The sequence below is a fragment of the Lacticaseibacillus manihotivorans DSM 13343 = JCM 12514 genome, assembly GCF_001435035.1.
Taxonomy (GTDB): Bacteria; Bacillota; Bacilli; order Lactobacillales; family Lactobacillaceae; genus Lacticaseibacillus; species Lacticaseibacillus manihotivorans.
Genome location: NZ_AZEU01000179.1, coordinates 1 through 48685, shown reverse-complemented (window position 1 = coordinate 48685; position 48685 = coordinate 1). Strand labels below are relative to the sequence as shown.

Annotated in this window: 45 protein-coding genes and 1 pseudogene; 12 read left to right on the top strand and 34 right to left on the bottom strand. The window is 48.6% G+C overall.

Going from position 1 to position 48685, the window contains the following annotated elements; all coding sequences use genetic code 11:
- Nucleotides 1–528 precede the first annotated feature (528 nt).
- The 9 genes from mreC to FD01_RS10460 form a co-directional block, all read right to left on the bottom strand.
- On the bottom strand, nucleotides 529–1389 hold the full coding sequence (mreC, locus tag FD01_RS10500) for a rod shape-determining protein MreC (protein ID WP_056964181.1): 861 nt from the start codon (nucleotides 1387–1389) through the stop codon (nucleotides 529–531).
- A 25-nt stretch (nucleotides 1390–1414) separates the two neighbouring features.
- Nucleotides 1415–2419 carry a rod shape-determining protein gene (locus FD01_RS10495; protein ID WP_054714400.1) on the bottom strand — a complete coding sequence of 335 codons (1005 nt, stop codon included), beginning with the start codon at nucleotides 2417–2419 and terminating at the stop codon, nucleotides 1415–1417.
- Between the two features lie 105 nt (nucleotides 2420–2524).
- A complete protein-coding gene (gene radC / locus FD01_RS10490; protein WP_056964180.1) occupies nucleotides 2525–3193 on the bottom strand; it encodes a RadC family protein in 669 nt (222 codons plus the stop codon).
- Between the two features lie 33 nt (nucleotides 3194–3226).
- Nucleotides 3227–3856: an HAD family hydrolase gene (locus FD01_RS10485; protein WP_054714409.1), complete on the bottom strand. Its 630-nt coding sequence runs from the start codon at nucleotides 3854–3856 to the stop codon at nucleotides 3227–3229.
- A complete protein-coding gene (locus tag FD01_RS10480) occupies nucleotides 3849–5135 on the bottom strand; it encodes a bifunctional folylpolyglutamate synthase/dihydrofolate synthase (RefSeq protein WP_054714412.1) in 1287 nt (428 codons plus the stop codon). The genes FD01_RS10485 and FD01_RS10480 overlap by 8 nt, the downstream gene beginning before the upstream one ends.
- Nucleotides 5136–5249: 114 nt before the next feature.
- Nucleotides 5250–6614, bottom strand: coding sequence for a L,D-transpeptidase family protein (locus FD01_RS10475; RefSeq protein WP_056964178.1), 1365 nt, complete (start codon nucleotides 6612–6614; stop codon nucleotides 5250–5252).
- Nucleotides 6615–6861: 247 nt separating this feature from the next.
- Nucleotides 6862–7536 carry an ABC transporter ATP-binding protein gene (locus FD01_RS10470; RefSeq protein ID WP_056964176.1) on the bottom strand — a complete coding sequence of 225 codons (675 nt, stop codon included), beginning with the start codon at nucleotides 7534–7536 and terminating at the stop codon, nucleotides 6862–6864.
- 2 nt (nucleotides 7537–7538) lie between these two features.
- Nucleotides 7539–8597 (bottom strand): ABC transporter permease, encoded by a 1059-nt coding sequence (locus FD01_RS10465; protein ID WP_056964174.1) that lies wholly within the window; start codon nucleotides 8595–8597, stop codon nucleotides 7539–7541.
- Between the two features lie 15 nt (nucleotides 8598–8612).
- On the bottom strand, nucleotides 8613–9101 hold the full coding sequence (locus FD01_RS10460; RefSeq protein ID WP_056964172.1) for a TetR/AcrR family transcriptional regulator: 489 nt from the start codon (nucleotides 9099–9101) through the stop codon (nucleotides 8613–8615).
- A gap of 339 nt (nucleotides 9102–9440) precedes the next feature.
- Between FD01_RS10460 and FD01_RS10455 the strand changes: the two genes are divergently transcribed.
- The 3 genes from FD01_RS10455 to FD01_RS10445 all read left to right on the top strand — a co-directional run bounded on the left by FD01_RS10455 (nucleotide 9441) and on the right by FD01_RS10445 (nucleotide 12717).
- Entirely contained in the window at nucleotides 9441–10643 is a 1203-nt protein-coding gene (locus FD01_RS10455; protein WP_056964170.1) for an MFS transporter, read from the top strand.
- Nucleotides 10627–11457, top strand: coding sequence for a carboxylating nicotinate-nucleotide diphosphorylase (nadC, locus tag FD01_RS10450; RefSeq protein WP_054714418.1), 831 nt, complete (start codon nucleotides 10627–10629; stop codon nucleotides 11455–11457). Before FD01_RS10455 ends, nadC begins: the two co-directional genes overlap by 17 nt.
- A gap of 189 nt (nucleotides 11458–11646) precedes the next feature.
- The gene (locus FD01_RS10445; protein WP_056964161.1) at nucleotides 11647–12717 is read left to right on the top strand and encodes a GGDEF domain-containing protein; all 1071 of its coding nucleotides are present in this window, start codon (nucleotides 11647–11649) and stop codon (nucleotides 12715–12717) included.
- A gap of 667 nt (nucleotides 12718–13384) precedes the next feature.
- Here FD01_RS10445 and map read toward each other — a convergent pair.
- Together map and FD01_RS10435 are read right to left on the bottom strand one after the other, a co-directional pair.
- Nucleotides 13385–14182 (bottom strand): type I methionyl aminopeptidase, encoded by a 798-nt coding sequence (gene map / locus FD01_RS10440; protein WP_054714424.1) that lies wholly within the window; start codon nucleotides 14180–14182, stop codon nucleotides 13385–13387.
- Nucleotides 14183–14233: 51 nt separating this feature from the next.
- The gene (locus tag FD01_RS10435; RefSeq protein ID WP_054714426.1) at nucleotides 14234–15166 is read right to left on the bottom strand and encodes an NAD-dependent epimerase/dehydratase family protein; all 933 of its coding nucleotides are present in this window, start codon (nucleotides 15164–15166) and stop codon (nucleotides 14234–14236) included.
- Nucleotides 15167–15278: 112 nt separating this feature from the next.
- Here FD01_RS10435 and FD01_RS10430 point away from each other — a divergent pair, with 112 nt between their 5' ends.
- Entirely contained in the window at nucleotides 15279–15737 is a 459-nt protein-coding gene (locus FD01_RS10430; RefSeq protein ID WP_054714428.1) for a flavodoxin, read from the top strand.
- Nucleotides 15738–15870: 133 nt separating this feature from the next.
- Nucleotides 15871–16341 carry a glutathione peroxidase gene (locus FD01_RS10425; RefSeq protein WP_054714431.1) on the top strand — a complete coding sequence of 157 codons (471 nt, stop codon included), beginning with the start codon at nucleotides 15871–15873 and terminating at the stop codon, nucleotides 16339–16341.
- A 47-nt stretch (nucleotides 16342–16388) separates the two neighbouring features.
- On the opposite strand, the gene FD01_RS10420 is transcribed toward FD01_RS10425, so the two are convergent.
- The 6 genes from FD01_RS10420 to FD01_RS10395 all read right to left on the bottom strand — a co-directional run bounded on the left by FD01_RS10420 (nucleotide 16389) and on the right by FD01_RS10395 (nucleotide 22806).
- A complete protein-coding gene (locus FD01_RS10420; protein WP_056964159.1) occupies nucleotides 16389–17549 on the bottom strand; it encodes a hydroxymethylglutaryl-CoA synthase in 1161 nt (386 codons plus the stop codon).
- Complete coding sequence (locus FD01_RS10415; RefSeq protein WP_056964194.1) at nucleotides 17546–18802, bottom strand: hydroxymethylglutaryl-CoA reductase, degradative; 1257 nt, start codon at nucleotides 18800–18802, stop codon at nucleotides 17546–17548. The genes FD01_RS10420 and FD01_RS10415 overlap by 4 nt, the downstream gene beginning before the upstream one ends.
- Before the next feature lie 2 nt (nucleotides 18803–18804).
- The gene (locus tag FD01_RS10410) at nucleotides 18805–19980 is read right to left on the bottom strand and encodes an acetyl-CoA C-acetyltransferase (RefSeq protein ID WP_056964157.1); all 1176 of its coding nucleotides are present in this window, start codon (nucleotides 19978–19980) and stop codon (nucleotides 18805–18807) included.
- Nucleotides 19981–20159: 179 nt separating this feature from the next.
- Nucleotides 20160–21086 carry an FAD:protein FMN transferase gene (locus tag FD01_RS10405; protein WP_056964155.1) on the bottom strand — a complete coding sequence of 309 codons (927 nt, stop codon included), beginning with the start codon at nucleotides 21084–21086 and terminating at the stop codon, nucleotides 20160–20162.
- A complete protein-coding gene (locus tag FD01_RS10400; RefSeq protein WP_056964153.1) occupies nucleotides 21086–22249 on the bottom strand; it encodes an NAD(P)H-dependent oxidoreductase in 1164 nt (387 codons plus the stop codon). Before FD01_RS10400 ends, FD01_RS10405 begins: the two co-directional genes overlap by 1 nt.
- On the bottom strand, nucleotides 22246–22806 hold the full coding sequence (locus FD01_RS10395; protein WP_056964150.1) for an NADPH-dependent FMN reductase: 561 nt from the start codon (nucleotides 22804–22806) through the stop codon (nucleotides 22246–22248). The genes FD01_RS10400 and FD01_RS10395 overlap by 4 nt, the downstream gene beginning before the upstream one ends.
- A 299-nt stretch (nucleotides 22807–23105) precedes the next feature.
- On the opposite strand from FD01_RS10395, the gene pyk reads away from it, so the two are divergent.
- On the top strand, nucleotides 23106–24536 hold the full coding sequence (gene pyk, locus FD01_RS10390; RefSeq protein WP_056964148.1) for a pyruvate kinase: 1431 nt from the start codon (nucleotides 23106–23108) through the stop codon (nucleotides 24534–24536).
- A gap of 56 nt (nucleotides 24537–24592) precedes the next feature.
- Here the strand turns inward: pyk and FD01_RS10385 are convergent, their stop codons facing one another.
- From FD01_RS10385 to FD01_RS10350, 8 genes are all read right to left on the bottom strand, one after another.
- Nucleotides 24593–25588, bottom strand: coding sequence for a YihY/virulence factor BrkB family protein (locus FD01_RS10385; protein WP_056964146.1), 996 nt, complete (start codon nucleotides 25586–25588; stop codon nucleotides 24593–24595).
- Nucleotides 25589–25605: 17 nt separating this feature from the next.
- Complete coding sequence (locus FD01_RS10380; protein ID WP_056964145.1) at nucleotides 25606–26358, bottom strand: hypothetical protein; 753 nt, start codon at nucleotides 26356–26358, stop codon at nucleotides 25606–25608.
- Between the two features lie 127 nt (nucleotides 26359–26485).
- Nucleotides 26486–27157, bottom strand: coding sequence for a sugar transferase (locus FD01_RS10375; RefSeq protein WP_054714439.1), 672 nt, complete (start codon nucleotides 27155–27157; stop codon nucleotides 26486–26488).
- A gap of 426 nt (nucleotides 27158–27583) precedes the next feature.
- Nucleotides 27584–28795: a CamS family sex pheromone protein gene (locus tag FD01_RS10370; RefSeq protein WP_056964192.1), complete on the bottom strand. Its 1212-nt coding sequence runs from the start codon at nucleotides 28793–28795 to the stop codon at nucleotides 27584–27586.
- A 5-nt stretch (nucleotides 28796–28800) separates the two neighbouring features.
- Entirely contained in the window at nucleotides 28801–30828 is a 2028-nt protein-coding gene (gene ligA, locus FD01_RS10365; protein ID WP_056964143.1) for an NAD-dependent DNA ligase LigA, read from the bottom strand.
- Between the two features lie 541 nt (nucleotides 30829–31369).
- Nucleotides 31370–33610, bottom strand: a complete 2241-nt coding sequence (pcrA, locus tag FD01_RS10360) for a DNA helicase PcrA (RefSeq protein WP_056964141.1) — start codon at nucleotides 33608–33610, stop codon at nucleotides 31370–31372.
- Between the two features lie 142 nt (nucleotides 33611–33752).
- The gene (locus FD01_RS10355) at nucleotides 33753–35276 is read right to left on the bottom strand and encodes a DUF438 domain-containing protein (RefSeq protein WP_056964139.1); all 1524 of its coding nucleotides are present in this window, start codon (nucleotides 35274–35276) and stop codon (nucleotides 33753–33755) included.
- Nucleotides 35269–35496 carry a DUF1858 domain-containing protein gene (locus FD01_RS10350; RefSeq protein WP_054714448.1) on the bottom strand — a complete coding sequence of 76 codons (228 nt, stop codon included), beginning with the start codon at nucleotides 35494–35496 and terminating at the stop codon, nucleotides 35269–35271. Before FD01_RS10350 ends, FD01_RS10355 begins: the two co-directional genes overlap by 8 nt.
- Before the next feature lie 147 nt (nucleotides 35497–35643).
- Between FD01_RS10350 and FD01_RS10345 the strand changes: the two are divergent.
- From FD01_RS10345 to FD01_RS10325, 5 genes and pseudogenes are all read left to right on the top strand, one after another.
- A pseudogene (locus FD01_RS10345) lies at nucleotides 35644–36767 on the top strand (MFS transporter).
- Nucleotides 36768–36870: 103 nt separating this feature from the next.
- A complete protein-coding gene (locus FD01_RS10340) occupies nucleotides 36871–37539 on the top strand; it encodes a DUF2087 domain-containing protein (RefSeq protein ID WP_056964136.1) in 669 nt (222 codons plus the stop codon).
- Nucleotide 37540: 1 nt separating this feature from the next.
- Nucleotides 37541–37870: a GIY-YIG nuclease family protein gene (locus FD01_RS10335; protein ID WP_056964134.1), complete on the top strand. Its 330-nt coding sequence runs from the start codon at nucleotides 37541–37543 to the stop codon at nucleotides 37868–37870.
- 10 nt (nucleotides 37871–37880) lie between these two features.
- A complete protein-coding gene (locus FD01_RS10330; RefSeq protein WP_056964132.1) occupies nucleotides 37881–38525 on the top strand; it encodes a CatA-like O-acetyltransferase in 645 nt (214 codons plus the stop codon).
- A gap of 54 nt (nucleotides 38526–38579) precedes the next feature.
- Entirely contained in the window at nucleotides 38580–38900 is a 321-nt protein-coding gene (locus FD01_RS10325) for a hypothetical protein (RefSeq protein ID WP_056964130.1), read from the top strand.
- Between the two features lie 43 nt (nucleotides 38901–38943).
- On the opposite strand, the gene FD01_RS10320 is transcribed toward FD01_RS10325, so the two are convergent.
- The 8 genes from FD01_RS10320 to FD01_RS10285 all read right to left on the bottom strand — a co-directional run bounded on the left by FD01_RS10320 (nucleotide 38944) and on the right by FD01_RS10285 (nucleotide 47399).
- Nucleotides 38944–40269 (bottom strand): 3'-5' exonuclease, encoded by a 1326-nt coding sequence (locus FD01_RS10320; RefSeq protein ID WP_056964128.1) that lies wholly within the window; start codon nucleotides 40267–40269, stop codon nucleotides 38944–38946.
- A gap of 84 nt (nucleotides 40270–40353) precedes the next feature.
- Nucleotides 40354–41508 carry an MFS transporter gene (locus FD01_RS10315; RefSeq protein WP_056964127.1) on the bottom strand — a complete coding sequence of 385 codons (1155 nt, stop codon included), beginning with the start codon at nucleotides 41506–41508 and terminating at the stop codon, nucleotides 40354–40356.
- Between the two features lie 119 nt (nucleotides 41509–41627).
- Nucleotides 41628–42926, bottom strand: a complete 1299-nt coding sequence (gene purB, locus FD01_RS10310; RefSeq protein WP_056964125.1) for an adenylosuccinate lyase — start codon at nucleotides 42924–42926, stop codon at nucleotides 41628–41630.
- A 42-nt stretch (nucleotides 42927–42968) separates the two neighbouring features.
- Complete coding sequence (locus FD01_RS10305; protein WP_054714466.1) at nucleotides 42969–44075, bottom strand: ATP-grasp domain-containing protein; 1107 nt, start codon at nucleotides 44073–44075, stop codon at nucleotides 42969–42971.
- Between the two features lie 21 nt (nucleotides 44076–44096).
- The gene (locus tag FD01_RS10300) at nucleotides 44097–45419 is read right to left on the bottom strand and encodes a nucleobase:cation symporter-2 family protein (protein ID WP_056964123.1); all 1323 of its coding nucleotides are present in this window, start codon (nucleotides 45417–45419) and stop codon (nucleotides 44097–44099) included.
- Nucleotides 45416–45994, bottom strand: a complete 579-nt coding sequence (locus FD01_RS10295) for a xanthine phosphoribosyltransferase (protein WP_056964122.1) — start codon at nucleotides 45992–45994, stop codon at nucleotides 45416–45418. Before FD01_RS10295 ends, FD01_RS10300 begins: the two co-directional genes overlap by 4 nt.
- Before the next feature lie 278 nt (nucleotides 45995–46272).
- Nucleotides 46273–46902: a glycoside hydrolase family 73 protein gene (locus tag FD01_RS10290; protein WP_056964120.1), complete on the bottom strand. Its 630-nt coding sequence runs from the start codon at nucleotides 46900–46902 to the stop codon at nucleotides 46273–46275.
- Nucleotides 46902–47399, bottom strand: coding sequence for a hypothetical protein (locus FD01_RS10285; protein WP_054714476.1), 498 nt, complete (start codon nucleotides 47397–47399; stop codon nucleotides 46902–46904). Before FD01_RS10285 ends, FD01_RS10290 begins: the two co-directional genes overlap by 1 nt.
- A 94-nt stretch (nucleotides 47400–47493) precedes the next feature.
- Between FD01_RS10285 and FD01_RS10280 the strand changes: the two genes are divergently transcribed.
- Nucleotides 47494–48462 (top strand): Gfo/Idh/MocA family protein, encoded by a 969-nt coding sequence (locus tag FD01_RS10280; RefSeq protein WP_056964117.1) that lies wholly within the window; start codon nucleotides 47494–47496, stop codon nucleotides 48460–48462.
- Here the strand turns inward: FD01_RS10280 and FD01_RS16105 are convergent.
- Nucleotides 48437–48613, bottom strand: coding sequence for a hypothetical protein (locus FD01_RS16105; RefSeq protein WP_156647298.1), 177 nt, complete (start codon nucleotides 48611–48613; stop codon nucleotides 48437–48439). The genes FD01_RS10280 and FD01_RS16105 overlap by 26 nt on opposite strands.
- Between the last annotated feature and the right edge of the window lie 72 nt (nucleotides 48614–48685).

Here is a 48685-nt window from a genome sequence, read left to right as displayed (position 1 = left end):
TTCTCGCTGGGCTCTAAGCGGTAAACCGCTAAGAGCCCCACGGCTGATGACCAGCCCGCCTCCGCGCTTTTTGTCTCCACCCACAGATTTTCTTCGATGGTATAACTGGCTTACAGATTAAATACCCTCACGTTGCCCTATCATTAGTTAACTTGGATGTGATATCAACGTTCACATCATACGTTTCGTAGCCATCAGGTGTCAGTTGTCTGCCGTAGTGGAAGTGATTTGAAATTGGGACGGAAGCTGGCCGGCTCGACGTGGTGAGAATCTCGTTAGCGGTTTACCGCTTATGAGATTCCGCAGGGAAAGATCCGGCGAGTGGGGAGCGTAGCGACACATCTCGGCTAGCTTTCCCGAGGACCCTCTCCACGTCGAGCCGTGCCAGCTGGAGTCCCAATTTCAAATCACTGTAACGGAGATAGACCACTGGCGCCTGATGGCGAGCCTGAAACACTTACGATGCCGGACATCGATCGTAGTGAAACACAAAAACCGGGACGCACAAGGTTGCAGTCCCGGTCCAGGTTAGTTGCTGGCGATCGTGCGTGCGATCACCGTGACAACACTTAAGTCATCAAGATTGGCAGCAGGCTTTAAGTAAACAGTGTTGGCCAAGCCGTAATCATCTTTTTTGATGGTTTCGACTGTGCCTAACAACAGGCCTTTAGGCGTGGCGCCACCTAAACCTGACGTGACCACTTGCTGGCCTTTTTTGATATTTTTATCAGTATTGAGCTGACCTAAGATCAAGTAGCCGGTTTTGGCTTGATAGCCGGTGATCACACCATTGATGGTATCGCCACTTTTGGTGGTGATCTGCGCGGCAAAATGATCAGCCGCTTTGTTATCCGTGGATAACATTTCGACTTTGGCATTAGTTTTGTTGACTTCGACAATGCGGCCGACCACCCCAGAGCCTGACATCACTGGCATATTTTTCTTGACGCCAGCACCAGAACCTTTGTTGATGGTGACCATGTTGCGCCAGTCACTCGGGCTGCGCAGCATGACGGAAGCACTGATTTGGTCATAATCGGTCAATGTGCCATCGAGTTTGAGTTGCTTCTTTAAGGCTTTGTTTTCAGTGCGCAAGGTTTGGTTTTGCACCTTGGTTTGGGCGAGATCTTCAATTTGCGCTTTCAGTGATTTGTTTTCGCTGTAAGCATTCATCAAATCGGAAATATCGTCTAAGCCACCTTTGACCCACTGGGCCGGCGCCGACACAATGCGTGCGCCGATGCCGACCACGTCGTTACCCACTTGCTGGATAACTGGAGGCGTACTTTTTTTGTCGCGAACCGCAACAGAAAAAGAGATCATGCCCAAACTCAGCAAAATCGCGACCATGACCACGATCAGTTTTTTATTTGAGAAGAACTTGTTCATGTCACACTCGCTCTCATTCTACGGCTTAGTGTTTCTTTAAAACCTCGATGTTTTTCAGCGATTCACCAGTCCCAATGGCCACACAATCCAATGGGTCTTGGGCGATAAATACTGGCACTTGCGCAGCGTCAGAAATCACTTCAGACAAGTGCTTCAACAAAGCACCACCGCCGGTTAACACGATGCCGTGGTCGATAACATCGGCAGCGATTTCTGGGCTGGTTTCTTCCAAGGTTTCTTTAACAGCATCGATGATCGCCAAAACGGCTTCATTGATGGCATTGGCAATGTCAACAGCAGTCACTTCCACCGTCTTTGGTAAACCGGTCAACAAGTCACGCCCACGAATGGTCATGCCATCGATTTCTTTGGCGCGTTCGATCGATGCCGAACCGATTTCCATTTTAATGTCTTCGGCAGTGCGTTCGCCGATCAACAAGTTGTATTGTTGGCGAACATATGAGATCACGGCTTCATCCATTTTGTCACCAGCCATACGGATCGAACGGCTGGACACGATGCCACCTAAGGAAATCGTGGCAACGTCAGTGGTACCACCGCCGATATCAACCACCATGGAACCAGTTGGATCCATGACGGGCAAACCAGCACCAATGGCTGCGGCATAAGGTTCTTCGATGACGAAGGCTTCCTTGGCGCCGGCAACTTTGGCGGCATCAATGACAGCGCGCTTTTCAACTTCAGTGACGCCGCTTGGGACACAGATCATCACTTCTGGATGGGCGCCATTGCCACCGAGGGCTTTTTCCATGAAATACTTCAGCATCGCAGCGGTCGTGTCGTAGTCAGCGATCACGCCGTCTTTCATTGGGCGGATCGCGGTCACGTTCGCCGGGGTGCGGCCGATCATGGCCCGGGCTTCTTCACCTACAGCGATAATGTCGCCGGATTGTGTGTTTTTGGCAACAACAGAAGGTTCGTGTAAAACGATGCCTTTGCCGTCGACATAAACTAAGGTGTTAGCAGTGCCGAGATCGATCCCGATATTTTTAGCTCCTAATCCAAACAAGATGTTCTCTCCTTCAACGCGTTTCTGTAATGTGGTCTAACAGATTATAGCACAACTTCCATTGGCACTGGTGTCATCGACCCCCAAATTCGCCTAGTTAAGGGATTATTTGAAAAAATTTAACCCTTGATGATGCCTTGCAAACGAATAATAATCATGTGCCCCGATGATCACATGATCAAGCACCACCACCCCGATCAATTCACCCGCTTGCACAAATCGACGTGTCACCAACACATCTGCTTGGCTAGGCGTCACATTGCCGCTGGGGTGATTATGCACCAAAATCAAACTCGCCGCATGGACCTTCAGTGCTTGGCTAAACACCACCCGCGGTTCAGCATCCGCTTGGGCTAAGCCACCCAGGGCCACAGGCATTTCTTGAATCACCTTCAACTGCGTATCCAACAAAAACGCTAGCACATGTTCTTGTGGACTCGCCCCAAGTCTTGGCATCAGTTCTGCCGCCAGACTTTCAACGGATAACACTTCGCCATAGCGCTTGGTACTTTGTTCCACCACCCGGCGACCAAATTCGATCGCCGCCAATAACCCTGCCGCTTTGCTCAAACCGATGCCAGAAATAGCCATCAACTGCTTGGCATCGATGAGATTTAAGCCTTGAAAATCTGGAAATGTGCCTAATAATTCAGCGACGATTTGGCTCATCGGGGCTTGTTTGCTCCCAGTGCGCAACAACACCCGGTACAATTCAGCATCGCTTAATGCACTGGCACCATTTTGGACAATACGTTCATATAGATCAGGCTTCATTTCGCTACCCCCTCACTATATAAATTATGCAAATTAGGCGTGAATCATCTTTTCAAGTTCAAAAAGATTGTCGATCAGTTCGTCAGCCAGATGGGATCGCGGCGCCAAATCTTGCACTTGGACACATGTCAGACCGGCTGCTTTCGCTGATCGCACGCCAACTGGACTATCTTCAACTGCCAGGATATGAGCTTTTGGGAGATTCAATTGACTCATCGCCTGCAAATATAAATCAGGTGCAGGTTTTGTGCGACCTTGTTCTCGCGTGATGACCACATCAAAGACATCTGACCAATGGGTATTTTGCAACATATGATGCGTGTATTCAGCAGTTGAAGTCGTCACTAAAGCCAACTTGATTTGCTGGAGTTTCAACGCGCGTAACAACGCATCAGCGCCAGGTTGCGCCAGACTTTCTGGCCGGTCGATCCGAGCGTCAACAAAATCCTGCGTCAATTGCGCAAATTCAGCTTGCTGACCGGGATCGATCAGGCGATTCAATTGGCTTTGAAACTGCGCATCGCTGATCCCCACAAGCGGTAGGAAGTCCTCGCAGGTCAACAGATAACCCATTTGCTGGGCAGCGTGGACATTACCTGCCAGATACAACCATTCAGAATCCACCAACGTCCCATCTAGATCGAAGCACACCGCTTTAATCATAATCGCTTCCCAATAACGCTTGGCGCACCGCTGCCACTAAATACAACGAACCGGTAATGATCAATGGTTCTTCACTCTGTTCTTGCGTGTATGCGGCCAAGGCTTCTTGCCAAGAATCAAAGTGGGTAACTGTGTCAGGATAATCCCCAACTTTTGTCGCCCGTGGGGTATCCGGTACTGGCACCAACCATAAGCGATGGTCCCGGCCAGATAACGCCTCAATCATGGCTTCCACGGCTTTATCTTTGAGGACACCGGCGATCACGGTCAATTCTTGTTGCCCAAACAGCCCGTCGAGTGTTTTCACCAAGCCATGAATGCCTTGAGGATTATGCGCACCGTCTAAAATGATCAGCGGCTGATCCGAAATTTTTTCCATTCGCCCAGGCCAAGTGCTGGCTTTGACGCCTTTGGTAATTTCATGATCGCTCAATGGCCACCCCATCTCTTGTGCGTATGCTTTGGCCGCCGTGATCGCCACCGCCATGTTGGCCGGTTGATAACTGCCGACTAATGGCATCGTGAGTTGGCGGATGCGATCATGTTGACTGTAATAGTCAAAGTGCATCCCCCAATCAAACGTCGACGGGTGTTTTGCGGCGAAATCTTCGCCATATTGTTGCCAATCACTATGCATCTCCCGCACCCGATCGGCGACGACCACTTGTGCTTCATCTGGTAAAATACCAGTCACCACCGGAACGCCCGCTTTAATGATCCCGGCTTTGTGGCCGGCAATGCTGGTCAAGGTATTGCCTAATAACGCTTGATGATCAAAGCCGACGCTAGTGATCACTGAAACTTTCGGCATGATGACATTAGTTGAGTCTTCGCGTCCGCCGATGCCCACTTCGATCACTGCCACGTCCACTTGTTCCGATTTGAAATAAGTCAGCGCCAGCGCCGTGATGAATTCAAATTCAGTCACCACAAAACCAGGCTGCTGGGTTTGCAGATCTTGTAAGACTTGCGCCCCATGCGTGGTCAATTCCGCCAAGCGGTCGTCTTCAATATTTTGATGGTCGATGCGCAGCCGTTCGTTGAACCGCATGATAAACGGCGACGTAAACAAGCCAACGGTCAACCCACTGGCTTCTAAAATATGGCTGATGGCATTGGCCACGGAACCTTTGCCATTGGTGCCAGTGACATGAATATAAGCTTGATCTTGTTGCGGGTTGCCCATTGCGTCAAGCAACGCGGTAATGCGATTTAAGGTGCCATCTTTGGCTAAGCGTGGCAGCGCATGAATGTATTGAATACTGGTTTGATAATCCAAAAAGCTGACCCCCGAGGATTTCGATAATACCTTCAGTATACCGCATTTATCCCACTGACTTTTTGCGCAAATAAAAAACATCGATCACCGCAAAGGCTGATCGATGTTTATCAATTAAAAGACGATAACTGGTGTCCCCAGTGGCACTGCGGCGTATAATTTGGCCATAAATGAAACTGGGTTGTTCACACAGCCATGTGAGCCGTGCTTCTTGTACCAATCACCACCGAATTTCGGCTGCCATGACGCATCATGTAAACCGACGCCGGTGTAATCGATCGGCATCCAGTACGATGCTTTTGAGGCATAGTTTGAGCCATCATCATTTTTCCCGGTCAAGGTCTTGTTTTGGGTCTTGTTCCAAACAAAATCCACACCTTTAGGAGTATCTTGGCCAGGTTTACCGGTGACGACTGCTGAATCCAAGACCAGTTTGCCATCTTTATAGAAGTATTCGTGCTGATTGGTCACATCCACTTCCACATAGGTGCTACCGATATCTGAGCCATCGCTGTGGTAGCCGGAGCCTTCCCATGACACTTCTTTGGTAAAGTCTTGGCCTTTTTTGATTTCGGCGACTAAGTTCTTAGCCGTCGCCGTTTGTAAAATGGTCCAGCCATAAGTCCCGGCTGGCACGATCACAGTGCCGCGCTTCGTGGACTTAAAGGTCCGCGTTTTGCCATACGTGTTGTAAGTGTTGGCGAGCTCTGCTGTGTAAGCTTCAACTTTCGCTAAGTCCACTTGCACGCCATTATCATAGCTCAACCAGCTTTGCAACTTGCTAGTTGGGATCGTCACGAGTTTGTTGGTGATTTTGACTTGGGCTTTGATGCTGGCGATTTGGGATAATTCCTTGGCGGCTTTCTTCAACGTCGCAGAAGTTGACGTGACTTTAGGCTGGGTGTATGCCGTGGACACGGTAACTGTCGCCTTGTCCGAAGAGACGGCTTTGGTCACGGCGCTCGCTAACTTGGCAGCATCGATTTGATTGCCGGCTTGTTCTTTTTGCACCACGTATTTGCCACTTTCAGCCACCACTTTGGCATCCACTGGTGCTTTGCGGGTTTGATTGAGCTTGTCAGTCAACTGTTTGGTGTAGGCGACTAAGGTCTTATTGCCTGTGGTCAACACCGCTTTGTCTTGACTTTGGGCCAAAACCGTTGCCGATAAGGCCCAAGGGTTTTGCTTTTTAAGCAAAGTGGTTAACGTTTGGGTAAAGTTTTGCTTCAACCCCAACGCAGTCCCTGAGGCAGTGGCGACAGTTTTTGAACCGTCGACTAATTTCAATGAGCTGTTGGTGAAATGGGTCCGCAAGGCTTTGTTTGCTTGGGTCACTGTTTGGTCGCCGACATCTACCCCTAACACTTGAGTCTTGGGTAAAAATCGGTTTTGGTAGTGATGGGAACGCAATGCATAGCCACCAATGGCTAATAATGCGATCACCAACACGCCGCCAAACCAGACACGTTTATTCTTCATGAATGAGTCACTCCTTGACTGCCAATCCGCATCAACAAAATTCGCAGTAATTATATCACAACTAAACCGTAGACCTAGAATGTGAAGTTTTAACGAAGGTGGCTGCGTTTCAAAGTCTGACTCAGCTAACAGTTAAGCTTTACGCCAGTTTGCATGCGCCCTTCAATTCTATAATACAATTATTTCAGTTAAATGACAATTATTGCACAGCGATTTGGGAAAAATAAGGTCAAAAAGTTAGCAAACGCTATTGTGCTTGAGTCAACCGCCCATCGACCATATCATACACGTGATCTGCCAAAGCACGCAGGCGCACATCATGGGTCACGATCACCACGGCTTTTTGCCGATCATGCGCCAAATCTTGCAACAATTGCCCAACTTGCATCACCCGCGTCGAGTCTAGCGCTGCCGTCGGCTCATCGGCTAACACCACGGCTGGATCTGGATACAACGCCCGTGCAATGGCCACGCGCTGTTGTTGGCCGCCGGAAAGCGAACTTGGATACGCATTGACGAACGGCGTCAGGCCTAATTCTTCTAACAAGTGCGTCAAAGCGTCGGCAGACAAGTTGCCAGATTTTTTAACGTGATCAACTAACTTGAATTGTTCGTTCACCGTCAGAAATGGTAACAAGTGATACGCCTGCAAGACAAAGCCTAAATGATTCAAGCGCAGTTGCTCTTTTTGCTTGGCAGAAGCTTGGCCTAATTCAACGCCAGCCACTTGCACATTGCCCTTTGTCGGCGTCAATAACCCACCGGCGATCGTCAACAGCGTACTTTTGCCGCTACCAGACGGGCCTAAGATCAGACTGAGCTCGCCAGCCTTGGCTTCAAAATTCACATCGTGTAATACTTGGACGCGACTAGCGCCAGTGCCGAAGAACTGATCGACATGTTCAATTTTTAATGCTTGCATCCTTAGCCTCCGATCACGCTGACAGGGTCAACTTTCAAAATACTGCGCACAGGGATCACCGCACCGAGCATCGCGATGACTACCAATGCTAACGCCACTGCGCCTAAAATCGGCACATCAAAGGCCATCGGCACCGCACTTGGCATCGCCATGGCGGTGACCACGGTCAAAATCACGCCGATCACAAGCCCCGAAATCACCATTAAAAAGGCTTGACTCAACGTGCTTTTAACCAGCACTGAGCCTGGAATGCCTTGGGCGCGCAATACCGCATAGTTTTGTTGTTTTTGCATCGTCAAAATGTACAAGAACACCGCGATGACGATCAGGGAGATCACCAACAAAAAGCCGATCATCATTTCAAAGGTCATATTCTGGGCAGAATAACCAGGTAACTTTTGCACAAAGGTATCCTTATCATATGTATGCAAGGCGGAATTGCCAGCTTTTGGGGCAGTTTTCGTCGAAACAATGGCACTGGCGATCATCGTCGTTGGGACATTCTTCAACGTTGCCCAAGCGGATAAACGGCCATAAGCCACTGGCGCGACACTCATTTTGGCATTGTGGGTAAAGCCGACGATGGTGTAGGCATGGGCATTGCCGTTGAGCTTGAAAGTATCACCGAGTTTGTAGCCAGATTCTTTAAACGCATCATCGACAACTAATTGGTAACGGCTTTTCGCCAAGTGACCGCTTGTTAACGTGATCTTCTTGGCCACAAATTGGTCGTTATCTAAACCGATAAACGTCCCAGAAACCTGATCATGGCCAGACTTTTTGGCCACGATCGGCGCTTGCGCAATGTAGGCCTGCGACTTCGGTAAAGTACTCGGCGCTTGGGATTTTTTAATCAAGGATTGCGATAAGCTGATATCCGCATCTTTGTTCATGATGATGCTTTGCATCCCCCATGAATTGATTGCATCCGTGTTTTGTTGGGCGAGGCCTAATGCCAAGCTCGTCAGGATAAAAATCAAGTAGCTGATCAACACGATCATCGCGATGATCAAGCTGTAGCGCAATTTTTCTTTGCGCATTTCTTTCAACGCTAAAAACATAAAGTTCCCCCTTAATTATTCGGCAAGTTTAGCCAACGCATGTTTTAAGTTGGCAAGATGTTGCGCCTTGTGTTCTGAGTCGATCAAGCTTAAGCGAATCGTTTCATGGCAAAGCGTCATTTGCGCCCAAGCGATCGGCGGCAAATCAACAGTTGGTTGGTGACTCGGCAACATTGCGGCATTATGCGCAAAATGTTGCCGCAACAAGTCGTGATACTCAGAATCCACCGCACCATTAACAAAATCCGCAGTCGCTTGATACATATCGCCAGATTTCGGCACATTACGATGGACAGCTTGCATCACCTGCCCAAACAAATATAAATAAGCATCTTGTAAATCAGAAAAATAATGATAAAACGCCCCGCGCGCAATATTCGCCGTTGAAACGATTCGAGCCACTTGCGCGTCAGCTAACGCATGCGTCGAGAATTCTTTGAGTAAAGCCGCTTCAACGCGCTCTTGTTTTGCTTGCGGGAGGTTTTGATACATTGTGGAAACCATGGTTTTTCCCCTTTTATGTATAAATGACACCGTGTCAACAAAACCAGTATACCGTTTGTTGACACGGTGTCAACGAATTGTTCTCAATTTAGTGATACAAATTTCTTTTGTCCAATTTCAGAAACCAGCTCAAGCGAGCCCCAATTTTTTTCACCAGCGAACGCCAACGGCACCACGCATCCCGACAAGGTTTATTAAGTCGTTGATCCACAATCGCATCGTGCCCTTACATTTGAATTGATGGCCATATCTTGACTGTGTCAGGTCTTGAGTGTAAGCTCATAATCAACCTCGAATATCATTATTAAAATTAAATCAAATCGAGGTCGGAGGATTTTGATGAAAACACCAAAGCACTTATTATTGATCGTGGGGACGGCGTGGCTATTTGATGCCATGGATGTCGCCTTGCTCTCATTCATTATGCCGCTGTTGAAAACTGAATGGTCTTTGACCGGCACGCAATTAGGTTTGGTAGGCGCCATGACGTCTATCGGGATGATTTTTGGCGCTGTGCTATGTGGGCGCTTAGCTGATGCTTACGGTCGCAAGCATGTGTTGATGGGCACGCTGATTTTATTTTCTGTCAGCAATTTAGCATTAGCCTTTGCGCCAAATGTCGAATGGTTTATGGCCATTCGGGTGGTGACCGGCTTTGGCCTTGGTGGCGAGTTACCAGTGGCAGCCACCATGTTGGCGGATCACTTCACTGGCGTCAAGCGTTCGCAGATGTTGGTGTTAGGCGATAGCTTTTGGGCTTGGGGCTGGATCGTCGCTAGCTTGATTGCCTTCTTAGTGATGCCGGCTTTTGGTTGGCGGATCGCTGTGGCCATCACTTTAGTCGCAGCCTTATATGCGTTTATTTTACGGGAACACTTACCAGCAGAACCCAAACACGTTAAAACAGCGCATGCGCCTTTTGCCGAATTGATGAAGCCAGCACACTTTAAACCATTGGCCACCTTGAGTGTGATGTGGTTTATCGTGATGTTGACGTATTATGGGATTTTCTTGTGGTTGCCAAGTGTGTTGACGATGCGCGGCTTTTCGATTGTCAACTCTTTGGGTTACACCTTGGCGATGAGTATTGCCCAACTACCTGGTTACTACTTGGCCGCTTGGTTGATGGGCAAAGTCTCGCGCAAGTTGATCATGGGCATTTACTTAGTCGGCACCATCATTGCCGCTTTGGTCTTTGGCAATGCCAGCTCCACGGCGATGATCTTAGTCGCAGGTGCTGCATTATCCTTCTTTGACCTCGGCGCTTGGGGCACGTTGATTGCCTTGACCCCTGGCCAATTTCCCAAAATTATTCGCGGGACAGCCATGGGGACTGCACAATCGATCGGTCGCATCGGCGCCACTGTTGGGCCATTTTTAGTCGGTTGGTTGTTTGACGCTGGCTTTGGCATTCATGGGGTGTTTGGTTTATTCGTTGGTTTATTGATCATCGCCTTGATTGTCTTAGTCTTCGGCGTTAAAGACGACAACATTGTAGACGTCACAGAATCGCAGGTGGCCGATAATGCCGCTAAGCTATAAACGCGTTGCGCCAGATCTACAACGCTTTTTGGATGAAGATCTCGGTCGTGGCGATCTCACTGCCCCACTTTTGACTGGACGCAAAGGGGCTGGGGTGTATCTGGCCAAAACTGCTGGCGTGATCGCCGGTTTACAGATCCCTGAATTTCTGTACCAACTACTCGGCACAAAAATCAGCTATCACCCGTTGGTTCAAGAAGGCCAATCTGTCTCAGCTGGTACGCCGATCGCCGAGGCAGCTGGTGATTTGGCCATTTTATTGGCCGCTGAGCGCTTAAGCTTGAATTTGATGCAACGCTTATCCGGTATCGCCACTGCAACCAAACAGGCAGTCGATACCTTAGCTGACCCTAGCATTCAAATTCTCGACACGCGCAAAACGGCGCCTGGTTTGCGGCAATTTGATAAATACGCGGTGCGCGTCGGCGGCGGGGTGAACCATCGCTTAGGCCTCGATGACATGGCGATGCTCAAAGATAATCACTGGGCGGCCGTTGGCAATTTAAGCCAAGCCATTCAGCTCCTGCACCAGGTGAATGGCCCCACAAAAATGATCGAAGTCGAATGTGAGTCACTCGCGCAAGTTAACCAAGCCATTCAAGCGCATGCAGACATCATCATGTTTGATAACCAAACCCCTGACACGGTGAAAGCTTGGCAACAGTTGATCCCGGCTGGTATTCAAACTGAGATCTCTGGCGGGATCGAACTCAGCAACTTGCATGATTACGCCGGTTGTGGGGTAAACTTCTTATCGTTGGGTTACTTGACCAATCGCGTGGTCAATTTGGATATCAGCTTCAATCAACGCTAACGCTAAAAAGTCGACACCACGTCGGCTTTTTATTTTGCTCTGCACGAAGTCTCCGAGAATCACACATTTTGCGTTGGAAAATCGCAATTTACAGACAAATATTTTTATCGTATTGGCGAAAATCATTGACGTACCGACAAAAATTGCGCATATTAATAAGTAATCGCAATGGTCTGGGGGAGCATCGCCATGTTGACAGAATACGCCTTGAATATGTTCTTAGTGGTGATTTCAACACTAGGCTTCATGTCTGTTTATAATCAAATCGATGTCGGCACGCACAAACGCGTCGTCAAACAAAAAACACTGAATAAAATTTCGCTTCAATATCCACAAGTGATCTATATCGGTGCGATGATGATTTTGTTGGCCTTTTTTATCCATGGGACGCATGGGACGTTGGATTGGGTTTGTCGCAACTTGTTGATCATTATTGTGATTTACTCTAATTTGCTATTTGGGAGTATTTGGGAGTTTGTGATCATTCAAGTGATCGCCACTGGCATCTTTTTGATCGAAGCGCAAGTCACAGTTTTGACCAGTCTGGTATTTGTGCTGGCATCGCTGGTGGTGTTTTCCGAGCGCTGGTATGGCCCCAAGCTCGTCAATCGCCGTTTTTGGTATATGTTGCCACCGATGATCATTGGGGCGGCATTTTGGTGGGCGACCTTCATGAGTGAAAAAGATTTGTCTGCCACTGCTGCTGGCGTCAATTACTTGGTATTCTTTTGGTCGTATTTAGCCTTGTGGGATCTGGATACTTATTTAGCCAAAGATCAACGCTTATTGGTGCGCCTCAATCACGAGGTGCAATACGACGGCTTGACCAAAGCGCGCAATTGGCTGACCTTCCAGCGCGACTGCAACCGCGCCTTTCAACAACAAAATGCCGAGCAACCTTTGGCCATTGCGACCTTTGATATCGATCACTTCAAGCAGATCAACGATGCCTTTGGTCATTTAGTCGGCAATCAAGTCTTGATGACCACCACCGTGCGCATCAAACATGCCTTACATATTGCTGATGATCATTACAAGCTTTACCGCACTGGTGGGGATGAATTCTGCTTGATTTTACCCAATGTTGACGCTGCTTCGGCAAACAAGCTGGCCCAAGAAACGATGGCCCAACTCAAACGCCCGGTTTTGGCTAACGGCTTAAAAATCAACGTTACCGGCTCATTGGGTTTAGCCTTAGTTGATGACGCCGATAGCAGCGCCACTGCCGCCTATCAGCGCGCTGATGAATATTTATATTAATCCAAGCGCTTAGGCCCTGGCAATATCACGATCAATGGCAAGCTCCAATAAAAAACAAGCGATTCAGACTCGTCAGTTGACGTCTGAACCGCTTATTTTTTGCGCGACCGCGTCAAGTTGCAACTTCTCTGCCTGAACCGATTCATTGCACAACAAATCCACGAAACAGTTGCCTCTTTCGTGGATTCTTGGCTGTACGCCTATTTGATTACGTTCATGCCGTTCAATCTACAGTGATTCTCAAGGCGTTTCTGCGTAGCCTCGGCTTCTTGGGCCTTGACCGCTTTGATCACTAATCAGCTCTGCATTGCCTTTCGTGCACAGACGTCGACTTGCTTCCCATGTTGCCATGAGGGCATTACTCCCGGCGGTTACTTGGTTTGAGTCCGAGTTGGACCCTTCTATGCCGGCACTCTGGAACTGGAGATCTAACGGAGCTCGACAGTGAAGCCCAGTCGCTACGGGATAGTCTCCATTGTTTAGCGGGCACTGCCGCCCGTCGCGAAGTGGTACGGGTGACCTGCGCTAAGCCACTCACTCCTCATAGAATTCAAGCATATGATAACGCATTTCGCTTGCCGTGACAAGACTATCACTTATAAACGTTTTTTCTAAAAAAGTCTCACCAGCATCGCGACAATCAGCGATACTGGTGAGACTCAGACGTTTAGTCAAGCAAATACTTGGCGTCAAATTCCTTATCATAACTGGTCAAGATCTTTGGACCGTCGTTAGTGATGACGATGGTGTGTTCAAATTGGGCACAGTCAGAACCATCAGCGGTGACATAGTATTCCCAATCTTCATTCGGCACTTCTTTAGCCGCGATCTTCCAAGTCCCAGTAGTGATCATTGGTTCGATGGTGATGGTCATCCCCGCCTTTAAGCGCAAGCCATGACCGGCTTCACCATAGTGCGGCACGTTGGGGCTCTCGTGCATCGTTGGCTGGATGCCGTGGCCGATCAATTCGCGGACATCGCCGTAGTTGTTTTCAACTTCGGTGAATTGTTGGATCGCGTGACCGATGTCGCCGATGCGGTTGCCGACTTGCGCTTGTTCAATGCCCAAGTACAACGCCTTTTTAGTGTCATCTAATAATTTTTGCCGTTTGTCGGAAACTTTGCCAACGGCGTATGACCGGCAAGCATCAGACATATAACCTTGCCAGTTGACTACCGTGTCAACAGACACGATGTCGCCATCTTTAAGCATTAAGCCTTTGCGCGGAATCGAATGCGCAACTTCATCGTTGATGGCAACACAAGTGGCGTAGCGATAGCCTTCAAAGCCTTTTTCTGCCGCGACGGCGCCGTGGGATTCGATCCATTCGTTGGCGAATTTTTCAATTTCCCAACTGGAGATCCCTGGACGAATGATGTCGTCAAGCTTTGCTAACATGCCAGCTAAAATGGCACCGGATTTAGCCATGCCTTCAATTTCACGTGGTGATTTCAGTGTGATCAAAATGTGCACTTCCTATTTTTTTCTTCCATTCCAGTGTAACACAACTGTGCGTTATTTCACGGAATCAGCGTAGATCTTCAAGCCGGCTTTCAAAGGCGTATGCGTCATGAAACCAAAAGCGTTGATTTTATCAACGTTGGCATATGAATCGCGGATATCGCCTTGGCGTGCTTCTTTGTAAGTGGCGTTCAAAGTTTTGCCGGTAATTGCCTGTAAGTCGTCAGCCACTTGTTGCAAGGTGGTTTGTTGGCCATTGGCAATGTTGAAGACATCTGCCCGCGCTTCTGGCGTATGCAATAAGCCGATGATGGCAGATACCACGTCGCCAACAAAGACAAAGTCGCGGGTTTGACCACCATCGCCGAAGAAGGTGAACGGCTTGTCGTTTTGCAAGGCATTCATGATGATGGACAAGACGCCGGAATATGGAGACGCTGGGTTTTGCTTGGGACCAAAGACGTTAAAGAAGCGCACCGTGACAAAAGGCAGGTCATACAAACGCGAATAGTTGATGATTGCGCGTTCCGTGGCGTACTTGTCTACCGCATATTGGGTCAGCGGATCCACCGCCAAGGTTTCGACTTTAGGCAAGATTGGGTTTTCGCCATAAACCGCGGCGGAACTGGCGAAGAATAACTTCTTTAATGGCAGATGTTCACGGCGAATGGTTTCGATGATGTTTAAGTTGGCTTCTTGGTTGATCTCATGGGTGTCATATGGGCGATCAACAGAATCAGCAACACTGGCGATTGCTGCCAGCAGCACGATGTAGTCAAATTTTTCATTGATCAACAGTGCTGACATGAAGTCGTGATCGGTAATGTCGTGTTTGATGAAGGTTACTTTGTCACTATCAGGAAGATTACTCAACAACCCCATCGATAAGTCATCTACCACAGTGATCTGATTATCACCTTTGATCAATTCATCGACTAAATTCGAGCCGATAAAACCGGCCCCGCCTGTTACCAAATATTTGGACATGTTGCGCCTCCTAAGAATGTTGTCTATATTCTACCACACTTGGGCAACTAGTCGCCGCAGCTGAAGTTTGCTATAATGGCGGTTAAAGTGAATTAACGAAAGGAAGTCCAACATGGTCAAAGCAGCAATCGTATATGCCAGCATGACAGGCAATAACGAAGAAATCGCAGGCATCGTCGAAGAAGAATTCGAAAAGTATGGGGTCGAAGTGGACACCACTGAAGTTTCGCAAGCAGATGCTGAGGACTTCGAAGACGTAGACATTTGTGTCGTGGCCACTTACACCTACTCTGATGTCGGCGACGGTGTATTACCTGATGAAGCCGTTGATTTTTACGATGATCTTAAAGAACTCGATTTATCCGGCAAAGTGTTTGGGACTTGTGGATCTGGCGACACCTTTTACGACGACTTTTGCACCAGTGTCGATGACTTCGCCAAAGCCTTCGAGGAAACTGGGGCCACTAAAGGGGCAGAATCCGTCAAAATCGACCTCGCGCCTGAAGATGATGATATCAAAAAGCTTGAAGTCTTCACCAAAGCCTTGGTGGATAAGCAAGCCAGCTTGTAATGAAATCAAGCGCAAGGCCGCCGCGCCTTGTGCTTTTTGTTTGCCCTATTTGGGAACTGAAAGCGTTTCTCATTTGCATCGTGCGCAATTGATTTGAACGTGATATAGTTAAATCAGAAAGCAGGTGTGCGAAATGATTTATGATTACGACGTCACATTGGAAAATGGCGACACCTATTCGATGAGCAAATACCGCGGCCACCCCTTGGTGATCGTAAACACGGCAACCAAGTGCGGCTTTGCCCCGCAGTTCAAACAATTGGAAAGTTTATACGAACAGTTCAAAGACCAAGGCTTAGTGGTATTAGGCTTTCCGTCCAACCAATTCAAACAAGAACTCGCTGACGGTCAAGCTGCAGCTGAGGCTTGTCGGTTGACTTATGGGGTGTCCTTCCCCATGCACAGCATGACCATCGTCAACGGCGAGGAAGCCGATCCCTTGTTTAACGAATTGAAACATGATGCCCCTGGCGTTTTAGGCGAAGCCATCAAGTGGAACTTCTGCAAGTTCTTAGTTGACGCTGATGGTCATGTCGTTGAACGCTTCGCCCCAAAAACTAACCCGAACAAAATGATCCCAAGCATTGAAAAACTCTTGAAATAAAAATATGCCCGTCACCGATGATTGCATCCGTGGCGGGCATATTTTGATTAACGCGCTAGATATTGGCGTTCTTGATCTTTGACACCAGTCAACACAAAGCGGCCGGCAAAGTATTGCGGATCGGCTTGGTAATCGCCTGCCGCGTATGGCACTTTATCATTGAAGACTGCTTCATATTCCGGCACGGACAACTGCTTGCGATCATCTAACAATGCGGCATGTTGCGCGGCGTGCAAGTATTGTTCAAAACCGTCAACCAATGTTGCAGAGAAGAATTCCCCAACCGCGCCGGAACCGTACGAGAACAACCCCAACGTATCGCCTGCTTGCAAACTATCATCTAAATCAAGCATTGACAGCAAGCCCAGATACAAAGACCCGGTATACAAGTTCCCAACGCGGCGGGAATATTGAATCGAACGATCAAAATGGGCCATTAAATCCGCTTGCTTAGCCTCATCGCCTTCAGGCAGCGCTAACCGCAACGCTTTTAAACCCATTTTGGTATAAGGTAAGTGGAAGCAAAGGGCTTTGAAATCAGCGAGAGTTTTGCCAGTGGTGGCCTTGTAGCGATCCCAAACTTGTTGGAAAAAGTCCAGATATTGGGCCGTGGAGTACTTCCCTTTAGCTAACGCGGTATCTTGATAAACTGGCCGCCAGAAATCCATGATCGAATCACTGCGGTATACCGAATCGTCATTGATCGTCAAAATGTGCGGATCTTTTGAGACAATCATGGCCACCGCACCAGCGCCTTGCGTTACTTCGCCGCCTGTGGCTAACCCATAGCGGGCAATATCTGAAGCGATCACCAAGGCTTGTTGATCGGGATGTGCCGCGACAAAATCACGCGCCATCATCAAAGCCGCAGTCCCGCCGTAACAAGCTTCTTTAATTTCCACGGCGCGCGCCCAAGGACTCAGATTCAATAACTTTTGGATATACAACGCGCCAGCTTTTGATGCATCGATCCCAGACTCGGTGCCTAACGCGATCAAGCCGATGTGATCATTTTCAGATAAAATGCTAGCCGCAGCGTCTGCGCCCATAGTCACAATGTCTTGTGAACTCGGCGCGACGGCTTGTTGGTCTTGGCCGATTCCGATCGTGTATTTGTCTGGTTCATCCCCGCGGGCTTTGGCCAATTCGATCAAATCCACATAAAATGCTGGCGTTGCCATCCCGATACGATCAATTCCGATACTCATTTTTGTTCCCCTTTTTCATCACGAATGCGCCCTAAAATGTCTTTGGCAGTGGCAAGATTTTTGGTTTGCGTTTGCAAGGCTTGCGCTACTTGCTGGATTTCGTCCCCTGATGCGCCGGCTTGAATCGCCAACGCATTGGCCTGTAGCGCCATGTGTCCCGCTTGAATGCCAGGCCCGGCTAACGCACGCAAAGCGGCAAGATTTTGCACCAACCCTAACGCGACTAACACTTGTTGCAAAGTGGCAACGTCTTGATAATTGCCAAGGCGCTTGGCGGCTTGAGCGGCTGGCAAAGCGCTGATCGCCCCGCCGACAATACCAACTGGCAGAGGCAAACTTAACTGACCGATCAATTGATCAGCTTCCAAATGCCACGTACTCAAACCCACATAATGACCGCTGGCTGCCGCATAAGCATGAACGGCGGCACTCACAGCCCGGGTATCATTTCCACTAGCCAACACTGCCGCAGAAATGCCATTCATGATGCCTTTGTTATGCGTCACGGCGCGGGCCACATCGACTTGCGCCAAGTCACTTAAGGCTGCGATTTTGCGCGCAATAGTTGGCCCATCCGTGGTTTTAGTTTGTAAGGTCTCAACACTTAAGGCCACTGACGCGGTGGTCAACTGCCGATCTTCATTGCTTAAAATTGCGACTAAGGCGTCGGCATTCAGCCATTGCTTGAGTTGTCCAGCGACTGCTTCGCAAATCGTGTTGACAATGTTAGCACCCATCGCTTGTTGCACATCAATGATCAAACTGATTTTCAAAAAATGCGCCAAAATTTGCGTTTCAACTTTTTGCAAACCGCCACCGCGCCGCACAATCGATGGATGAGCGGCATCTGCCAAGCTTCTGATTTCCGCTCGGCGCGCGTTGATCATTTGCTGAGCACCCGGAAGATCAGCCAACTGATCAAACACGATTTCGCCGACGACCACATGTTTTGCCGCTGTGGTGGTCACCCCACCGTTAAACTTCGCAATGCGGGCACCATTTGAAGCCGCGGCAATCACAGAAGGTTCTTCCGTAGCCATCGGCACTTGATAAACTCGGCCATTGACCATTAAATCTTTGGCCACGCCTAACGGTAAAGCAAATTGGCCGATTTGATTTTCGCTTAAGGCATCCGCAATGGCTGCAGGCAGAACTTGTGGGTCAGCCCAAAAGTCTGCGTCAGCAGGCGTCAAATTTTCTGATTGCACTAAGGCTGCTCGCCGCTGCGCCGGTGTCATTTGGTAAAATTTCACCATCAGCGGCTCACCTGCATCGCCACGGCCATCCCGCCGCCGATACACAAGGCGCCGATACCGCGGTGTTGCTCATTTTGCGCCAGTTCATGCACCAAAGTCACCATCAAACGAGCACCACTTGCACCTAAGGGATGGCCTAAAGCAATGGCGCCACCACGCGGATTCACGCGAGTCATGTCCACGTGCAAGTCGCGCGTGACCGCCACGCTTTGAGAGGCAAAGGCTTCATTTAATTCTAAAGTATCGATATCAGATAGATCAGTATCCGTTTTGCGGACCAACTTTTCGATCACAGACTTTGGGGCATAACCCATGATCCGCGGTGCGATGCCGCCTTCAGCAAACCCATCGATGGTTGCGAGCCAAGTTAAACCTAATGCTTCCGCTTTGCTTTGCGTCATTAAAATCATCGCTGCTGCACCATCATTGATGCCACTGGCGTTGCCAGCCGTCACAGTGCCGTTTGCCCGAAATGATGGTCGCAAATGGGCCAGTTTTTCGGCGCTGGTATCAGGGCGTGGGCCTTCATCAGTGACCACAACCACATCGCCTTTGCGAGCATGCACAGTCACTGGTGCGATTTCATCGGCAAACACGCCGGCTTGTTGGGCGGCGACGGCTTTTTGATGCGACGCTAAGGCAAACGCATCTTGTTGTTCGCGGGTCACTTGATATTCATTGGCGACATTTTCTGCGGTGATGCCCATCGGTTCATGGCTGAACGCATCAGATAAGCCGTCTTGCATCATGCCATCGACAAATGAAACATCACCGAGCTTGTGGCCATGGCGCATGTTTGGCGCGTAAAAAGGCGTTTGGCTCATATTTTCGGTACCACCGACTAACACAATGTCTGCGTCCCCCATAAGGATCGCACTTTGGCCTAAACGGATGGCTTTCAAACCGCTACCACAGACTTCATTGATGGTCATGGCCGTGCTGGTTTCTGCCATACCGACACCTAAGGCAATTTGTCTGGCCACATTTTGGCCAGAGTTTGCTTGTAACACATTTCCGAAAATGGCTTGATCAATTTGCTCTGGATCGATTCCAGCAGCTTGAATAGCAGCCGCACCGGCCGCCTGCCCTAATTCTACGGCTGATACCGAACTCAATGCGCCGCCGAACTTCCCGATCGCGGTGCGTTTTGCACTGACAATGACAATGGTATCCATAACATCCTCCAAATCGTTGCGTCGAAATCCTCGACGGATAAGAAATTGTACTTTATTAGTATACGCGACTCCTTGAAAGTTTCAAAACAACGTTAACAATTCTTAAGTTGGGTACAATTATTTTAATTTGCAACCACGCAAAAAGGCTTGACCAAAGTGGCTTTGATCAAGCCTTTCCATTATGCCTGTAAATGAACCCCGACTGGGACCACGCGACCATCTTGATAGACAAACACGGCGCCATAGATGTCGGGTTGTTTTTCCCAATTTGGGATCGGTTCCCCAGCAAAAAATAACCGTTTGGCTTCTGTTTCTGCCACTACAGACTGACGGGCAAAAACCGTCACCCCTGCCAGTTTGGTTTGCAAAGGATGCCCGGTGCGCGAATCGAGTAAATGATGGTATTGTTTGCCAGCAACGATCAAAAAGCGCTCATAGATGCCGCTTGTCACCGCAGAACACGCTGGCAAAACTGTGCGGCCAACTTCATCATGGCGCTCAGCTTGGGGATCTTGCACCCCGATCACCCATTGGCCATCGACGCGTCGTGGTGACTCGCCGACAAACACTAAGTTGCCGCCGAGATCAATAATGCCACTAGCCACGCCATACGCCCGCCATAAATCTGCGATGCGATCGGCGATTTCACCTTTGGCAATGCCGCCGAGATCTAGTTCCATGCCAGGTTGTAATAACTTGACCGTCAACTGATCGTCGTTTAATTCAACTTGCATGGGGTCGATCAACTGTTTACGTGCGGCAATATCAGACTCGTCTGGGACATTAGCCGCTTTAAACCCGATTGCCCAAAGTTTGACTAATGGGCCGATCAAGGCATTGAAGCCGAAGTTTTCTCGACTTGCTAAGACGGCACGTTTCACCAATTGATACGTCGCCGGCGACACCACAACGGCATGATCACCTGCGGCATGATTGATGCTCATGACTTCAGATACTTGACGGTTGACCGTCAAACGATCTTCATATTCTGCGACCAACGTCATCGCCGCATCAATGGCCACATCATTTAATTCACCGAAAGTCGTTAAGGTAATCGTTGTCCCTAAGCCGTAGCCGACTTTCACACGTTTCGTCAAACGAGACATTAGTGTTCAGAAGCCCCACTGGTCGCGTCCGGTGCGTCAGTAGTGTCAGCATTTTCAGCAGCAGGCGCGTCACTTGCCGCTTCATCATGAGCAGAAGCCCCAGACGTGGCATCCGCAGCAGCATCACCACTGGCATCAGTTGCGCCGCTGGTGGCATCAGCTTGAGAAGCGCCAGTTGTCCCGTCACTTTCACCCCATGCGCCTTGGTCATAGAAGTTCAAAATGTGTTCCACGCTACCGGTGAATTCAATGGTGCCAAGATAAGACCCATCCACATCCCGCAAAGCATAATATTGGATCAACACGCGATGGCCATGCATCATCAATGGCCGAGAAACGGAATCGCGAGAACCATCTTTAAAGGAGTTGATGATTTTCATCACAATCGGCAATACCTTTGGGGGATGGCATTCATCGACGCCTTCGCCGATTTCATTGGGATAGCGGACATGTTCGCGGTTTGGCTTGTTGGAATACCAGGTGAAGTGATCCGTGTGATCGATCAAATCGATTTCAAATGGGATCGTGGCGAAAATCTGTTGGACTTCGCGGAAGCTCAAAGACCCGGTGGGAAATTTGATATAAGCATCATCTAAATAAGGTTGTTTTGGCATCGAATCGTCCTCCTTAGGGGCTGTGGTATCAATGAAATCAACAAAATTGTTAAAGTAGCTTTCAAGCTCTGCACGCACTTTGGCATCGGTGACGTTGCCGTCGACAAACACTTTGGCGGCATTGCCGATCAACACTTCATTGCCTGACAACGTATAGGCATCACAATCAGGGCTGGCCAAAATTTGGCGCAAATGCTCTTGTGCGCGGGCAGAAGCTTGCGGGCCATAACTGGTGCCGACGATCATTGCGGGTTTGTGATACAACGCATTTTGCTTGTAAGACACCCATTCGATTGCAGACTTCAAGGCTGCTGGAATCGAGTGATCATATTCAGGCGTGGAGAAAATGACCCCATCGGCTTGTTGAATCGCCTTTTTGAAGGACCAAACTTTCATATCGAGTGGTTCATCAATGGAAAACGCTGGCAGCTGGTCGATTTCTAAGATCTTAATGTCAGCCATCGCTTGGAAATGCTTTTGCATATATTGAAGTAACAAGCGGTTATAGGAAAAATCGGCATTGGTGCCGACGATTGCAACTAATTTCATGCTTGGGCCTCCTGAGCAGCTTGATGCATCGCCACAAAATCTTTGAACCCGTTGTAACACAAGGTCAAAAAGTCGATGGTACCTTGATCTTTCAAGTCGCCTTCAACAGTGAACGCGTCTTTGGCTTGACCTAACAAGAATTCATTGCCAGCAAAGACTTGGGCAAACACACCTGGTGAATCCAAAATTTGACGCAAGTGTAATTGTGCGCGTGAAGAGCCTTGCGCAAACTTAGAAGCGCCAACGATCATCACCGGCTTGTTTTTGAAAGGATGCAGGCGATAAGATTCCCATTCGATGACCGACTTCAAACCACTTGGAACACTGTGGTTATATTCCGGACAGGCGATGATCACCCCATCTGCTGATTCAATTTGTTCAGCTAATTGCACAGCAGGTTCAGGATCTGTGACCGGATGGTTTTCATTAAACATCGGAAACGGTTTAACTTCGACGAGATCGAGTTGATCGTCATCAAAATGCCGCTGCATAAATTGAAGCAGTTGGCGATTCACGGATTGGTTCGCGTTTGAGCCAACAATTGCGACAAACTTCACATTAATCACTCCTTACGACTAAAGTAACGGCTGATGCCATTACCTACGATTGTAACCCATTTAACAAAGATAACCAACATTGCAAATGGCATAGTGTTATGCAAATTCTTGGCGATTTTTGCCTTGTCAAGTCGTGATGCAACGAAAGTTTGGCACAACGACGCGGCTGGAAAAATATAACAAAAATGACGAGCCGATGAAAAGGCTTCCGTTACCTATTGCCTTATTAGTTAATATTCTTTAAAATAATAGTCGTGATTGTATCACGCTTACATAACTTTTTGGAGGAAATTTTACCCATGCGTAAAACTAAAATCGTCTCGACTTTAGGCCCAGCATCCAACGACTTGAAAACCATCAAGGCCTTGATCAATGCTGGTGCCAACATTTTTCGCTTCAACTTCTCTCACGGCGACCATGAAGAACAACTCGGCCGCATGAACTTGGTCAAACAAGCGATGAAAGAAACTGGCGTGAAAGTCGGCTTGATGCTTGATACCAAAGGCGCTGAAATCCGTACCACTGCCACCACTGATGGCAACAAAGTGGCTTATTCTGCTGGCGACAAGATCCAATTATCGATGAATACTGGCAAGTTATCCCAAAAAGGTGCCATTGATATTACTTACGGCGGCTTATATGATGACGTTGAAATCGGCCATCACGTGTTATTTGATGATGGTTTGTTGGATACAGAAATCATCGCCAAAGACGCGGACAAGCGCGAATTGACGCTTGAAGTGCAAAACCATGCCGAACTTGGCTCCAAAAAAGGTGTGAACTCTCCCGGTGTTTCCTTACAACTCAAAGGCATCACCGAAAAAGATAAAGACGACATCCGCTTTGGCGTGAAGCAAGGCATCAACTTTATCGCCGCATCCTTTGTCCGCAAAGTATCCGATGTCCAAGAAATCAAAGATGTCTTGGCTGAAGTTGAAGGCGTTGATGTGCTGATCATCCCTAAGATCGAATCTCAAGAAGGCATCAACAATGCCGATGACATTTTGGCCGTTGCTGATGGCTTAATGGTGGCGCGTGGCGACATGGGGATCGAAATTCCTTATGAAGAAGTGGTTGCCGTTGAACAATCCTTGATCCACAAGTGCAACTTGGTGGGCAAGCCAGTCATCACTGCTACTCAAATGCTCGATTCCATGCAAGAAAACCCACGCCCTACTCGCGCCGAAGTTACCGACGTAGCCTTTGCGGTATTACAAGGCACAGATGCTACCATGCTTTCTGGCGAATCGGCTAACGGGGATTACCCAGTGCAATCTGTTCACACTATGGCAGTCATCGACGAACGTGCTGATCGCATGTTGCCAAAGCATTCTCCAGTGTTGGATGAATTGAAACAATCTGGCTCTGTGACCACCACCACTGCCATCGCTGCCGTGACTGCCGCAGAACGTGTCAATGCCAAAGCTATCATCGCCTTGACTGCTAGTGGCTACACCGCACGTCAAATTTCTCGTTTGAAGCCAGAAGCCCCAATTTTGGCGGTGACTTACGATGAACGCACGGCATCTGCTCTGTTGCTTTCTTGGAACGTGACGCCAGTAGTCTTTGACAAAGGCCAATCCTTTGAAGACTTAGTGGCAGACGCTGAAGCCAAGTTAGTGGCATCAGGTGAACTTGAAGCTGGTGACGTGGTTGTGATCGTGGCTGGTTTGCCATTATACGAACCAGGATCGACTAACAACGTAATGTTGCGTCGTATCGCTGACTAAATTCAAAACCAAATGAAATCACCCGCCGATTGAATTCGACGGGTGATTTTTTTCACTTATTGACGCTGCGGTTGTTTCTTGACGAAATCATGGACTTTACCATGTGAGTGATGCAAATGCCCGGTGAAATATTCTGCCACCAATGCATTGATCACCCCGCCGATCAATAGTAACATGGCGGAAAAATTCAGCCACAACAGCAACACCATCACCGTGCCTAACGTGCCATATGAGGTAAATCGAGACCCAAATACCCGCATATATAAGGAGAAGCCTTGCGCTAAGCCTAACCAACTCGCAATGGTAAAAGCTGCACCAGGAATGATCGTCCAGAATTTGATTTTGACATTGGGCAAGAAAAAATCAACTGAGCCGATCACCACGATCAAGGCCGACACGGTCACTGGCCAACGCAAGCTATCAAACGTGTTCAGCCAACTATCGGATAAGCCTAACAAAGGCACGATCCATTCCAGAAATTGCCGGCCAAAGGTAAAGGCCACCATGACCATGCCTAATGCGACGATCAATAAGAAGATGATCAACATCGATAAGATCCGCTGGACGAAGTAGTTCTGCGGTGGCGTAATGCCATAAGCTTTGTTGAACCCATTTTTCAAGCCGTTGATGCCAAGACTTGCGGCCCAAAGCGTGGCAATGGCCCCGATCGATAACGCGGAGCCAGACGTCGAGTTCAACAAGTTGTGAATGATCGGTTCGATCCAACTCATAATGTCGGACGGTACCACTTGTTCCAAATAATCGGCGACCCCGTCATAAGAGAAACCAAACAACGGCAACAAGTTCCCCAACAAAATCAACATCGGAAACATCGACAACAGTGAATAAAAGGCTAACGACGCTGCGGTCATCCCCAGCTCTGCATCATTAAAACGCCGCAATGCGAGCTTCAAAAACTCTCGAAACTTCAAACTGCGAGGAATTTTCATGCTGGCTAATGGGACTTGACCTTTGGCAATGGCGAGTTTTTGTTCTTCAGTTAGCGCTTTTGAGGGCTTGTCGGTGCGGCGTTTCAAACGCGCCTTGGACATTAAACTCAGCTCCGATCTTAATAAGCTTTGGCAACACTGCCGTCAGCATAGTAGAAATACATATGGACCGCAACACTAGACCCATCGGCTTGCGTTTGATACAACCCCACTTCATAAGCCGGCACGCCGGTATAATCAGTGGTGTACTGGATCACGCCCACATTATCGATGCGCGTATCCGAAGTTTCACTAGGATATTGGGCCATATGTGCTTGCACGGCCGCAACTGCTTTGACTTTCGGGTCGACTGCTGCCGCTTTTGAGGCACTGACAGAACTAGCGGCAGCACTAGAGGCGCTGGCGGCTTTGGCGAGGCTGGCACTGGCCGCTTTGGCACTTGAAGCAGACGCCGCACTCGACGAACTGGCTTTGGCCGCAACGCTTGAAGACTTGCTGATCGATTCTGATAAACTTTTGGCTTGTTTGGAAACAGATTGGGCCTTTTTCAAACGCGCAGAACGTTCTGTTTTCGTCGGCTTCTTGGCGCTAGTCGTTGAGCTAGTGGTGGCAGTTTGAGCGGCTTGAGCCCCGATGCCAAAGTGTGGCAACACGCGATCATACACCAAAACCCCTGCCAGTAAAACCAACACCACGATCAATTGCTTGCGAGCAGAACTCACCACATGCGCCAAGCGGCGTTCACGCGTCCGCACATATTCTTTTTTTCCGGCAGCGCGGAAGCGAATGTAAAAAATGATCAACACGATCACCAATACACCTACCAATGCCAACTCGCGCAATAACATATTATGTAGCAAACTTGCCCCCATAATGACCCTCCGAATCTCTCTAATATCTGTATTATACCAGTGTGGGCCATGCACGACTAGTCAGCGACAGTCGGCCACGCCATAAAAAAAGCCACTGTGCAAATAACACAGTGACAACATATGTAACTTAATAAGCACCATTTGGTTTGATCACGATCACAACGGTTTTGAATAAAATCATCACGTCTTTGGCAATACTTGCAGAATTGATGTATTCGATGTCCAATTGCACCATTTCGTCAAAGCCGACATCACTGCGCCCGCTGACTTGCCATAAGCCAGTCGCCCCAGGGGTCACACACAAACGTTGCTTGTCATAAGCCGTGTAAGTGGCAACTTCTCGCGGCAACGGTGGACGTGGGCCAACCAACGACATATCACCACGTAATACATTATAAAGTTGTGGTAATTCATCCAAGCTGTATTTGCGGATCACATGGCCGATTTTCGTGATGCGTGGATCATCTTTGATCTTAAACATCGCGCCGGTAGTATCATTTTGCTTGGCTAATTGATCGACCATTTTATCCGCATTGGCCACCATCGAACGGAACTTCCACATCCGAAATTCGTGGCCGTTGCGTCCGATGCGCGTTTGTGAATAGAAAACTGGCCCAGATGGATCATCCAGTTTAATGATCAACCCGATGATGGCAAAAGGAATTGCCAAAACGATCAAGCCGCATGCTGAAGCGACAAAATCAAAGGCGCGCTTGACCGCCAGATAAACTGGCGATAAACGTTCCGGTGTCGCGGCCGGCCGCGCTTTGTGTGAGCTTAATTGTGTCGATGTTTCCAAATTGCTTCCCCCCGTGTGCAACGTGCTACTCATAGCTTAAGCCATTCTTTACCTTTATTCAATAAACTTAACCTTAATTGTTAAAGAACACGTTTTCATTGCAAATATGCAACACTCAACCACCCTTGTCGTCACTTTTTACCATTGTCTGATCAATCATTGTTGTTTCCTTGGAATATCTCACAGGATAACTGAATAACATCGCCTTGTCAAAATTAATTATGAATAGTTCGATTAGCGATTTTTTATGACAAATGTTCTTAAAACAACTGGCACGTCGCGCGAAAATTCAGGTCCGTCCAACCAGAACCGCACGGCCAAACGCCCTCAGATGACTGGCAATTGCTGGCGGCAGCAACCCCTAACCCACAAACACCGCTTGCATCAAAAAAGAACAAGACAGAATTCGTCTTGTTCTTAATATGATCAATAGCTACCAAAGACATGGGTGTAGAAGGCTTTTTCGCCAGATTCTCTGGCCACAAAGGCTTGAATGCCACCGGTGGATTGGATCTGAATCTCGATCTTCGCACCACTTGGCAGATCCTTTTGGGCTGTGGTTGCCACATATTGGGTGAAGGATTCGATTTCCGTCAACCCGTAAAACTGGGTGTTGATGGTGATATTCATCCCGGTCAACTGCCCAGATTCATAATGGGTTTGCGCAGTGACGCCAGCTAAGGTCGGGAAGAAGTTCTCAATGGCGTCTGAGAAATTCGAGAAGTCATTGGAAACGGTCGAATTGACGGCTTTTTCATTTTCAACCACAGGCAAGACTTGATTCTTTTCATTGATCGATTTCCAAGAATTCAAGGAATTGCCAGATTCACTTGTGGTTGAAGCAAAGAAAGTGCCGCCGACTAATGAATCTTGATCCGCGTTCTTATACAAGGCCACGACAATCGGTGTGGTGCTGGAAACGCCAGACATTTTACGGATGCGCTTGACGACTGTGGCAGCCATTTGCTTGCCGTATTTCTCCAAATCAGTTTGCGAGATCTTAGTGGAATAAGTCGCGCCATACTGTTTCTTTTGATAGTAGTAGTATTCGTTCATCCCTAGCGCAATGGAAATGCCGCCGAGTTTCATCGATTTACCGCTGGCTTGCATGTAATCTTGTTCCAAAATCGTCGCCAGATATTCCGGCTTGGCGGTTTGGAAATTCGCGATCACGGCACCTTTTTCGCCATTTTGATATTGGCTGGGGTTCAACCCATCTGGGCCTTCAGACACCAGCGCTGTAGATTTCGTCGTGGCAGCTTTGCGCATCAGCCAACTTTTAGCTGTGGCTGTCGATAACAATTGGCCTTCTTCCAATGAATACTTGCTAGTGGAAAAATGTTGCATCGAAATCGACTGCAAACCAGATTCCATCGACTTAATATTGTATGTGTTGGACCCTTGGGTATTGGTGTCGATGGTCAAACCGCGCGCAGAGCTGGTTTTATAGCTGCCGTTTTGAATGACCCCTTGATACATATCGGAATTCACGGACCCAGTGGTTTGATATTTACTGGTACTCGTGCCACTGCCGCCTGTCGTGGTGCTGGATGCATCAGAGCTAAAGTTCAACTTACCACACCCGGCAAGCACTGCCACTAACACTACCAGCGTTGCCGCTGCCTTGAATTTCTTCAAAATATTCAAACCTCTCCTTGCAACGTCTCTTTCAATGTCGCTTCATTCATGATCGCAATATCTAAGCTTTGCGCCTTGGTCAACTTGCTACCAGCTTTTTCACCGGCCACCAGCAAATCAGTTTTCTTGGAAACCGATCCGGTCACCTTCGCCCCTAATGCTGTCAGTTGCTTGGTCAATTCAGGCCGCGAAAAGTCCGCAAACGAGCCGGTGATCACCACCGTTTTTCCGGCAAAAAAGCCTTCCGTTGCCACTGCCTGTTCACTAGTATAGCGCATGTTGACACGCGCATCGCGCAATTCACGCAATAATTGTTGCGCCCCTGGCATCGCAAACCAAGCAACGACCGCTTGGGCGATGATCGGACCGATCCCATCGACTGCCGAAATTTCTTCTGCACTCGCAAGGCTTAACGCATCGACTGTCTTAAAGTGCGCTACCAACAATTGCGCGGCTTTACCACCGACATGGCGAATGCCTAACCCAAATACTAGGCGTTCTGCCGAGTTTTGCCGACTATTATCGATCGCATTTAAGAGATTATTAATCGCTTTTTCTTTAAACTTGTCCAAGCCCGCCAAATCATCTGCAGTCAATTGGTATAAATCAGCCACATCATGGATCAAATCATGGCTCATGAGTTGCGCAACGATCTTCGGGCCTAACCCATCGATATTCATCGCATTCCGTGAGGCAAAATGCGTCAACTGCGACGCGACTTGGGCTGGGCACCGCGGATTTAAACAACGCAAGGCGACTTCATCATCGAGATGCACCAGATCTTCCCCACATGATGGGCATGCAGTTGGAATTTCCAAAGGTTTAGAGTCTGCGCCGCGCTGATCCAATAAGACCCGCGAGACTTCTGGGATAATGTCGCCTGCTTTGTGCAACATCACCACATCTCCCAGGCGAATATCCTTTTCTCGGATCTGGTCAACATTGTGTAACGTCGCGCGACTCACGGTTGTGCCAGCCAGTTGAACCGGGTCCATCACAGCCGTTGGCGTCACCACCCCAGTGCGACCTACCGTCCACTCCACATTGCGAATCGTGGTTTGCGCTTCTTCTGGTGGGAATTTGTAGGCAATTTCCCAGCGTGGCACTTTCACAGTGTTCCCTAGTTCTGCTTGCAAAGCCAAATCATTGACTTTCACCACGATGCCATCGATGCCATAAGCCAAGTGGTCCCGGTCGGCAGTTTGGGTGGTGATATAGTCATCCATCGTGGCCAAGTCTTTGGCCACGACACTTGTTGGGTTGGTGGCAAAGCCGAGCTTTTGCATGAAGGCAATGGCTTCATGTTGCGTGGTTAAGTTGTACTGCGCTGGATCGATCACGGTATACATGAAGGTTGCCAATTTACGCGCTTTGGTGATGTTAGCGTCGAGTTGGCGCAAGCTCCCTGCCGCGGCGTTGCGCGGATTGGCGAAAATGGCTTGGCCTTCTGCTTCGCGACTGGCGTTTAATTCAGCAAAAGCCGCTTTTGGCATATAACATTCGCCACGCACTTCAATATTTAACGGTTCTGGCAACGTTTGTGGAATGTCTGGAATGGTGCGCACATTTTTGGTGACGTCTTCGCCGATGTTCCCATCGCCTCGCGTCGAGCCTTGCACCAACTTGCCGTTTTCATAAACCAGTGACAAAGATAAGCCATCAATTTTGAGTTCGACATTGTAATCAACTGTTTGGTCAACGCCTACTTCCAACCGCTCAGCCCAGCCTTGGAGTTCTTCTAAGGAAAAAACATCCCCCATGGACAGCATTGGGATCGGATGTGGGACTTTCGGCAAGTCATCATCAGTCGCACCCCCCACAAGTTGCGTCGGTGAATCAGTGCGCACCAAAGCTGGAAACGCAGCTTCCAAATCTTGAAGTCGACGATATTGAAGATCATATTCATGATCTTCAACCGTTGGCGCATCTTTGGTGTAGTATTCGTCACGCCAAGTATTCAGCCGTGCGACTAATGCGTCAACTTCACTTTGCGCTTCCACTTGTGTGTATTCATTGATCGGCTTTTCGGCCATCTTCAACACTCCTTAATTTGGTGGTTCTGCTTCATTTTCTCATTTCCCATCGCTGTCCGGCAACTTCAGTGTCTACGCTAGACATACTAATCTGCCTCGGCACGAAAATCTGTGAGCGCCAGCGCCTTGGCACCACTGCAGAAAACCGAACAAGTTTTCTCAGTTGATATTAAGAAGTTACAGATTAAACATGCGCACGTCTGGATATCACTCATATTGGTGAATGTCTGCATAAACGGGAACATCATACGTTTCGTAGCCATCAGGCGCCAGTGGTCTGGCGGAGTGGAGGAACCGAAATCATCGAACGTGGCAGAAATATGAGTTGAGACAGCTGGTTTCTGGCTGGCTCAGCTCATATTTCTGGCTGGCTCAGCTCATATTTCAGGCGAATTCAAAGATGTGGTTTTCGGCTTTGAATTCAGGTAGAAGAACATCGGCGGTTTGTGCCGATTTCTGGAGCCGGCCGACCACGAGAGATGATTTCAGTTCCGAATGGGCCTGGAGCGTACCGCTAGCGCCTGATAGCGGTATTAAAGCGTTAAGCCTTTTTAATTGGGGCAAAAGCGGCTAATAAACGCTTGACGCCTTGAGAGGCAAAAGCGATATCGAGTTCTTGATCATCGCCTGAGCCATTGACTTTCACCACTGTGCCTAAGCCCCACTTGCGATGTTCCACTTTGTCGCCGGCGGTCCAAGTTTCACGACCTGCCGCAGTAGTTGGCGTGGCCGTGATCTTCTTGGCTTTGGTGCCCACTGGATGACGCGAGTACGTTGGGGTCACCGCGCGTTGCGTGCGATTGATGAATGGAATATCGGATTTCGGCTGCGCTTGGCCTGCAGTTTCCAATAACTCGGGGTCGATTTCTTCAATGAAACGGCTGGCTGGGTTATTTTGGCGTTGGCCATAAAGCATCCGGCCATAGGCGTTGGAAATAAAAAGCTTCTTTTGGGCCCGGGTGATGCCGACATAAGCCAAGCGGCGCTCTTCTTCCAGCTGGGTTTCATCCATCGCCGCGCGGCTCAATGGGAACAAGCCTTCCTCCATCCCCACCATGAATACCACTGGAAATTCCAGGCCTTTGGCAGCGTGTAAGGTCATCAAGGTCACTTCTTGCGCGTCTTCTTCAATGCTATCTTGATCTGATAATAACGCCAAATCTGCCAAAAAGTCGACAAAGATGTCTGAATCTTCTTCTTCAGGTTCATAACGATCATCAAATTGCTTGGTCACCGACAGCAATTCGTTCAAGTTATCGATCCGGGTATCGGCTTCAATGTTGTTAGCGGCTTTAAGGGCTGGTAAATAACCACTTTCATCTAAAATGTGGGCCATCATTTCCGTGACGGAGAATTTTTTGCGTTGAACGGCCAGCTTTTGCATCATCATGCCAAACTCTGCCAGACCTTTGCGGGCTTTACCGGAAACCGGGGTGAGTTCAGCGTTAGCCGCAGCTTCCAGTAAACTCCAGCCATTTTGGGTAGCGAAGGCTTCAAGCTTTTCAATGGACGTCGACCCGATCCCACGCTTGGGTTCATTGACGATGCGGTTGAAGGACATATCGTCATCTGGATTGATCACCAAACGGAAATAAGCCAAGGCATCGCGAATTTCTTTGCGGTCGTAGAACTTGTGGCCGCCAACCATTTTGTACGGGATATTACTTTTGACGAAGGCTTCTTCAATGGAACGCGATTGGGCGTTAGTCCGGTATAAAATCGCAAAATCGCCGTACTTGCGGTGTTCTGTTTTCATTTGCGCTTCAATTTGCTTGATCACAAAGTACGCTTCATCCAGTTCAGATTGCGCGCGGTAATAGGTGATTTTTTCACCTTTGGAGTTTTGCGTCCACAAGGTTTTGACTTGGCGCTTTTGGTTGTGCTTGATCACGCCGTTGGCCGCATCCAAAATGGTTTTGGTTGAGCGATAGTTTTGTTCCAGCAAAATGACTTGGGCATCTTTGTAGTCTTTTTGGAAATCCAAAATATTTTGCATGTTCGCGCCACGCCAACCGTAAATACTCTGGTCAGCATCCCCGACGACACACAAGTTGCGATAGCCATCTGCCAGCAGGTGCACCAATTGGTATTGGGCTTCGTTGGTATCCTGGTATTCATCGACGTGAATGTATTGGAATTTGCGTTGGTAGAATTCAAGCGTTTCTTTGTCTTGTTGGAACAACTGGATGGTCATCATGATCAAATCATCAAAATCCAACGCCTGATCGCCGCGCATGCGCTTTTGATATTCGCGATACACGTCTGCGGTGATTTGCTCGATGGGGCCAGCGGCTTGTTTTTGATAAGCGTCTGGCGTCAACAAATCGTTCTTGGCGTTAGAAATCGTTGATAAAATGCCTTTAGGATCATAGCGCTTAGGATCGAGATTCAAATCAGCTAGGATATGCTTCACCAAGGTCAATTGTTCGGCTGGGTCGGCAATCGTGAACGCCCGATTCATGCCGAGCTTTTCAATGTCACGCCGCAAAATCCGCACACAAAGGGCATGGAAGGTGGAAACCCAAACATCACGGGCGACTTCCGCATCCAGTAACCCGCCGACACGTTCTTTCATTTCCCGCGCCGCTTTGTTGGTAAAGGTGATGGCCAAGATCCGCCAAGGGTTGATATTTTTTTCTTCTATTAAATAAGCAATGCGGTGCGTCAAGACCCGGGTTTTACCGGAGCCGGCCCCAGCCATGATCAATACAGGGCCTTCAGTCGCTAGTACCGCCTCAGTTTGCTTGTCGTTCATGCCGTCCAACATTGGAACAGTCGCCATGGAATTATCGTCCTTTCGTCTTGCAGTCAGTTGTGATAATTGTACCAAAAAACTCGCAGGCTTAACAGTGAAACGAACGTGTGTGCGTCATCTTTTTAACCGCAAAAAAACTTGAGCCAACGTTTGCTAGCTCAAGTCTCGCTTAGTCGCCCAGCCGCTTTTCGCCGTCGAGTTTTTGAATTTCAGAAATATCTTGAGTGACTTCCAAGCAACCTAAATAGTTTTCTTCAGGATCGCGAATGGCAAAGTAGCGAATGTAGATCATTTTCTCACCATGTAAGTTGATCCAAAAATCCGCATGGTCTTCACGGCCTGCATGAAAATCGCTCAAAATCTTTTCCACTTTATCCACTGACTTTGGTGGGTGGCAATCTTTGACTAACCGCCCGATGACTGCAGTCGTGCGCGGAAAGACGCGTTCGCCTGAATCTGAGAACCACCGCACCGTGTCCGTGTCATCGACAAACGTTAAATCAAGTGGCAACAAGCGCAACACATTGGTCAATTGTTCCAGATCCATCGCACCAGTTGGCAACAATACCCGGGCAGGATGAATGCCATCAATTTCGATGCGGCCAGAATCGGTGCCACTGGTCGCCGCACCAAATACATCAGGTCCAGCATGACGACGCTTTGGCTTTGGACGTTGTACAGAAATCGACGGTTTGTGGACATCGTTGTCTCCGTCTTCAGTTTTAGCTGCTTGCAGTTTGGCTAAAGTTTCGGCTGGCGCAATCGGCATTGGCACATCTTGATGAATTTCTTTGAGCACATCACGATCAGTAGGTTTAGGCTTGCGATCAGAGGCCAAGTGTTGTGACTTCGCCAGATCTTCGGCCATGGCATTCAGTTCTTGCGCCATTTTGGAAGGTTTGGGCTTCACTGCCAATTCTGCTTCAGTTGGCTGCCATGGCAACGGTTGGGCAATCAAGGTGTAGCCGATTGCGTCAGATTCATGTTGGATCATCGCCCAGTCTGCCGCTGTGAAAATTTCCAGATCCATCGGCAACATGATTTCTTCTTCTTTGAAAACCATTTCGTCGACTTCTTTGGCCGCTTTTTCAATGGCGGCTTCAATGTCGTAAGGCTCTGGGGTCGGCTGGGTGTTCACCAGCTTCAGCGCGGCTTTGATCCAACCGCGGATTTCATCATCAACGCCCCACATGACTTTCGGTGGCGCCGTGATCCCGTATTTGGTCATCAATGGGAAAATGAGATTTTCTTTGCGTAAATAATGCTTATCGATTTTCATCAAATCAGCCAAAGCATGTTGCATGCGAGTCAACAACTCTGGGTCGGAACCGGCTTGCTGCCACTTCTTCAGCGTTGGCAACAGTTCGTCATTAAGCAGACTCATGATCACGGTGTTTTCCAATTTCAATACTTGAACTGGATGGCCGGGGATTTCTTCCGTCGGCGTCTTGCTGTTGTTATTGATTTTCCCGCGAAAAACTGCGGCATGCACATTGCACAGCGTTTGAATTTCCATCGGATTTAAGCCGGTGGCGATCAATTGCCGTTCAGCGTTGGTGATCTCTGAAACATCGACTTGATCGAAAGTTTCATCAAAGATTTTTTTCGCTGCTTCAAAAGATCCACCATTATGCAACATTTGAAGGATCTGGACGATTTTTTTCTGGCGATCTACTGCATGGGATTCAGTCATTTTGCACCTCAAATCCAGCGGCTTGAAGTTGTTGCACTAAGTCCGCGATGGCGATATGTTTCATTTTGGCGCCTTTGCGCAAGGTCATAAAGCGCCCAACAGTGTTTAACAATTTGGGATCCGTGACCCCATCTAAGCCCATGGCTACCATCACGTCAACAATAGCAGGTTGTTGAGCAACGAGATCGTGAACCGGTGTATCTAAATCGATGGTCGGCATATGTGAGCGCCTCCTTAAAGTACTTCGATTATACCACCTTAAAGATATTTATTCGCTATTTTTATTGTGCTGAAACGCAATTGACAACTGTCGATGAAAGCGCAGAATATGTTCGAAGTGAATTTTCTGAAAAGAGTCTGATCGTCCATGCAAGTCTTCACCCGTACCTTCTCCTCACTCAAAAATCCCAATTTCCGCTACTTTTGGATCGGCCAATGTGTATCGGTAATGGGCACTTGAATCCAGCGCACGGCCCAAACTTGGCTGGTGTATCAAATGACCAAATCGGCACTGCTGGTTGGCATTTTAAGTGCTTGTCAATTTGCCCCGATTTTAGCATTGACTTTAGTTGCCGGGACGTTGATCGACCGCTATCCCAAACGCCGGATCTTGATGCTCACTCAAGCTGGCTTCTTAGTTTTAGGCGTGATCATGACTGTGATCGTATTGACCGGCATCGTTCAATATTGGATGGTGTTGTTGATTGCCTTAGGTTATGGATGTCTGCAAAGCTTTGATACGCCGACGCGGCAATCGTTTGTCGTGGAATTAGTCGGCCATAAAGATTTAATGAATGGGATCTCACTGAACTCCACGATTTTCAATTTAGCCAAAATCGCTGGCCCCAGCTTGGCAGGCTTGTTGATGGTGAAATTCTCGGTTGGGATCTGTTTTTTGTCGATGCAATTTCTTATCTGGCTGTGTTACTGGGTTTGTTTTTGATCAAACAAAATCACGTCGTCGCCACCCCTTCCAAAAAGCGCGTCTGGGAAGATGTCAAAGACGGGCTGCATTACGTGTGGACGCATGCCGACATTCGCTTGAGTGCGATTTTGATGTTGATTGTCTGCACCTTAACTATAGCAACAACGTGATCATTCCGATTTTTGCCAAGGAAGTGTTGCATTCAGGCGCGCAAACTTACGCCAATTTACTGTCCGCCGCAGGGGTCGGATTGCTGATCGCCGCATTTTTGATGAGTTACTTGTCGCGATTCGGCTTGCGGCGCGATTTTTATTTGATCGTGGCCATCGGCACTGCCAGCCTACAAGCGCTGATGCTTGTGGTTCACAACTACGGCTTGGCCATGGTGATGATGGTGGCGATCGGCTTTTGCAATATGATCTTCTTGAATCAATCCAATGCCAGCTTCCAATTCGACATTCCCAATCATTTGCTCGGCCGGATGTAGTTTGCTCGCGTTATTATTTTTAGTACCCGTGATGTTTAGCAATCGGCAAATGATCTCCGGTTGGTTGCATCATGCCTAGAGTCGGAAACGGCTCTTTTTTTGTTGTCAAAATTCGTCAACTAAAAATACGTGTTGACAGAATCCGTAAACATATGTAACCTAGATTCTCGGAGGATGACATCATGACGATCACGGAATTGACCCAAGGCTTTCATCGCGAACAAAATATGTGGCACTGCAACTATTGTGAAGTGAAGGTACGCATAGACCAACGCGCACAAATCGTGGAGCACCTCACCATCGCCCATCAAAGTGCGCTCGATGCCTTGCTGGCTGCCGGTGGCTTAACTGAAAACCAGCAACAGCTGATGCAGGCTTTTGCCGCTGGCCACTCTGATAAACAAATCGCAGCCGATCAAGGCGTGACTGCCAGCACGATTCGCCAACAGAAACATCGCTTCCGCCAAAAAGCCGCCCAATCGCGATTATTTCTTGCGCAATATCAAGCAGTGTTTGGTGAAAATGATCCCGTTGAGCTCCTTTCAGTCCCCAAACCTGCCCAGAACATGGCAATCACCGTTGATCAATATGAACAGGTCCTCGCCAAAAACATCGATTTTTCCAGCGCACATCCTGAATTGAAACACTGGCCGAAACCAGAAGCCGCTCGCGTTTGCTTATGTGCGCGCATCGTGGAAGACTTTGCCATCGACCAGCAATACAGATTGAATGAAACCAACGCGATCCTCGATACCTGGTATCTCGATCACAGTTTACTCGCTCGCTATTTGGTGGACTTTGGTTTTATGCAGCGCACCGCCGATGGCCGTCAATATTGGAGAATTTTTTAACATGGATGAAGCTCAGAAAAAACAAGCTATTCAAGCTTACAAACTCGCGCCAGTAGAATATGGCGTGATTCAAATCGAAAACACGATCAATCACAAACGCTTCATCGCCGTTGTCCCCAATATTAAGAATCGTTGGTTTTTCTACCAAACGAACTTAAATCGCGGCGCGTATCACGATACCGACTTCCAGCGTGACTGGGATGAAATGGGGGCATCAGCCTTCGCCTATTTGGTCTTGTGGCACAAGAAAACTGACGACGTCGTGAACATGCGCGCTGAACTCAAAAACCTCAAAGCCGAGTGGATTGAAAAAATCCATCCAGAATATTAAGGAGCACCGAATGACTTTTACCCCGATCGATATGGCTACTTGGCAGCGGCAACAATATTTTTATTATTTCACCAAAATGGCGCCGATGAGTTTCACGATCTCGGCCAAAATCGATATCACTATGACTTACGAAGAACTGCACGCACAAGGGTTGGGCTTTTTCCCCGGCTACTTATATCTGACCAGCAAAGTTTTGACCACCATGCCAGAATTTCGCATCGGCAGCAATGGTGATGGCCAACTGGGATACTTTAATCAGTTAAATCCAAGTTACACCGTGATGCATGAGGATCACACCATCACCAGTTGTTGGAGTGACTACACACCAGATTTCAAAACATTTGTTCAACACGTGCAAACTGATTGCCAGGCGGCACTACAAGTCAACGGCCCAGTCGGCAAACCTGACCAACCTGTGAACAGCTTTGAAGCTGGGATGTTGCCTTGGGTGCATTTTGATAGTTACACCCCGATGCCCGTTAACGGACTACCCAGTTTTGCCCCGGTGCTGCAAGCAGGCCAATGGCAAGTTGTGGATGGGCGGCGCTTGATGCCCTTGTCGATTACTGCCAATCATGCAGTAGCAGATGGCTACCACGTCACCAACTTATTGAATCAATTGCAGCACGCGTTCAATCAACCCACTTGGGATTAACTCGACAAGCTGCCTCCGAAGGCTTACATTTAAGACAAAATGGAGGCCGATAACATGCATGAAATTCCAGAAACACTAGCCCAAGCACAAGCCTTGGCTGACAAACTTAACGAACCATTGGATGCCGTGATTCAAGGCGGCTTGCGCAACTGGGCGCAACAATTACTTGATGAAGGCGTTGAAGGTGGCTATCTCACCGCGATTTTCACTAAACAAGGCTTAGAGATCCAAGATATCAACAATCAACATCTGTTGACGGAAACCAGCCTGCACGCTGAACCGTTAGTTGAGCGTTTTAAAACCGAATCACACGCGACCTTGTTGTTGATCCAAACCAAGATCCGCCAGTTGTTTGATTCCGGCAAGCTCCACTAAAAAATGCTTCTCATCGACATTAATTGGTGAGAAGCATTTTTAGTTAACGGCGGAAATTCTTCTTTGGTGATTTGAAACTAGTTTGTTCAAACACTTGATTGAATTGCGCCATCACCACTTCTGGCAACAACGGCGACCCCTGCAAATAGGCATAAAGCGCATAAGTCGTCACCGCATCGTACACCGCGCCATGGGCCAAAATATCCAAACCTAGATAATTCCGATACTTTGCCAAGCCCACATCTGGTCCACCAGGCATCGGGCCACCAGCTTTGGCGATTTCAGCGACATCAAGCAGTCGTCCAGGCGTCGCATACAAACCGAATTGGCGCTGCATCACCAGCAAGTCACCGCCTTTAACCGCAAAGCCCAGCAAGGGATCTTTGCCGATAAAGTTTTGAAATTCGGCTAAAGCAGTGCCAGCAGGACGTCCGTAGCGCATCAACAAGCCGGTATGAATGCCCGTCAACGATTGCGAGCGCGAATTCAAGCGCATGCCGTGAGGAATTTGCACGAAGCAATCGAAGGTGTCGACGATCCGGGAATCCCGGACTTTGATCGCCCCGATTTCCGTGGCAAACTGCCCTTCTTGCTTGTTACCGCTGGAAAATTCTAAATCAAAGACGGTGTAAGCATCAGGACGCCCGCCAAAAGGTTGTAAAATCGGCCGTTGCGGCGTAAATGCAGGCGCTGAGGTTTTGGCGAAATGTCGGGTTTTCAAGGACTTGGCGCGACCTAAGACATCACGTTGCAGTCCGGCTTCTGCCACCCCACGGCGCGGTTTGGCTTTGGCAATCGAGAGGTCTTCCATATGCCGCAATGGTGAGAAAGCTTGCGCCCAAGGGGTCAGCATTTTTGATAATGTCCAAGTCACGCCATATTTTTTCATTAATGCGATCGATTCGTCTGCTAGTGGCCCGAACAACCGAATTTTTACCGGGTCTTGATCGTCATCGAGATGCAATTGATGCACCACGGCCCCTAGCGCTTGAAAATGATTCGACATGGCATGCACTAAGGCCCATTGCGGTTGGACACTGCGCGGCAAGTTCGCCGGATCGCGCAAGGCGGTCACATAGGTGCGAAACAGTTTGCGAACCACCCAGTCAACTGCCTTCCCCGTCACTGGCAAAGCTTCAAGCGTGGCAGTGGCGGTGATTGCTGGACACAAATCACCCGTTTGTAATTGTTGCCTATCAAGCGTCAAATCCACCGGCCACAAACCGCGCAGATCCAAGGTCAGGTCAACTAAGGCAAGTTGTTCTGGGCGACCGCCGCCGATTTGCGCCAATTCTTGCAAAGCCTGAAGTAGTTGTTCCGCCCAAGCTTCATTAAATGGTGCTTGAAGTGTCTCTTTCAACTCGTCCATGTCGATCTCCCTTTTTGTCATCTTAATTATTTTACCCCAAAAGGTGACCAAACAAAAATCGCCTTGCATTCAAGGCGATTTCAATTAATCGATGTGAACTGCGCGATTCAATCCGAAAATCGCAATCATCATGATCAACATGAAGCCAAGCAGATAAAATGGATACAACCCGATGTTGATTGCCCCTGCCAATAACCCAAACAACGGCGGCGCAAAAGTCGAGCCGATATAAGCAAACGCCATTTGAATTCCGATCACGGCTTGGGATTTTTCTGCGCCGAAGTTTGTTGGGGTTTCATGAATAATGGTTGGGTAAATTGGCGCGCACCCAAGACCGATGATCAATAACCCGCACAAGGCAACTGAAACCGTCAACGGTAACAAAACCAACACGATCCCCAACCCTAGAATCACAGTCCCTAACCAGATCATGCGTCGATCCCCTAGTCGATCAGAAATAAATCCTGATAAGAATCGTCCGATCGTGATGCCCATGTAAAACAGTGCAGCAAACTTCGCGGCGGTGGGCACACTGACCCCACGTGCTTGGACTAAATAACTCGATGCCCAGATTCCGGCTGTCGATTCAAGCGCACAATAGGTTAAAAATGCCGTTAACACTTGCGGCACACCAGGTAAAGCAAACAATTGCCGCATTGAAAGCTGAGCCGTTACTTCAGCCTCGCTTGATCGACGCCGAATCCACAAAGGTAAGCTGAACACTAAAACAATCGTGAGCAGCACTTGGACAATCCCGATGATCCGATAGCCACTTTGCCAACCCATTTGGTGCGTCAAGGCAAAGCTCATCACATAAGGACTGATCGCCGCGCCGACACCCCAGAAACAATGAAGCCAATTCATTTGGCGACTTTTGTAATGTAAGGCGACGTAATTATTCAACGCGGCATCCACTGCCCCAGCCCCTAAGCCATAAGGAATCGCAAACACGCACAGCCAAATAAAACTCGGCGCGATCGAAAAACCAAACAAAGCCAACGCGGTGGTCCCCACACTCATTGCAGTGACCTTGCCTGTCCCGAATCTGCGGGTGAGTCGATCGGACAACAGGCTGGAAATAATGGTGTTCGCTGAGATCAGCATGGTAATGATGCCAGCGTAACTGGTCGGCACATTCAACGCCGTGTGCATCGCTGGCCAACCTGACCCGATCAACGAATCAGGCAACCCCAAGCTGATGAACGCCAGATAAATGATAACAAGCAGAATCGAAAACATAACTTCCTCCGAAATCAAGATTATGTTCAGCTTATCACATTTTATTCAGATCACCGGTCAAAAATGACAGTGAAGGACGACAAAAAAGCCGAGCACTGAGCTCGACTTCAATGATTGAATTAGTCGCCTAACCCGATGCGGTCAAAGACTTCATCGACGTGACGTAAGTGGTAGTGATAATCAAAGGCATCATCGATTTGCGCTTCAGACAAGCGATCGGTAACTTTCGGATCGGCTTCCAATAAAGCGCGGAAGTCGCGGTGTTCATCCCAAGCTTTAGCGGTCTTTGGTTGCACCAAATCATAAGCCGCTTCACGAGACAAGCCGGATTCGATCAACTTCAACATGACACGTTGGGAGAAAATCAAGCCGTGGGTCTTGTTCATGTTTTCAATCATGGTTTCTGGGAAGACATCGAGGTTTTCGATGATCGTGGTGAACCGATGCAAAATGTAATCCAATAAGCCAGTGGCATCTGGTAACATCATGCGTTCTGCCGAAGAATGCGAAATGTCGCGTTCATGCCACAAGTTCACATCTTCCAGCGCTGGAATACTGTAACCGCGAATCACCCGCGCCAAACCGGAAACATTTTCCGAGCCGATCGGATTGCGCTTGTGTGGCATTGCAGAAGACCCTTTTTGACCTGGGTTGAAATGTTCTTCGACTTCATGCACTTCAGTCCGTTGCATGTGGCGGACTTGCGTGGCGAAGCGTTCAACGGAGGTGGCGATCAAGCCCAAGGTTTGAATGTAGTGGGCGTGCAAGTCACGGGGTAAGATCTGCGTGGAAATTTCTTGCGCGCGAATGCCAAGGTGTTCGCAAACATAAGCTTCAACAGCTGGCGGGGTGTTGGCGAAAGTCCCAACGGCACCAGAGATCTTGCCAGCTTCAACGTCGGCAGCGGCTTCGTCGAAACGCTTCAAGTTGCGCTTCATTTCGGAATACCAAGTGGCAACGACTAACCCGAATGTGGTGGGTTCAGCGTGCACGCCATGGGTCCGGCCCATCATTGGCGTGTGCTTGTATTCCTTAGCCAGCTTAGCAAGAGCATCTGTCAAAGCTTGCAAGTCTGCACGCAAAATCGCGTTAGCTTGTTTCAGCACGGAACCTTGCGCGGTATCCACCACATCAGTAGACGTTAAGCCGAAGTGGACCCACTTTTTCTCGTCGCCGAGGGATTCGGAAACGGTCCGCGTGAAGGCCACCACATCATGGCGGGTGACGGCTTCGATTTCGTGAATGCGGTCAACAGTGAAGGTCGCATTTTTGCGTAAGGCTTTAACATCTTCTGCAGGGATTTCACCTAAAGTTGACCATGCTTCTGCAGCTAAGATCTCAACTTCAAGCCACGCTTTGTAGCGGTTTTCTTCGGTCCAAACTTGTGCCATCTCTGGACGACTGTAACGGTCGATCATGAACTGGTTCCTCCTTATGTCTCACCTATTGATTAACAGCAACTAAATCTGGAAATAATCGGTGGCATTGACTGTCGTTTTGATTTCATCAATGTCGCCGGTGATGACGATCTGCCCAATGTCAGACGCGCCTTCTGGATAAAAGGTAAAGCGCCAATCAGGTTTGATTTGAATCTGAGTCATTGCTGCTGCGCGATCGTCAACTCGCAGTGGCAAGAAGGCCCCGCCTTGCACCAAGCGCACTTGAGGCATTGGCCAGCCAAACAACGCGCGCAAATGCAAATGATATGGCGAAACGCCAGTGGTTTCCGTTAACACATGGCCGTTGAGTTGCGGCCCTGGGAAAAGGCGTTTGACATACAAAGCCAAACTTTTGGTCATGAATAATTCAATGCCAAACACCCCGGTGTAATCCAAAGACTCGGCAATCACCCGCCCAATGCGTTGAATCTCAGCCATCACAGCTGCTCCGCCACTGGCAGGCACCGTTGAGGCTTTCAGTTGATGATGACTGAACTGGTTTTCCACCACTGGCATCACCCGGATCGTGTCACCGGATTTGGCGACTAATACCGAGTATTCGATCGGATCATCCAACCATGCCTCTAACACATAAGGACGTTGTTGCAACAATTGTGCGGCGCGGTGCACATCTTCTGGTTGCGTCAAGCGCAATTGCTGATCGACACCGATGCCTTTTTGAATCGGCTTTAAAATGGCTGGAAAGCCGACGTTTTCCACCGCGGCAGTGATATCTTTAGGCGTAACGACTTGCGCATAAGGCAAAATGTTCATGTTTTGATCGTCTAAGAACACTTTTTCCAAATAACGATCTTGCGTCACGCTTAAAATATCCACACCAGAAGGCAATTGTTGCGGCTTGGTCAACTCTTGCAAGGTGCTAGCGTCGACATTTTCATCGACATAAGTCACCACTTGCGCCAAATCGACCATGCGTTGCAACGCCTCTTGGTCGTTAACTGCGCCAACAATGCGCATGTCCGCGACGTCAAAAGCGATGTCGCTATCTTTTGGGGCTAACACGATCGGGTGCATCCCCATTTGGCGAGCGGCCAAGGCCATTTGATAGCCACGCACACCACCGCCAATGATGCCGATCACGGCACCGGGTTTGATAAATTGAGCCATCAGCGTCTTCTTTCTGTGAAACTACTCATCTTTTTCGTTTAAACCGTCTTTGGTTTCCAGTTCTGGTTGCGGGGTTTTGGAATTGAAGATCCAATTCAACAATACCGCAGAAACAGATGCCATTAAGATGCCGGAACCGAACAATAATTGTAACGTTTCTGGCAAGGCTTGGACGATTTCAGGCTGGGTGGTGACCCCAAGCCCTAAACCGATGGAAACGGCCGCGACTAATAAGTTCTTGTCATTGTGGAAGTCCACTTGTTGCAGCATCCGGATGCCTTGCACGGCCACCATGCCGAACATCACCAGCATCGCCCCACCTAAAACCGGCGAAGGAATGATGGTGGCCAAGGCTCCAATTTTTGGCAATAAACCTAATAAGATCAAGAACAAAGCGGAAAACATCACAGGCTTGCGGGTCTTGATGCCAGATAATTGCACCAAGCCGACGTTTTGCGAGAAGGTGGTGTATGGAAACGTGTTGAAGATCCCACCCAGCAATACGGCTAACCCTTCGGCACGATAGCCTTTTTTCAAATCTTCAGATTCGATCTTACGCTCAACAACATCCCCTAGCGCGAAGAACACGCCGGTGGATTCCACCATGGAAACTAACGAAATCAAAATCATGGTGACAATGGAGCTCCATTCAAAGTGCGGTACCCCAAAGTAAAATGGCGTTGGCACATGGAACCATGACGCTTCTGCGACTGGCGCAAAGGATACCATGCCTAAAAACCCAGCTAACACGGTCCCGCCGATCAAGCCGATCAAAATGGCGATACTGCGGACAAAGCCGCGACCCCAAACGTTAAACGCCAAGATCAATAACACCGTGAACGCACCGACAGCTAAGTTGGTCATCGAGCCGAAATCTTTGGCTGCGGTCGAACCACCGCCGAGGTTTTGGAACGCGACGGGAATTAAGGACAACCCGATCACCGTAATCAACGTCCCAGTAACCAAAGGTGGGAACAATTTGCGCAACTTAGCAAAGAACCCACCGATCAAAAACACGAATAACCCTGCGGCGATGATCGCGCCATACATGGTTTGAAAATCAAATTTCTGCCCGATCAAGATCAACGGGGCGACGGCTTGCACCGCACACCCGAGCACGACGGGTAGGCCGATACCGAAGATTTTATTGGAGAAGATCTGCAGAGCCGTTGCGACCCCACACATGAAAATATCGATGGACACCAAATACGTCATTTGCTCACTGCTAAAATGCAGTGACGCCCCGATCAAAATTGGCACCAACACAGACCCAGAATACATCGCCAGTAAGTGTTGAAGACCTAAAACAGCGGCTTTTGGCGCGGAGATGTCAGCGTTTTTCATGCTTCCTCCTCAAATTCGACTTGACCGTTGTTGAAGGCTTTGATGCGGGCCAAGGAAACAGTCTTAATGTGACGTTCGTCTAATAACTTGCGCCCTTTTTGGAAGGACTTTTCGATCACGATGCCGACACCTTCAAGGGTTGCGTTAGCTTGTTCAATAATGTCGATCAAGCCTTCGACAGCTTGCCCATTAGCCAAAAAGTCGTCGATGATCAAGCATTTGTCATTAGCGCTTAAGAACTTTTGCGCAATGGCGATTTGGTTGGCGGTTTTCTTGGTGAAAGAATAAACTTCAGCCGTGTACAAATCGTCTTTTAATGTGAGTGACTTGTGCTTGCGTGCGAACACGACTGGCACATGAAAGGCCATCCCAGCAGCCAACGCTGGCGCGATCCCAGAACTTTCTACCGTTAAGATCTTGGTGATTTTCTGGTCTTTAAACTGTCGGTGAAATTCCTCACCTAACGCCATCATCAAGTCGGGATCGATTTGATGATTCAAGAAATTATCGACCTTTAACACTTCTGCGCCTAGCACCTGACCATCTTCTCTGATCCGGTCTTCAAGTAATTTCACCAGTATGCACATCCTTTACCCATTTATTGAATTTCACAAATTTTAACACAAAAAATAAACCCAAACAACCAATTTACGATAATCACATCGTATTTTCACGTTACCGTTCGTGTTTAGCTATATCTCACCATCGGCTTGCGGCGTGATGCATCACGACTTAACCTCTATTATAGCCTGAATCCAAACAAAAACCCGATTATTCGGGTTTTTGTGAACGATTTTGTTTGTTTTTGTTTTACAAAAATATATTTGTTGAGATAGGAAACAATGGCGCCGAATTATTGGTCGTACTGATCCAACTTCCACTCCTGAATCAACTTAACCAGCTTGCTAGGATAATCAGGATCTGTCGCATAACCATCTGTCTTCAACGCTGTGGCTGCTTGTTGATAAGTCGTCGCCGCTAAGACTTCAGCGTATTGCTTCGCGTTCCATTGGGTCCCATTCACGAACAATAAGGCGTGGGCTTTCATCGATTCTTGATCGCTAGCGTACACGGCAAAGCGACCATTGACCGTGTGCCACTTGCCATTGAGGTATTCTTGCGTGGTCAACACGACCCCACCACTTCCGGCTTTGATGCCAAACAAGTTGTGGTATTTTGACGCCAAGGTGCTGTTGCCCCAATCCGATTCGAGGATCGCTTGAGCCAACGTGATCGAAGGCATCACGCCATAGACTTGCTGGAGTTCTTGGGCATACGGCGCCAAGTTATCGATGAAGGCTTGCTTTTGCGCCGTGTCATCGCTGTGTTGCGCCACAGTATCGACATCAGCGGAGCGTTGGGCGATCAATTGACAGCCCACCACGCCGATGCTTAAGCCCATGGCTAATATAATCAGCCAAATCAAGGCTGGTAATTTGATGCGGTGCGTTTTTTTCCTACGCGGTTTGCGGCGTCGCGCCATTACTTCACTTCCGGATCATCTAAATGTTCATCGGCCCAAGTTAATAAGTCGAGTTGTTTGGTTTGCAATTGTTTGGCGATGGTCGTTGGCACGACAAAGTCCAAAATGTCGACCAAACCATGCACACCGTAATCTTGACGCAATTGTAAGTGCACAGACACGCGCCCGGCACCCAGCGGTTCTTTGACGTAATTCGTCGTCAAGCTTGGTGTTTGCAACCAAGCTTTGGCGATCACCGTTTTGGCATTTTGATAGCGTTGGGCTAAGCCGCCGACTACGGGTGTTGTGGATTCAAACACTGCCAGCTTTTGGGCGAGCATCCATTCGTAATCCGTAAACAAATAACGCAATTGTTCGCGCTGTTGTGGCAATAACGCGGCTTGGCCTTGCAAAATCGCCGCAGTGGGAATGTGCATCACTGATTCTAACACGTCGGCGTTACCGTCGCGCTGCCGCAAAACAAACGCAGCTAATTCGATCAAATGGGTATCATTCATCTTAATCACCTCAACTTATTCTAACATGTTTATGCCGTTGTGCTCGGGTGGTAGACTAAGTTTAAAATCGTTTACAATTTAATGGAGGGTTCTCATGACTAATTATCATTGGGGCATCGTCGGTTTAGGTCGCATCGCCCATAACTTCGCCAAATTCTTCCCAGCCGCTCAAACACTTTACGGGGTGGCGGCCAGAGACATTGACCGCGCACAGGCTTTCGCCGATGAATTCAACGTTCCAAAAGCTTACGGCAGTTATGCTGATTTGTTTGCTGACCCTGACATTGATATCGTCTATGTCGCCACCACGCACAATTTTCATTATGCCAATATCAAAGCCGCACTGCTGGCAGGTAAGCATGTGTTTGCCGAAAAATCGATCACATTAAACGCCCGCGAATTGTCAGAATTGATCACCATTGCAAAGCAAAAACATTTGATTTTAATGGAAGCCCAAACGATTTATCATATGCCGTTGTATCCAGCGCTTGATGATGCCGTCGCTGATCTGGGCAAACTCCGCACGATTCAAGTCTCATTTGGCATCAACGCCACCGATCCACAAGACCGCTTATTAAATCCTGATTTGGCGGGCGGAGCTTTGCTGGATATCGGCATTTACGCCTTATCCTTTGTCCGACGCTTGATGTCAGCTAGCCCCAAACTGGTCGCTACGCAAATGACGCGTTCAGCCACTGGCGTCGATGATCAAAGTAGCTTTTTGTTGACCAACGACCATGGAGAACAAGCGACGGTCGTCTTGAATCTGCAAGCAATGATGCCAAAAGTCGGGCTAGCAGCGTATGATCATGGCTTCGTGCAAGTTCCTGAATACCCACGCGCAGATCACGCCACGCTTGCGATCACTGGTCAAGAACTTACGACAATCAGCGCCGGGGATTGGCATCATACCATGGCTTATGAAATTCTTGATATGGCCAAAGCCGTGGAAACTGGCGATAACCCAACTTTGGCTTGGACTTATGACACCGCGGTGATCATGAGCCAAGCACGCGAGGCCTGGGGTTTTTACTACCCTAACGAACAGGCACCGCTTGTGTAAACAAAATCATATCGTTTAACGGGACACCATCGACGAGAATCGGTTGCGCATACTGCTTGAAAAAGTCCTTGCGCACCCCACTTTGGACAAAGCCTTGATGTTGATAAAACTGAATATTTTCGACATCACGATCACCGGTGCCGACTAACATCTCTTGATAACGACCGGTGCGATAATCCCTTTATGGTTGTCAGATGAAATACAATAATTCATCTGATGATTA

Bases quoted from the DNA above. Each gene is read 5' to 3' on its own strand.
- mreC (WP_056964181.1), bottom strand. From the start codon at position 1,389: ATGAACAAGTTCTTCTCAAATAAAAAACTGATCGTGGTCATGGTCGCG.
- radC (WP_056964180.1), bottom strand. From the start codon at position 3,193: ATGAAGCCTGATCTATATGAACGTATTGTCCAAAATGGTGCCAGTGCA.
- FD01_RS10485 (WP_054714409.1), bottom strand. From the start codon at position 3,856: ATGATTAAAGCGGTGTGCTTCGATCTAGATGGGACGTTGGTGGATTCT.
- FD01_RS10475 (WP_056964178.1), bottom strand. From the start codon at position 6,614: ATGAAGAATAAACGTGTCTGGTTTGGCGGCGTGTTGGTGATCGCATTA.
- FD01_RS10470 (WP_056964176.1), bottom strand. From the start codon at position 7,536: ATGCAAGCATTAAAAATTGAACATGTCGATCAGTTCTTCGGCACTGGC.
- FD01_RS10465 (WP_056964174.1), bottom strand. From the start codon at position 8,597: ATGTTTTTAGCGTTGAAAGAAATGCGCAAAGAAAAATTGCGCTACAGC.
- FD01_RS10460 (WP_056964172.1), bottom strand. From the start codon at position 9,101: ATGGTTTCCACAATGTATCAAAACCTCCCGCAAGCAAAACAAGAGCGC.
- FD01_RS10455 (WP_056964170.1), top strand. From the start codon at position 9,441: ATGAAAACACCAAAGCACTTATTATTGATCGTGGGGACGGCGTGGCTA.
- nadC (WP_054714418.1), top strand. From the start codon at position 10,627: ATGCCGCTAAGCTATAAACGCGTTGCGCCAGATCTACAACGCTTTTTG.
- FD01_RS10445 (WP_056964161.1), top strand. From the start codon at position 11,647: ATGTTGACAGAATACGCCTTGAATATGTTCTTAGTGGTGATTTCAACA.
- FD01_RS10435 (WP_054714426.1), bottom strand. From the start codon at position 15,166: ATGTCCAAATATTTGGTAACAGGCGGGGCCGGTTTTATCGGCTCGAAT.
- FD01_RS10430 (WP_054714428.1), top strand. From the start codon at position 15,279: ATGGTCAAAGCAGCAATCGTATATGCCAGCATGACAGGCAATAACGAA.
- FD01_RS10425 (WP_054714431.1), top strand. From the start codon at position 15,871: ATGATTTATGATTACGACGTCACATTGGAAAATGGCGACACCTATTCG.
- FD01_RS10420 (WP_056964159.1), bottom strand. From the start codon at position 17,549: ATGAGTATCGGAATTGATCGTATCGGGATGGCAACGCCAGCATTTTAT.
- FD01_RS10410 (WP_056964157.1), bottom strand. From the start codon at position 19,980: ATGGATACCATTGTCATTGTCAGTGCAAAACGCACCGCGATCGGGAAG.
- FD01_RS10405 (WP_056964155.1), bottom strand. From the start codon at position 21,086: ATGTCTCGTTTGACGAAACGTGTGAAAGTCGGCTACGGCTTAGGGACA.
- FD01_RS10400 (WP_056964153.1), bottom strand. From the start codon at position 22,249: ATGAAATTAGTTGCAATCGTCGGCACCAATGCCGATTTTTCCTATAAC.
- pyk (WP_056964148.1), top strand. From the start codon at position 23,106: ATGCGTAAAACTAAAATCGTCTCGACTTTAGGCCCAGCATCCAACGAC.
- FD01_RS10385 (WP_056964146.1), bottom strand. From the start codon at position 25,588: ATGTCCAAGGCGCGTTTGAAACGCCGCACCGACAAGCCCTCAAAAGCG.
- FD01_RS10380 (WP_056964145.1), bottom strand. From the start codon at position 26,358: ATGGGGGCAAGTTTGCTACATAATATGTTATTGCGCGAGTTGGCATTG.
- ligA (WP_056964143.1), bottom strand. From the start codon at position 30,828: ATGGCCGAAAAGCCGATCAATGAATACACACAAGTGGAAGCGCAAAGT.
- pcrA (WP_056964141.1), bottom strand. From the start codon at position 33,610: ATGGCGACTGTTCCAATGTTGGACGGCATGAACGACAAGCAAACTGAG.
- FD01_RS10355 (WP_056964139.1), bottom strand. From the start codon at position 35,276: ATGACTGAATCCCATGCAGTAGATCGCCAGAAAAAAATCGTCCAGATC.
- FD01_RS10350 (WP_054714448.1), bottom strand. From the start codon at position 35,496: ATGCCGACCATCGATTTAGATACACCGGTTCACGATCTCGTTGCTCAA.
- FD01_RS10340 (WP_056964136.1), top strand. From the start codon at position 36,871: ATGACGATCACGGAATTGACCCAAGGCTTTCATCGCGAACAAAATATG.
- FD01_RS10335 (WP_056964134.1), top strand. From the start codon at position 37,541: ATGGATGAAGCTCAGAAAAAACAAGCTATTCAAGCTTACAAACTCGCG.
- FD01_RS10330 (WP_056964132.1), top strand. From the start codon at position 37,881: ATGACTTTTACCCCGATCGATATGGCTACTTGGCAGCGGCAACAATAT.
- FD01_RS10325 (WP_056964130.1), top strand. From the start codon at position 38,580: ATGCATGAAATTCCAGAAACACTAGCCCAAGCACAAGCCTTGGCTGAC.
- FD01_RS10320 (WP_056964128.1), bottom strand. From the start codon at position 40,269: ATGGACGAGTTGAAAGAGACACTTCAAGCACCATTTAATGAAGCTTGG.
- FD01_RS10315 (WP_056964127.1), bottom strand. From the start codon at position 41,508: ATGTTTTCGATTCTGCTTGTTATCATTTATCTGGCGTTCATCAGCTTG.
- purB (WP_056964125.1), bottom strand. From the start codon at position 42,926: ATGATCGACCGTTACAGTCGTCCAGAGATGGCACAAGTTTGGACCGAA.
- FD01_RS10305 (WP_054714466.1), bottom strand. From the start codon at position 44,075: ATGGCTCAATTTATCAAACCCGGTGCCGTGATCGGCATCATTGGCGGT.
- FD01_RS10300 (WP_056964123.1), bottom strand. From the start codon at position 45,419: ATGAAAAACGCTGACATCTCCGCGCCAAAAGCCGCTGTTTTAGGTCTT.
- FD01_RS10290 (WP_056964120.1), bottom strand. From the start codon at position 46,902: ATGGCGCGACGCCGCAAACCGCGTAGGAAAAAAACGCACCGCATCAAA.
- FD01_RS10285 (WP_054714476.1), bottom strand. From the start codon at position 47,399: ATGAATGATACCCATTTGATCGAATTAGCTGCGTTTGTTTTGCGGCAG.
- FD01_RS10280 (WP_056964117.1), top strand. From the start codon at position 47,494: ATGACTAATTATCATTGGGGCATCGTCGGTTTAGGTCGCATCGCCCAT.
- FD01_RS16105 (WP_156647298.1), bottom strand. From the start codon at position 48,613: ATGTTAGTCGGCACCGGTGATCGTGATGTCGAAAATATTCAGTTTTAT.